The sequence below is a fragment of the Vibrio ichthyoenteri ATCC 700023 genome (genome assembly GCF_000222605.1).
Taxonomy (GTDB): domain Bacteria; phylum Pseudomonadota; class Gammaproteobacteria; order Enterobacterales; family Vibrionaceae; genus Vibrio; species Vibrio ichthyoenteri.
In genome coordinates, this window is the sequence record NZ_AFWF01000143.1 from 1 (window position 1) to 49870 (window position 49870).

General features: G+C 44.8%; 45 protein-coding genes, 1 tRNA gene and 1 other RNA gene. 24 read left to right on the plus strand and 23 right to left on the minus strand.

Annotated elements, in window-relative coordinates; genetic code table 11:
- Positions 1-114: 114 nt before the first annotated feature.
- On the minus strand, positions 115-1785 hold the full coding sequence (gene glnS / locus RH85_RS10390; protein WP_006712188.1) for a glutamine--tRNA ligase: 1671 nt from the start codon (positions 1783-1785) through the stop codon (positions 115-117).
- A gap of 247 nt (positions 1786-2032) precedes the next feature.
- On the minus strand, positions 2033-3604 hold the full coding sequence (nagE, locus tag RH85_RS10395; protein ID WP_006712189.1) for an N-acetylglucosamine-specific PTS transporter subunit IIBC: 1572 nt from the start codon (positions 3602-3604) through the stop codon (positions 2033-2035).
- 484 nt (positions 3605-4088) lie between these two features.
- On the opposite strand from nagE, the gene nagA reads away from it, so the two are divergent.
- The 6 genes from nagA (at position 4089) to RH85_RS10425 (ending at position 12810) form a co-directional block, all read left to right on the plus strand.
- Positions 4089-5225, plus strand: a complete 1137-nt coding sequence (nagA, locus tag RH85_RS10400) for an N-acetylglucosamine-6-phosphate deacetylase (protein WP_006712190.1) — start codon at positions 4089-4091, stop codon at positions 5223-5225.
- 2 nt (positions 5226-5227) lie between these two features.
- Positions 5228-6442 carry a DNA-binding transcriptional regulator NagC gene (gene nagC, locus RH85_RS10405; protein ID WP_006712191.1) on the plus strand — a complete coding sequence of 405 codons (1215 nt, stop codon included), beginning with the start codon at positions 5228-5230 and terminating at the stop codon, positions 6440-6442.
- Positions 6443-6528: 86 nt separating this feature from the next.
- On the plus strand, positions 6529-8115 hold the full coding sequence (locus RH85_RS10410) for a cation:proton antiporter family protein (protein ID WP_006712192.1): 1587 nt from the start codon (positions 6529-6531) through the stop codon (positions 8113-8115).
- Positions 8116-8323: 208 nt separating this feature from the next.
- Entirely contained in the window at positions 8324-9988 is a 1665-nt protein-coding gene (gene asnB, locus RH85_RS10415) for an asparagine synthase B (protein ID WP_006712193.1), read from the plus strand.
- Between the two features lie 288 nt (positions 9989-10276).
- Positions 10277-11668: a peptide MFS transporter gene (locus RH85_RS10420; protein WP_006712194.1), complete on the plus strand. Its 1392-nt coding sequence runs from the start codon at positions 10277-10279 to the stop codon at positions 11666-11668.
- 272 nt (positions 11669-11940) lie between these two features.
- On the plus strand, positions 11941-12810 hold the full coding sequence (locus RH85_RS10425) for a TraB/GumN family protein (RefSeq protein ID WP_006712195.1): 870 nt from the start codon (positions 11941-11943) through the stop codon (positions 12808-12810).
- Between the two features lie 160 nt (positions 12811-12970).
- Here the strand turns inward: RH85_RS10425 and RH85_RS10430 are convergent.
- A tRNA-Pro gene (locus RH85_RS10430) sits at positions 12971-13047 on the minus strand.
- A 255-nt stretch (positions 13048-13302) separates the two neighbouring features.
- Here RH85_RS10430 and RH85_RS22280 point away from each other — a divergent pair.
- From RH85_RS22280 to rluF, 3 genes are all read left to right on the plus strand, one after another.
- Positions 13303-13443 (plus strand): DUF3149 domain-containing protein, encoded by a 141-nt coding sequence (locus tag RH85_RS22280; protein WP_006712197.1) that lies wholly within the window; start codon positions 13303-13305, stop codon positions 13441-13443.
- A gap of 177 nt (positions 13444-13620) precedes the next feature.
- Positions 13621-14202: a DNA endonuclease SmrA gene (gene smrA / locus RH85_RS10440; protein ID WP_006712198.1), complete on the plus strand. Its 582-nt coding sequence runs from the start codon at positions 13621-13623 to the stop codon at positions 14200-14202.
- A gap of 92 nt (positions 14203-14294) precedes the next feature.
- Positions 14295-15407: a 23S rRNA pseudouridine(2604) synthase RluF gene (gene rluF / locus RH85_RS10445; RefSeq protein ID WP_006712199.1), complete on the plus strand. Its 1113-nt coding sequence runs from the start codon at positions 14295-14297 to the stop codon at positions 15405-15407.
- 231 nt (positions 15408-15638) lie between these two features.
- On the opposite strand, the gene upp is transcribed toward rluF, so the two are convergent.
- Entirely contained in the window at positions 15639-16265 is a 627-nt protein-coding gene (gene upp, locus RH85_RS10450; protein WP_005599329.1) for a uracil phosphoribosyltransferase, read from the minus strand.
- A gap of 180 nt (positions 16266-16445) precedes the next feature.
- Between upp and purM the strand changes: the two genes are divergently transcribed.
- The 5 genes from purM to RH85_RS10475 all read left to right on the plus strand — a co-directional run bounded on the left by purM (position 16446) and on the right by RH85_RS10475 (position 19679).
- Positions 16446-17486, plus strand: a complete 1041-nt coding sequence (purM, locus tag RH85_RS10455) for a phosphoribosylformylglycinamidine cyclo-ligase (RefSeq protein ID WP_006712200.1) — start codon at positions 16446-16448, stop codon at positions 17484-17486.
- A gap of 2 nt (positions 17487-17488) precedes the next feature.
- Positions 17489-18130, plus strand: a complete 642-nt coding sequence (gene purN / locus RH85_RS10460; protein WP_006712201.1) for a phosphoribosylglycinamide formyltransferase — start codon at positions 17489-17491, stop codon at positions 18128-18130.
- Between the two features lie 351 nt (positions 18131-18481).
- Positions 18482-19141, plus strand: a complete 660-nt coding sequence (locus tag RH85_RS10465; protein WP_006712202.1) for a tellurite resistance TerB family protein — start codon at positions 18482-18484, stop codon at positions 19139-19141.
- A gap of 140 nt (positions 19142-19281) precedes the next feature.
- Positions 19282-19485 (plus strand): YaeP family protein, encoded by a 204-nt coding sequence (locus RH85_RS10470; RefSeq protein ID WP_006712203.1) that lies wholly within the window; start codon positions 19282-19284, stop codon positions 19483-19485.
- Positions 19486-19487: 2 nt separating this feature from the next.
- Positions 19488-19679: a DUF4250 domain-containing protein gene (locus tag RH85_RS10475; RefSeq protein WP_006712204.1), complete on the plus strand. Its 192-nt coding sequence runs from the start codon at positions 19488-19490 to the stop codon at positions 19677-19679.
- A 38-nt stretch (positions 19680-19717) separates the two neighbouring features.
- On the opposite strand, the gene RH85_RS10480 is transcribed toward RH85_RS10475, so the two are convergent.
- Positions 19718-20044: a DUF3622 domain-containing protein gene (locus RH85_RS10480; protein WP_006712205.1), complete on the minus strand. Its 327-nt coding sequence runs from the start codon at positions 20042-20044 to the stop codon at positions 19718-19720.
- Positions 20045-20316: 272 nt separating this feature from the next.
- Entirely contained in the window at positions 20317-24228 is a 3912-nt protein-coding gene (gene purL, locus RH85_RS10485; protein WP_006712206.1) for a phosphoribosylformylglycinamidine synthase, read from the minus strand.
- Positions 24229-24575: 347 nt separating this feature from the next.
- On the opposite strand from purL, the gene mltF reads away from it, so the two are divergent.
- Together mltF and RH85_RS23625 are read left to right on the plus strand one after the other, a co-directional pair.
- Positions 24576-26141, plus strand: a complete 1566-nt coding sequence (mltF, locus tag RH85_RS10495) for a membrane-bound lytic murein transglycosylase MltF (RefSeq protein ID WP_006712207.1) — start codon at positions 24576-24578, stop codon at positions 26139-26141.
- A 281-nt stretch (positions 26142-26422) separates the two neighbouring features.
- A complete protein-coding gene (locus RH85_RS23625) occupies positions 26423-26557 on the plus strand; it encodes a hypothetical protein (protein WP_006712208.1) in 135 nt (44 codons plus the stop codon).
- Between the two features lie 127 nt (positions 26558-26684).
- Here RH85_RS23625 and tadA read toward each other — a convergent pair whose 3' ends face one another.
- From tadA to RH85_RS10530, 7 genes are all read right to left on the minus strand, one after another.
- Positions 26685-27197: a tRNA adenosine(34) deaminase TadA gene (tadA, locus tag RH85_RS10500; protein WP_039948958.1), complete on the minus strand. Its 513-nt coding sequence runs from the start codon at positions 27195-27197 to the stop codon at positions 26685-26687.
- A 152-nt stretch (positions 27198-27349) separates the two neighbouring features.
- On the minus strand, positions 27350-28630 hold the full coding sequence (locus RH85_RS10505) for a hemolysin family protein (protein ID WP_006712210.1): 1281 nt from the start codon (positions 28628-28630) through the stop codon (positions 27350-27352).
- Between the two features lie 110 nt (positions 28631-28740).
- A complete protein-coding gene (locus RH85_RS10510; protein WP_006712211.1) occupies positions 28741-30303 on the minus strand; it encodes an AbgT family transporter in 1563 nt (520 codons plus the stop codon).
- A gap of 250 nt (positions 30304-30553) precedes the next feature.
- Positions 30554-31024, minus strand: a complete 471-nt coding sequence (locus RH85_RS10515) for a type IV pilus modification PilV family protein (RefSeq protein ID WP_006712212.1) — start codon at positions 31022-31024, stop codon at positions 30554-30556.
- Entirely contained in the window at positions 31014-31448 is a 435-nt protein-coding gene (locus RH85_RS10520; protein WP_006712213.1) for a hypothetical protein, read from the minus strand. Before RH85_RS10520 ends, RH85_RS10515 begins: the two co-directional genes overlap by 11 nt.
- The gene (locus RH85_RS10525) at positions 31445-32083 is read right to left on the minus strand and encodes a PulJ/GspJ family protein (RefSeq protein ID WP_006712214.1); all 639 of its coding nucleotides are present in this window, start codon (positions 32081-32083) and stop codon (positions 31445-31447) included. Before RH85_RS10525 ends, RH85_RS10520 begins: the two co-directional genes overlap by 4 nt.
- Positions 32061-32570 (minus strand): GspH/FimT family pseudopilin, encoded by a 510-nt coding sequence (locus RH85_RS10530; RefSeq protein ID WP_006712215.1) that lies wholly within the window; start codon positions 32568-32570, stop codon positions 32061-32063. Before RH85_RS10530 ends, RH85_RS10525 begins: the two co-directional genes overlap by 23 nt.
- Before the next feature lie 127 nt (positions 32571-32697).
- Between RH85_RS10530 and RH85_RS10535 the strand changes: the two genes are divergently transcribed.
- Positions 32698-33105 (plus strand): type IV pilin protein, encoded by a 408-nt coding sequence (locus RH85_RS10535; RefSeq protein WP_241210388.1) that lies wholly within the window; start codon positions 32698-32700, stop codon positions 33103-33105.
- A 141-nt stretch (positions 33106-33246) separates the two neighbouring features.
- Here RH85_RS10535 and dnaJ read toward each other — a convergent pair whose 3' ends face one another.
- Together dnaJ and dnaK are read right to left on the minus strand one after the other, a co-directional pair.
- Positions 33247-34395, minus strand: coding sequence for a molecular chaperone DnaJ (dnaJ, locus tag RH85_RS10540; protein WP_006712217.1), 1149 nt, complete (start codon positions 34393-34395; stop codon positions 33247-33249).
- A gap of 306 nt (positions 34396-34701) precedes the next feature.
- The gene (gene dnaK, locus RH85_RS10545) at positions 34702-36615 is read right to left on the minus strand and encodes a molecular chaperone DnaK (protein ID WP_006712218.1); all 1914 of its coding nucleotides are present in this window, start codon (positions 36613-36615) and stop codon (positions 34702-34704) included.
- A gap of 312 nt (positions 36616-36927) precedes the next feature.
- On the opposite strand from dnaK, the gene RH85_RS10550 reads away from it, so the two are divergent.
- A complete protein-coding gene (locus tag RH85_RS10550) occupies positions 36928-37275 on the plus strand; it encodes a four helix bundle protein (RefSeq protein WP_006712219.1) in 348 nt (115 codons plus the stop codon).
- Positions 37276-37450: 175 nt separating this feature from the next.
- On the opposite strand, the gene RH85_RS10555 is transcribed toward RH85_RS10550, so the two are convergent.
- Together RH85_RS10555 and grpE are read right to left on the minus strand one after the other, a co-directional pair.
- Positions 37451-38728 carry a dicarboxylate/amino acid:cation symporter gene (locus RH85_RS10555; RefSeq protein ID WP_006712220.1) on the minus strand — a complete coding sequence of 426 codons (1278 nt, stop codon included), beginning with the start codon at positions 38726-38728 and terminating at the stop codon, positions 37451-37453.
- A 430-nt stretch (positions 38729-39158) separates the two neighbouring features.
- A complete protein-coding gene (grpE, locus tag RH85_RS10560) occupies positions 39159-39764 on the minus strand; it encodes a nucleotide exchange factor GrpE (protein ID WP_006712221.1) in 606 nt (201 codons plus the stop codon).
- 145 nt (positions 39765-39909) lie between these two features.
- Between grpE and nadK the strand changes: the two genes are divergently transcribed.
- The 3 genes from nadK (at position 39910) to bamE (ending at position 43615) form a co-directional block, all read left to right on the plus strand.
- A complete protein-coding gene (gene nadK / locus RH85_RS10565; RefSeq protein ID WP_006712222.1) occupies positions 39910-40794 on the plus strand; it encodes an NAD(+) kinase in 885 nt (294 codons plus the stop codon).
- Positions 40795-41439: 645 nt separating this feature from the next.
- Positions 41440-43104 (plus strand): DNA repair protein RecN, encoded by a 1665-nt coding sequence (recN, locus tag RH85_RS10570; RefSeq protein WP_006712224.1) that lies wholly within the window; start codon positions 41440-41442, stop codon positions 43102-43104.
- Positions 43105-43255: 151 nt separating this feature from the next.
- Positions 43256-43615 carry an outer membrane protein assembly factor BamE gene (gene bamE / locus RH85_RS10575; protein ID WP_006712225.1) on the plus strand — a complete coding sequence of 120 codons (360 nt, stop codon included), beginning with the start codon at positions 43256-43258 and terminating at the stop codon, positions 43613-43615.
- Positions 43616-43689: 74 nt separating this feature from the next.
- On the opposite strand, the gene RH85_RS10580 is transcribed toward bamE, so the two are convergent.
- Both RH85_RS10580 and RH85_RS10585 read right to left on the minus strand, forming a co-directional pair.
- Positions 43690-44043 carry an RnfH family protein gene (locus RH85_RS10580; protein WP_006712226.1) on the minus strand — a complete coding sequence of 118 codons (354 nt, stop codon included), beginning with the start codon at positions 44041-44043 and terminating at the stop codon, positions 43690-43692.
- Entirely contained in the window at positions 44033-44476 is a 444-nt protein-coding gene (locus tag RH85_RS10585) for an SRPBCC family protein (protein WP_006712227.1), read from the minus strand. Before RH85_RS10585 ends, RH85_RS10580 begins: the two co-directional genes overlap by 11 nt.
- Positions 44477-44594: 118 nt before the next feature.
- On the opposite strand from RH85_RS10585, the gene smpB reads away from it, so the two are divergent.
- The 3 genes from smpB to RH85_RS10595 all read left to right on the plus strand — a co-directional run bounded on the left by smpB (position 44595) and on the right by RH85_RS10595 (position 46919).
- Entirely contained in the window at positions 44595-45080 is a 486-nt protein-coding gene (gene smpB, locus RH85_RS10590; RefSeq protein ID WP_006712228.1) for an SsrA-binding protein SmpB, read from the plus strand.
- 66 nt (positions 45081-45146) lie between these two features.
- Positions 45147-45514, plus strand: a transfer-messenger RNA (tmRNA) gene (ssrA, locus tag RH85_RS22285).
- 166 nt (positions 45515-45680) lie between these two features.
- A complete protein-coding gene (locus tag RH85_RS10595) occupies positions 45681-46919 on the plus strand; it encodes an integrase domain-containing protein (protein ID WP_006712229.1) in 1239 nt (412 codons plus the stop codon).
- Here RH85_RS10595 and RH85_RS10600 read toward each other — a convergent pair.
- The 4 genes from RH85_RS10600 to RH85_RS10615 all read right to left on the minus strand — a co-directional run.
- The gene (locus RH85_RS10600; protein WP_006712230.1) at positions 46916-47749 is read right to left on the minus strand and encodes a hypothetical protein; all 834 of its coding nucleotides are present in this window, start codon (positions 47747-47749) and stop codon (positions 46916-46918) included. The genes RH85_RS10595 and RH85_RS10600 overlap by 4 nt on opposite strands.
- Positions 47724-48299 carry a hypothetical protein gene (locus RH85_RS10605; protein WP_006712231.1) on the minus strand — a complete coding sequence of 192 codons (576 nt, stop codon included), beginning with the start codon at positions 48297-48299 and terminating at the stop codon, positions 47724-47726. Before RH85_RS10605 ends, RH85_RS10600 begins: the two co-directional genes overlap by 26 nt.
- A 294-nt stretch (positions 48300-48593) precedes the next feature.
- Complete coding sequence (darG, locus tag RH85_RS10610; protein ID WP_006712232.1) at positions 48594-49634, minus strand: type II toxin-antitoxin system antitoxin DNA ADP-ribosyl glycohydrolase DarG; 1041 nt, start codon at positions 49632-49634, stop codon at positions 48594-48596.
- 13 nt (positions 49635-49647) lie between these two features.
- Positions 49648-49870, minus strand: a 223-nt coding sequence (locus RH85_RS10615; protein ID WP_006712233.1) for a DarT ssDNA thymidine ADP-ribosyltransferase family protein, incomplete at its 5' end; no start/stop codon positions are given.

A 49870-nucleotide genomic window follows, 5' to 3' on the forward strand; every position in this document is an offset into this window, starting at 1 on the left:
CTTTTTTGTTATCTCGTTCTTTCCTCACCACGATCAATTTGGCAATAGAGTCGAGATAAAGCCTAGATACAAAAATGCCAGTCATAAGACTGGCATTTTTTCTATTTTTGGTGATTACTCAGCGTCAATTTTTGCCCAAGTATCACGTAGGCCAACCGTACGGTTGAAGACTAGCTTCTCTGCAGAAGAGTCTTTCTTATCCGCGCAGAAGTAACCCATACGCTCAAACTGGTAACCTTTCTCCGCTTCAGCTTTCGCAAGGCTTGGCTCAACAAAACCATTCAACACAACCAGTGAATCAGGGTTAATTGTTTCAGCAAAGTTATCCGCCGCTGCAGGGGTTGGCACAGTAAATAGACGATCGTATAGACGAATGTCTGCTGGTACACCTTGCTCTGCAGATACCCAGTGAATTACGCCTTTTACTTTACGGCCATCAGCAGGGTTCTTTCCTAGCGTCTCTGCATCGTAGCTACAGAAGATCGTTGTGATGTTACCTTCTGCATCTTTTTCAATACGATCAGCTTGAATCACGTAAGCACCGCGTAGACGCACTTCTTTGCCTAGCACCAAACGTTTGTACTTCTTGTTCGCTTCTTCGCGGAAGTCCTCACGCTCAATCCAAACTTCGCGAGTAAATGGTACTTCACGATCACCCATTTCAGGTTTGTTTGGATGGTTAGCAATCGTCAATGTTTCAACTTTACCAGCTTCGAAGTTTTCAATCACGATCTTAACCGGATCAAGAACTGCCATCGCACGAGGTGCGTTTTCGTTCAAATCATCACGGATACAAGACTCAAGAGAGCCCATTTCGATCATGTTGTCTTGCTTGGTCACACCAATACGCTTACAGAACTCACGGATAGACGCAGAGGTGAAACCACGGCGACGTAGACCAGAGATCGTAGGCATACGTGGATCATCCCAACCGTTAACCAATTTTTCAGTCACAAGTTGGTTAAGCTTACGCTTAGACATCACTGTGTATTCTAGATTTAGACGGCTGAACTCGTACTGACGAGGTTGGCAATCAATCGTAATATTTTCAAGAACCCAATCGTATAGACGACGGTTGTCTTGGAACTCAAGCGTACAGATTGAGTGAGTAATGCCTTCTAGCGCATCTGAAATACAGTGCGTAAAGTCGTACATTGGGTAAATGCACCACTTGTCACCCGTTTGGTGATGCTCTGCAAAACGCACACGGTAAAGAACAGGATCGCGCATTACGATGAACGAAGATGCCATATCGATCTTCGCACGTAGACACGCTGTACCTTCTTGGAAGCCGCCGTCACGCATCTTTTCAAATAGCGCAAGGTTCTCTTCCACACTGCGGTCGCGGTATGGGCTTGGCTTACCAGGTTGCGTTAGCGTACCGCGGTATTCACGGATCTGCTCAGGACTTAGCTCTTCAACATACGCTAAGCCTTTGGTAATTAATTCCACTGCGTAGCCGTATAGCTTATCGAAGTAGTTTGATGAGTAACATACATCACCACTCCACTCAAAGCCTAACCAGCTCACATCATTCTTAATTGACTCAACGTATTCAACGTCTTCTTTTTCTGGGTTTGTGTCATCGAAACGAAGGTTACACTGACCCTGATAGTCCTGAGCAATACCAAAGTTAAGGCAAATTGACTTAGCGTGACCGATATGCAGATAACCGTTAGGCTCTGGCGGGAAACGAGTATGCACGCTTGTGTGTGTACCATCTGCTAAATCTTTATCAATGATTTGGCGAATGAAATTCGATGGACGAGCTTCAGCTTCACTCATCTATAGCACCTCAATTGTTTTAGTATTGTCAGAGAAAAGTGGCTCTGAGGCAGTGAAGTCACTGCTCAGACCATAGTGAGACTAATGATCCACAATTCTGACTCAAGACACAACAAGAACTCGTCTTTTATTGCTAAATAATCCCTTCCCAGCGCCAGCTACAGCCCTAGAGTGGTTTTTTAAATCAGCCAAACGTAAAAAAGCCTCCCGAGGGAGGCTTTTAGACTTACATATTAACCCGTGGTTACTATGGAAGTTTTACATCAGATAGGTCTTCGTTAGCACCGATTGCTTTCATTTCGCCAGCAACGATTTCCGCTAGAGGACCAAGGATAACTTGTAGGTTGTTTTCACCTAGTTTCACAACACCTTTCGCACCAAGCTTCTTAAGAACATCTTCGTTAGCAACAGTACGGTCTTTTAGAGTAAGACGTAGACGAGTGATACAAGCATCAATTGAAGTTAGGTTGTCGTGACCACCTAGAGCTTTTAGGTATTGACGAGCTAGGTCACCCTTCACTGCTTCACCAGCTGGAGCTGCTGCAGCTTCGTCATCATCTTCACGGCCTGGCGATTTCAAGTTGAAAGCGCGGATAGCGAAGCTGAAAGTGAAGAAGTATAGAGCACCGAACGCAAGACCGATTAGCAGTAGAACGAATGGCTTAGTTGCTAGACCCCAGTTTAGTAGGAAGTCGATTAGACCTGCAGAGAAGCCGAAGCCGTGCAGAGTACCGAACATGTTAGCAACTACTAGAGATAGACCAGTAAACACAGCGTGCATTGCGTATAGAGCAGGCGCTAGGAACACAAACATGAACTCTAGAGGCTCTGTAATACCTGTTAGGAATGAACAGAATGCTACTGAGAATAGTGCACCACCAACTTGGCTACGTTTTTCAGCAGGCGCTGCTAGGTACATTGCAAGAGCTGCACCAGGTAGACCAAACATCATTACTGGGAAGAAACCGTTCATGAATACCCCAGCAGACTTATCGCCGCCGAAGTAACGGTGTAGGTCACCAGACTTGATAGTATCAGTTACTGTGTTAACAGTTGCAGTGATTTCAGGCGTCACTGTGTTAACAAAGTTGAACGTGTACTCTTGACCAGCAACTAGAGTTTTCGCTAGAGCTGGGTCAACACACAACTGTTTTAGTGATGGTAGAGCTTGACCAGCTGCAGAAGCTGCAGAGATCACGATCTCTTGACATGAACCCATACCGAACCAGAAGTAAGAGTTCAATACGTGGTGTAGACCTACAGGGATAAGTGCACGGTTAAGAGTACCGTAAACGAATTGACCAATAGCACCAGAAGTAGAAACTGCGTGTGCTAGAGCGTCAAGGCCGCCTTGGATTGAAGGCCATACCACACCCATGATTGCACCCATTACTAGAGCAAACAGACCAGCCATGATAGGAACTAGACGTTTACCAGCAAAGAATGCCAACCACTCTGGAAGACGAGTCATGTGGAAAGCGTTGTAAGAGTGACCAGCGATGATACCAGCGATGATACCACCAAAGAATGACATGTTAACGCTTGCGTCGATTGTTGCTGCTGTAGCAGTTAGAACGAAGTAAGCAACCGCACCAGCAAGACCTGCAGCACCGTTACCGTCTTTAGAAAGACCGATCGCGATACCTAGACCAAATAGCAGTGGTAGTTGGCTGAAGATTGCGTTACCAGCAGAAGCCATAAACGCGATGTCTAGTAGGTCAGGTTGACCTAGTCGTAGTAGAAGCGCCGCAACAGGTAGTGTTGCGATAGGTAGCATAAGAGCTTTACCTAACTTCTGAGCATATCCAAGAATATTCACCTTTAGTTCCCCCTATAGGATTTGTATTTTGGTCGAGCGACTTTTTTTTGTTGCTCAATTTAGTCGAACTCAGTTTATGACATTAATTTTGCTCCGCAAATTAAAACCTTATCATTTGTGATCATAATCACCAGAAATAGGTATAGCGGAAGGTTTTTGCTAGCGAGATCATAAAACTTATTTTACAATTCAAAAAAATGCCATTTAGCAGATATTATTCGCTGCACTGAAACACGAAACATTCGAGTTTAATGTCTTATAGCATAAGGCTTCAGCTCTACTTACAATATTGCTATTAAAGATAGAATGATTTCGCGAGGAAGAGCACGTCAATGATGCTAAGAGAGGGGATATCCTTCATTTGCTAAAGATAATTTGCGACCTAATTGAAGCTCACAAATAAAGTAAACAAGTGAGGATTTTGTCTCCAGTTTTGGGTCGCGACAAAATTTCAAGAGTTCAACTTTATAAGGATTAGCTAATCATGTATGCGCTAACAAACTGTAAAATCTATACAGGCAACGATGTTCTGGTTGACCACGCAGTCATCATCAACAACGATATCATCGAATCTGTGTGCCCTGTTTCTGCTTTACCTGCCGATATCGAAACACGTGATTTGAACGGCGCAATCCTAAGCCCTGGCTTTATTGACTTGCAGTTAAATGGTTGTGGCGGCGTGATGCTCAATGATGAAATCACGGCAGAAACGATGCAAATCATGCATGAAGCTAACCTAAAATCTGGCTGTACCAGCTTCCTTCCTACTTTGATTACTTCTTCTGACGAAGATATGCGTCAATCAGTAGCTGCGGCACGTGAATACCACGAAAAATACCAAAATCAATCGTTAGGTCTGCACCTTGAAGGTCCTTATCTTAACGTCGCGAAAAAAGGTATTCACAGCGTTGATTATATTCGTCCATCCGATGACAGCATGGTTGACTTTATGTGTGCCAACGCTGACGTAATCGCAAAAGTCACCTTGGCTCCAGAACACAATGATGCAGCGCATATTGCCCGTCTAAAAGACGCGGGTATTGTGGTTTCTATCGGCCACACTAACGCCACTTACGCTGAAGCGCGTGAGAGCTTTGAACACGGCATCACTTTCGCCACCCACCTATTTAACGCGATGACCCCAATGGTTGGTCGTGAACCAGGTGTTGTAGGCGCAATCTATGATACGCCAGACGTTTACGCAGGTATCATTGCTGACGGTTTCCACGTTGACTACGCAAACATCCGTATCGCTCACAAAATTAAAGGCGAAAAATTAGTATTAGTGACCGATGCCACAGCTCCTGCAGGTGCTAACATGGATTACTTTATTTTTGTTGGTAAGAAAGTATATTACCGAGAAGGTAAGTGTGTTGATGAAAATGGCACGCTGGGCGGCTCAGCTCTCACAATGATTGAAGCAGTACAAAATACTGTTGAGCACGTCGGAATCGCTTTGGATGAAGCTATCCGCATGGCTACTTTGTATCCAGCAAAAGCAATTGGAGTTGATCACAAATTAGGCCGAGTTAAGCAAGGCATGATTGCCAACCTAACCGTGTTTAACCGTGACTTCCAAATCCAAGCGAATATTGTTAACGGACAATACGAGCAAGTGTAGACATGAATGGCGGACAAATAGGTAACGTAGATTTAGTTAAACAACTAAATAGTGCAGCAGTGTATAGACTGATCGACCAGCAAGGTCCTATTTCGAGGATACAGGTTGCTGACGTCAGTCAATTAGCTCCTGCGAGCGTCACAAAGATAACCCGCCAGCTTCTAGAACGTGGCCTTATCAAAGAGGTCGCGCAACAAGCCTCTACCGGGGGGCGTCGCGCAATATCACTGACAACAGAGGAAGCACCTTTCCACTCTGTTGCAGTTCGTCTAGGTCGTGACTATATCCAATTCAGTCTATTCGACCTTGGTGGCAAAGAACTAGCTTCTGACTACCAAGAATTCTACTACACCACCCAAGGTGAACTCGTTGACGGCCTGCTGTTGTTCCTCAAGAACTTCATTCAGTACAATCAGTCGACGATTAATCAGTTGATCGCTATTGGTGTTGCATTACCAGGCCTAATCAATCCTGAAACGGGTGTGGTTGAGTACATGCCAAACATCAACGTCGATAACTTGGCGATTGGTGATCTCATCCGTAATCACTTCCATGTTGAATGCTTTGTCGGTAACGATGTTCGCGGCATGGCGCTTGCTGAACATTACTTTGGCGCGAGCCAAGACTGCCAAGACTCAATTCTGGTCAGTGTGCATCGAGGTACTGGTGCCGGTATTATTGTTAATGGCCAAGTCTTCTTGGGCTATAACCGTAACGTGGGCGAAATCGGCCACATTCAAATCGATCCACTTGGCGAACAATGCCAATGTGGCAACTTTGGCTGCTTAGAAACCGTCGCTGCCAACCCTGCTATTGTAGAACGTGTTAAGAAGCTAACTGCCCAAGGGTATGAATCAAGCTTAAGCGAGCTAAGCAGTATCACGATAAAAGATGTCTGCGAGCATGCTAATCGCGGTGATGAACTGGCGATTCAAAGCTTGGTTCGTGTTGGTAATCAGCTGGGTAAAGCGATTGCAATCACCATCAACTTGTTTAACCCACAAAAAGTTATCATTGCCGGTGATATCACCAGTTGCGAAGACATTCTCTTCCCTGCCATTCGTCGAAATGTTGAGAATCAATCACTGCCGACCTTCCATGCGGAATTGCCAATTGTTGCCTCAGAGATCGATAAACAACCGACCATGAGTGCTTTTGCCATGATCAAACGTGCCATGTTAAACGGTGTTTTGTTACAAAAATTGCTGGAAGACTGATCGCTTAAGCAACAAGTTGAGTTAGAATAACAGGCTATGTCGATGACATAGCCTTTTTCATTTTAGGGACAGAGTAGTTTTATTGTATGGAAATCATCTTAATTTCAGCAGCATTTATCGCAGGCTTTGTTGCTTTGAAATGTAACCTGCCCCCACTGGTTGGCTTTTTGCTGGCTGGTTTTGGTTTAAAAGCCGCAGGCTTTAGCTCCAACGACACCATCATTACCCTCGCCGACCTTGGTGTGACCTTACTTCTCTTTACCATCGGTTTAAAGCTTGACCTTAAAACCTTACTTTCGAAAGAAATTTGGGCAGGTGCCACCATTCACAACGTGTTGTCGACTGCAATATTCTCGACTGCATTACTGTGTTTAAAAATACTCGGTGTCGGCTCACTTAGCGCCATGAGTATTGACCAAATCATTTTACTTGGATTCGCCCTGTCTTTCTCAAGTACCGTTTTTGCGGTTAAATCTTTGCAAGAAAAAGGCGAACTGAATGCAACTTACGGCACGATCGCAATCGGTATCTTGGTTATGCAAGATATCTTCGCGGTGGTATTCCTAACAGCCTCGACGGGCAAGTTGCCAGAATGGTACGCGATTATCCTATTTGCTTTGCCTCTGCTACGCCCACTATTCTACAAACTGCTAGATTGGGTTGGTCACGGTGAAATGCTGGTACTGTTTGGTATCTTCTTCGCTTTGGTCGTTGGTGCGGGCTTATTCGAACTGGTTGGCATGAAGGCCGATCTTGGTGCCTTGATACTTGGCATGTTGCTCGCTGGACATAAGAAAGCCTCTGAACTATCCAAATCACTCTTTAATCTTAAAGAATTATTTTTGGTGTGTTTTTTCCTCAACATCGGTTTATCTGAACAACCGACACTCTCTGGTTTCGCGCTGGCACTGATCTTTATGTTGATGCTGCCGCTCAAAGGTATCTTGTACTTCTTAGTGCTTAACTCGTTCAAGTTCCGAGTTCGTACCTCATTATTGTCATCTCTAAGCTTATTTAACTACAGTGAATTTGGCCTAATTGTTGGTGGTTTGGCATTTAAAATGGGCTGGATGAGCGGTGATATTTTGGTTGCCTTAGCGATTGCAGTGTCTATCTCATTTATTCTCGCTGCTCCTATCAACCGCCAAGGCCACGCGCTTTATCAACGTTCTAGCCGTTGGCTCAAAGAGCACGCAGCTGAAAAACTGCATGCGCGCGATCAACTGATTAACCCCGGACACGCGCAAATCCTTATTTTAGGAATGGGTCGCATTGGTACTGGAGCCTACGACGAGCTACGTCACCGTTACGGAAAAATAAGTCTTGGTATTGAAGTGCGTGAAGAAGCAGCTCATATTCATAAGTCTCAAGGTCGTAACGTCATTTCCGGCGATGCAACCGACCCCGATTTTTGGGAGCGTATTTTAGATACAGGCAAAGTTAAACTGGTCTTGCTCGCTATGCCCCATCACCAAGGGAATCAAATTGCTCTGGAGCAATTACGCCTGCGTAACTACCAAGGCCAAATAGCAGCGATTGCTGAATACCCAGACCAAATCGAAACCCTGCTCGACAACGGTGTCGATGCGGCTTTTAATATTTATAGAGAAGCAGGCAGCGGCTTTGCTCGCCATGTTTGCGAGCAGTTAAAACCAGGCTTTGAAAAACCATAGTTTTTTTAATGACTTATTAAAGCCCCCTTAGATAATCGCTCTAAAATCCACCAAATGGTGGATTTTTTTTAATCAAACGAAGTTAAATTAAATATTATTTAATGCATTGGCATTTTTATGATTTTTTTTATCGCTAGCTGTTGCATTTTTTAACCAGAATGGCAAATTTATATACAAGAGATAAATAAGGTTTAAATAAGGGATTAGTATGTGTTCGATTTTTGGCATTTTAGATATTAAGAGTGACGCTGCTCAATTGCGCCCTATCGCACTTGAGATGTCGAAAAAACTACGCCACCGCGGACCTGATTGGTCAGGTATCTACGCTTCAGAGAAAGCAATTCTAGCTCACGAACGTTTAGCCATTGTCGGTCTCAACAGTGGTGCACAGCCTATCTACAGCCCAAATGGCAAACACATACTGGCCGTAAACGGCGAGATCTATAACCACAAAGAGATTCGTGCTCGTTATCAAGGTAAGTACGATTTCCAAACTGATTCTGACTGCGAAGTTATTTTAGCGCTATACCAAGATATGGGTGATGCACTCCTAGAAGAACTCAACGGTATTTTCGCTTTCGTTCTTTACGATGAAGAGAAAGATCAGTACCTGGTTGGCCGTGACCATATCGGTATCATCCCTCTTTACCAAGGTTTTGATGAGCACGGTAACTACTATGTTGCTTCTGAGATGAAAGCGCTGGTTCCTGTATGTAAAACGATCAGTGAATTTCCCCCTGGCTGCAGCTACAGCAGCCAAGATACTGAACCACAGCGCTACTACCTGCGTGATTGGAACGACTATGCCGCAGTCAAAGACAACCATACCAGCAAAGAAGAGCTCACCGCAGCGTTAGAAGCGGCGATCAAACGTCAGCTAATGACCGATGTGCCATATGGCGTGCTCCTTTCTGGTGGTCTTGATTCTTCTATTACATCGGCGGTAGCCAAGCGATATGCCACTATGCGTATTGAAGATGATGAACAGTCGGAAGCATGGTGGCCACAACTGCACTCGTTTGCAATTGGCCTTGAAGGCGCGCCAGATTTGAAGGCTGCTCGTGAGGTTGCCGATCAAATTGGTACGGTTCACCATGAAATGACCTATACCATTCAAGAAGGTTTAGACGCAATTCGTGACGTTATCTATCACATCGAAACCTACGATGTGACTACAATTCGCGCTTCAACGCCGATGTTCCTGCTGGGTCGTAAGATCAAAGCGATGGGCATCAAGATGGTTCTTTCCGGTGAAGGTGCCGATGAAATCTTTGGTGGTTACCTCTACTTCCATAAAGCACCTAACGCTCAAGAATTCCATGAAGAAACCGTGCGTAAACTACTAGCACTGAACATGTTCGATTGTGCTCGTGCCAACAAGTCACTCGCTGCATGGGGCGTAGAAGGCCGTGTACCTTTCCTTGATAAAGAGTTTATCGATGTGGCGATGCGCCTTAATCCAGCCGATAAGATGTGTGGTAACGGTAAAATGGAGAAGCACATCTTGCGTGAGTGCTTTGAACATTACCTACCAGAAGCGATCGCATGGCGCCAGAAAGAACAATTCTCTGATGGTGTTGGTTACAGCTGGATTGATACGCTAAAAGAAGTGGCGGAAGAAAAAGTAACAGCGCAGCAACTCGAAACCGCAGCTTTCCGCTTCCCATACAACACGCCAACCACCAAAGAAGGTTACGTTTACCGTGAAATCTTTGAAGAGTTGTTCCCGCTTCCATCTGCGGCAGAATGTGTTCCAGGCGGCCCTTCGGTGGCTTGTTCATCAGCGAAAGCGATCGAGTGGGATGAATCGTTTAAAAACTGCGCCGACCCATCTGGTCGTGCTGTGAAGGCTGTTCACAACGACGCCTACTAAAAGTCAATCAGACAAAAAGGGACGCTTTAGCGTCCCTTTTTTTATTTTGTACAATAAAACCAATCATTTAATCGACCTCTCATCACTATGTCATTGCCACTCAAATATGAAACCTTAGTTTTTAACTGAACAAAAATAGCGCAATTTCAACACTAAAAAGCCAAATTTCAGCCACTTATCACACTTTTCATTGTTAAGCCTAATTATAGATAATTTGCATTACGTAATTTCATCATGTATAGGTATTACCGCTATAAAATTCTTTATTCATAACTATTAGTAAAACTTATGCCAACACAACATCGACAATTTTTTGGCCACCCTCGTGGTCTGTTTTTACTTTTCGGCACTGAGCTTTGGGAACGTTTCTCTTACTACGCGATGCGTGCCGTTTTAGTCTTGTACTTAACCGATACAACATTAAATGGTGGCTTAGGCTGGTCGACTAAAGATGCTCTAGATCTCTACGGCATTTATACTGGACTCGTCTACATCACACCACTTATTGGTGGTTGGTTAGCTGATAACTATCTGGGTCAACGCCGCTCAATTTTGATTGGTGGTGCGTTAATGGCCATTGGCCAATTCACGCTCGCTTTACCCGCGGATATGCTTGGCATGACGATGATGCACAGCTTCTATCTTGGCTTAGCACTTCTGATCACCGGTAACGGATTGTTCAAACCAAACATCTCAACCATGGTGGGTGACCTATACAAAGAAGGTGATAACCGTCGTGACGGCGCTTTTACTATTTTCTACATGGGTATCAATATTGGTGCTCTACTAGCCGGTGTCGTTTCTGGCTCAGTAACCAATGAATTTGGTTGGAAAGCCGGTTTTGTTGCCGCTGGTATCGGCATGCTAATGAGCCTTGTGATGCAAATGACGCTCGCACAGTCTTGGTTAGGTGATATCGGTCGTGAACCTGCAGCGAAACGTGACCTTGCGATCAAGAACTCGTCGAAGAAAGAAGCACTTACCAAAGAAGAATTCGATCGTATCAAAGTTATCCTAGTGATGAGTTTGTTCACTATCGTATTTTGGGCAGGGTTCGAGCAAGCTGGCGGCCTGATGAACATTTACACGCAACAATATACTGACCGTATGATTGGCGGCTTTGAAGTCCCAGCAGCTTGGTTCCAATCACTAAACCCATTCTTTATTATTACTCTGGCTCCGATCTTAGCGGTTCTTTGGGTGAAATTAGGGAAACGAGAACCAAACTCGCCAGTGAAGTTCGCAATGGCGATGTTCTTCCTTGCGCTTGGCTTCCTATGCATGATGGGTGCGGTGATGGAGCAAGGTGGTGACACAACAGTGAAAACATCAATGCTTTGGTTAGTGGGTGCTTTCTTCTTCCATACGCTGGGTGAGCTGTGCCTATCGCCAATTGGTCTATCACTGGTAACAAAACTAGCTCCATTACGTCTTGCATCACTAATGATGGGTGCATGGTTTGGCTGTAACGCAATCGCAAACTATGTTGCGGGTTACGTTGGCTCTCATGTTGGCGAACTTGGTGCTCTAGCGATCTTTAGTGGTATTGCCGTAACGGCAACAATCAGCGGTATCGTTCTACTGCTGTTTTCTAATACTCTGATTCGTTGGATGCATGGCGCAGAATCACCAATCAGCACAGAACAACAAATCGAAGAGCAACAAGCTCAAATCGCTTAATCCGTATCTTGGACAATTTAATTAGCCCGGTTCGCTCCGGGCTTTTTATTGCCTCACATCCAGTGAATGCTTTTTTGCGAGTTATTTCACATCAAAAAATTAGTTAACTTAAATTAACGCTTAATTCTTAATGCAAAGTAATACGATTGCCAATTACATTTGGTTGATGAGTTGTTGCCAGAGATCCCGGCCCCAACAACAGAAGTTGCATAGCAAACCAATTAGACTCATGCTTATATGCAACGTTTTATTGGCTTTCTTCTGGATTTTCTATGACTCGACTGCTTTGTTTCATTGCTACCTTACTCTTTAGCCAACTATCCAGCGCGGAACCGCTTTACTGGCAAGCCAGTAAAGGGAAACTCAATTTACTATTGGTAGGTTCTGTCCATGTCGGGGATGCTGATATGTATCCATTGCCCAATGCCATTACTACTTTCTTGAAGCATTCTGACGGCATCATTCTTGAAGCGGATATTCGCGATCAAAACAATATTCAGTACCCTCAAACAAATGTACTTAGCCAAGATGTTCTCACCAAACAACAACAAAAAGAACTGATCGGAATTGCAAACCTGCTCAACCTCAATGGTCAACAACTCTTGAAAACCCCACCTTGGGCCTCTGCTTTGGCGCTGCAAATGAAGCAAATAGAGTATTTGGGTTACAAGCCTCAAGATGGTGTCGATATGTGGTTATTGTCGCAAGCAGTTAGCCAAGGGAAACCAGTACTCGCCCTAGAGACATTGCAATTCCAAATAGATTTACTGACTCAGCAAAAAAATGGCGGTAAAGAGTTACTGACAAATGCCATCGAACAATTTGATCATTCAGAAAATGCGATGCACTGTCTGATAAAAAGTTGGAAGCATGGTGATATCGCCAAACTCAACCAGTTTGCCGCTTTTTCAGAAATGTCACCCGAGTTTGAGCAACAGTTTATTTATCAGCGTAATCATGATTGGGCGTATAAACTGGCAAGCGGATCTATCTTGCCTAAAAAACAAGGCAACTATTTAGTTGTGGTTGGGACACTGCATTTGATTGGCCGGGATAGCCTAGTATCGTTATTGCGTAATAAAGGTTTCACCGTGACTCAGCGTTCAACCAGTAGCAACGCGAACTGCGAATTTAAATACTAAATTCATTCGTTCGTTCATCATGCACGTTAGGCTCACCGAGAGTGACGGGTATCTTTTTCCAAGTGCCTATTCTTTTCCTGCGCTCTTGAGTATGGGAGATATACAAAATGCGCAGATACGAAAAAGGCTCTACATTTCTGTAGAGCCTTTTTCTTAAAAGTGGTCGGTGAAGAGGGATTCGAACCCCCGACCCTCTGGTCCCAAACCAGATGCGCTACCAAGCTGCGCTATTCACCGAGATGTCTTACAAGTCGTATTGCCTGTCGACGAGGCGTATATTACGGATTCCTGAACTTAACGCAAGTGATTTTATTCAGCTTTTTGCCTTTTACTGTTTGTTTGCCTAAAACATCAGCAACGGGCCACAAAGTGTGATTGAAAGCGCACAAAGAAAAACACAATAACAACCAAAAGAACACAATTGATCCAGATCATTATCATTTAACACCCCATCCGTTAACGTAGTTTTGTCTTCAGAACTTTGGAGGAAACATGGACTTTTGGCTTGATCTTCTTTTTGGTAACGCTGTAGGGCTTTCATCAATGCTTGTCATCTTCAGCGCTTTAGGTCTTATGCTATTTTATGGCGGTTTCATCATTTACAAGGTAATGACAGACGAATCTCCTCACTAGATCAATTAGCATCGCTATTGGGTAACATTACGCTATGCACCGGAGTCGATAATTTATCTGCTCCGGTTTTTTAGTTATTGGCAATGCTTAGAGACAAATTTGATCATAAAAATTTGCCCTTTTACTCATCCGCTTCAGTATAATTAGTCTATTGGATTCAAAACCTGAGATGCCCTTATGTCTCAAGAAGATGATTTCGCCCTTTTCCAACAATTAATGGGCGATGTAAAACCTCTCCATAACGACACGGCTGAATTAAAAAAGATCCATCACACCAGTGATGCTCAACTCGCCAAACAAGCCGCCGCGATATGGTTGACCGAAGAAGATCCTGATTATCTCTCGATTGACTACGCCCCTTTGCTTAAACCTGAAGATATTATCGAATTCAAGCGCAATGGCGTACAAGAAGGTGTCTACCGAAAACTACGCTTAGGCAAATACCCAATTCAAGCCAAACTAGACCTACATCGTCGTACGCTAAAGCAAGCGCGCGACGAAGTCGTCATTTTCTTAAAGCAATGTATCCGCATGGACATTCGCACCGTACTCATCGTTCATGGACGTGGTGAACGCTCTAACCCTCCTGCGCAAATGAAAAGCTACCTCGCACAATGGTTAGAACAAATTAAAGAAGTCCAGTCAGTCCATAGTGCCCAGCAATTTCATGGCGGCACGGGCGCGGTTTATGTTCTTTTAAGAAAAAGCCAAGAAAAGAAGCTGGAAAACCGTGAGCGCCATCAAAAACGGTTAGGTTAAGGCTTTCTCTTAGTGTTAAAATGTGAAGCGCAGCCAGGTAGCTGCGCTTTTTTCTAATTAACTGCCGTTGGGAAACGTTGAGGAAGACCTAAATGTCACAAGATAACGCTAAACGCCTAAATAAATTCATCAGTGAAACCGGCTACTGTTCACGTCGTGAGGCTGATAAGCTGATTGATCAAGGTCGTGTAACCATTAATGGTCAAATCCCAGAAATGGGAACCAAAGTTATGCTTGGTGATGACGTTTGTATTGATGGCCAACCACTAAAAGCCAAAGAAAAACCTGTTTATATTGCTTTGAATAAGCCAACCGGTATCACTTGTACTACTGAACGTGATATTCCAGGTAACATTGTGGACTTTATTGGCCACCGCTCACGTATCTTCCCTATTGGTCGTCTTGATAAACCGTCTGATGGTCTGATCTTTCTGACCAACGATGGCGATATCGTCAACAAAATTCTGCGTGCTGGCAACAACCACGAAAAAGAATATGTCGTCCGTGTCGACAAGGCAATCACAGACGATTTCATCCGCCGTATGGGCGCTGGGGTGAATATTCTCGATACCGTCACCTTGCCATGTAAAGTGACTAAAGAAACCAAATTCTCTTTCCGTATCGTATTGACGCAGGGCTTGAACCGTCAAATTCGTCGTATGTGTGAAGCGCTTGGCTATGAAGTGTTTAAACTGCGCCGAGTGCGTATCATGAACATCACGCTAGATGATATTCCAAATGGTCGTTGGCGCTATTTGAGTGATGACGAAATCAATGAAATTCATGCCATGTGTGAAGGTTCTGTAAGCACAGAAGAAGCCTCTAAAACCGATTCTAAAGGCAAGCACATCCGTAAAGCGACCGATGCAAAACTGTTTGATAGCCGCGAAGAGAACCAAGATTCCACTGCGCGCCGCAATCAAAACACTCGCACCTTTAAAGGTCGTAATGCCGATGAGTTCCGCCATGCGCCTAACTCAAAGAAAGGTCGCCATGGTGAACAAAATCGCGAGCGTGGTAACGAACGTAATGGTGAGCGCAATAGCGATCGTAGAAGCGACCGCAGCAATGACCGTTACAATGACAAGCCAAGCTACAAAGGTCGTTCAAACGACAATAGCTCGCGCCCGAGTTCATCGCGCCCAAACTCATCACGCCCAAGCAATAAGCCACGTGTAGGTGGAACGTTGGGTTTGAAGAAGTAAGCAGAGCTAAGAGCGGAAGCAAGAAGCTAAGAGCTGAATCGAGAATTGAGAGTTTAGAAGCGAAGAGCTAGAAGCAGAAGCGAGAGCCGAGAGCTTAGAAGCGGAAAGCTAAGAGCAGAAGCGGAAAGCTAAGAGCGAGATTCCCTATTCGCGCTAACATGCTCTGTGAGAACATATTCTAAACACAAAAAAAGAGGAGCATCAGCTCCTCTTTTTTTTATCGGATTCGGTTTACTTAGTACCGAAGATCTTATCGCCTGCGTCACCAAGACCCGGAACGATGTAACCTTTGTCATTCAGTTTTTCATCGATCGCAGCCGTGTATAGTTCTACATCTGGGTGCGCTTTTTCTAGAGCTTCAATACCTTCAGGAGCCGCAACAAGTACCAGCACTTTGATTGCCTGACAACCTTTCTCTTTAAGCAGGTCGATAGTTGCGATCATAGAGCCGCCCGTTGCAAGCATTGGGTCAACCACGAGCGCAATACGCTCATCAATGTTTGAAGCAAGCTTGTTAAAGTATGGTACTGGCTCAAGTGTTTCTTCATCACGGTAAATACCAACAACACTGATACGTGCGCTTGGCATATGCTCAAGTACACCATCCATCATACCAAGACCAGCACGTAGGATTGGCACTACTGTTACTTTTTTACCTTTGATTTGATCTACTTCAACTGGGCCATTCCAACCATCAATGGTCACTTTTTCAGTTTCAAAGTCTGCGGTTGCTTCATAAGTTAGTAGGCTACCAACTTCAGTCGCTAACTCGCGGAAGCGCTTAGTGCTGATGTCACCTTCTCTCATTAGACCAATTTTGTGTTTAACAAGCGGGTGTTTTACTTCAACAACTTTCATGTCCATCTCCGGCAAATAGGGTATTTTTCAAATAAACCTTCAGATTATAAACGATTTCGTTCTCAATTTCTTGATCTTGTATAAGATAAAAAACTGACGCAAACGTTTGCTATTGGTATTTATCAACTGGTAGAATAGCGCCGTTTTCTCATATCCAATTTACTTAACCGAGGACTTCCTGTGAGTGGCAATAATACTTCTCTGAGTTATAAAGATGCTGGCGTTGATATCGATGCAGGTAATGCACTTGTTGATCGAATTAAAGGTGCTGTAAAACGCACTCGTCGCCCTGAAGTTATGGGTGGAATTGGTGGCTTTGGCGCACTTTGTGAACTGCCGACCAAATATAAACAGCCAGTATTGGTATCAGGCACAGATGGTGTCGGTACTAAACTTCGTCTCGCATTGGATATGAATAAGCATGACACCATTGGCATCGACCTTGTCGCTATGTGTGTTAACGACCTTATTGTACAAGGTGGCGAACCACTCTTTTTCCTTGATTACTATGCAACGGGTAAACTCGATGTTGATACTGCAGCCGACGTAGTCACGGGTATCGCTGAAGGTTGTATTCAAGCTGGTTGCTCACTGATCGGTGGCGAAACAGCTGAAATGCCAGGCATGTACGAAGGCGAAGATTACGATGTGGCTGGTTTTTGCGTTGGTGTAGTAGAAAAAGAAGACATCATCGACGGCAGCAAAGTTGCAGCGGGTGATGCCCTGATTGCCGTTGGTTCAAGTGGCCCTCATTCAAATGGTTACTCATTGGTGCGTAAGATCCTTGAAGTTTCTGGCGCAGACAAAAACGAAGAGCTTGCTGGTCGCACGATTGGCGAACACCTACTCGAGCCAACACGTATTTACATTAAATCGGCACTAAAAATGATTGAGCAGCATGACATTCATGCCATCTCACACATTACTGGTGGTGGTTTTTGGGAAAACATCCCACGCGTTCTTCCACAAGGCACCAAAGCCGTTGTTGATGGTAACAGCTGGGAATGGCCTGTAATCTTTAAGTGGCTACAAGAGAAAGGCAACGTAACAACGCACGAGATGTACCGCACCTTCAACTGTGGCGTTGGCCTTGTTGTTGCCCTTCCAGCTGATCAAGCCGATGCAGCAGTGAAGCTACTACAAGACGAAGGTGAAAACGCATGGGTAATTGGTAAAATTGCTCCAGCACAAGCAGGCGAAGAGCAAGTAGAGATCAATTAAGCATGAAGAGTATCGTTGTTTTAGTTTCAGGAAATGGCTCCAACCTACAGGCCATCATTGATGCGTGTGATTCTTCAATCACCGATGGCAAAGTCACCGCCGTATTTTCAAATAAAGCGGAAGCCTATGCGCTTGAGCGTGCAAAAAACGCGGGTGCGGCAGGAGTATTTCTCGATCCTAAAGCATTCGATACTCGCGACGCTTTCGATCATGAATTAATGCGTCAAATGGACGAGTTTAAGCCGGACTTAGTTATTTTGGCGGGTTATATGCGTATCTTGAGTGGCGAATTCGTTCGCCACTATATGGGCCGCATGATCAATATTCACCCTTCCTTACTGCCGAAATACCCAGGCTTAAATACTTATCAACGTGCGATTCATGCCGGTGATGAAGAACATGGCACCAGTGTTCACTTTGTCACTGAGCAGCTTGATGGTGGCCCTGTGATCCTACAAGCCAAAGTACCGATCTTTGACGAAGATACTGTAGAAAGCCTTACCGAACGAGTGCAAAACCAAGAACATCGTATTTATCCGATGGTCGCAAAATGGTTTGTTGAGGGCCGTTTAGTCATGGTTGATGGAAAATCAGCTCACCTCGATGGAGAGCTACTTAGCATGTACGGTTACGCACCAGAGTAGCGTTTTAAGATAGAACGCTTCGCTTCGAGAAGCGAGAAAAAGCTAACAGCAGAACGCTTCGCTCCGAGAGGCGAGAAAAAGCGAGAGGCGAGAAGTTACCCACCTCTCGTTTCTCGATTCTCAACTTTCGCTTCTAAACTCTCGATTCTTTTATCTCAATTCTCGCCTCTTTTATATCGCCTCTTTTATATCGCCTCTTTTATATCGCCTCTTTAATCTCGCTTCCCGATTCCATTCTCTCTTCAACCTCGACTCTCAAAACCTTATCCCATTAATCTTACGTTCATTTTTGCTCTGCTAATGTTCTTACACTCACTCTAAGAGTTAATTACGCCACTACTGGAGCTTCTTATGGATCTAAAATCGCTACTTAATCAAGCAATGAACTCTGACATTGTTCGCCAAGGCCAACAGCAACTCAAACAGCAATCCAGTTCAGGATCACTGAAGACGCTTGGTGCTGGCGCGGTTGGCGGCGGCTTGGTTGGCCTGCTAATGGGATCAAAAAAGAGTCGAAAAATGGGTGCTAAAGTAGGCAAAAGCGCTCTAAAAGTAGGCGGCGCGGCCGCTCTTGGCGCATTGGCTTACAAGGTTTACAACGATTGGCAGAGCAAACAATCAACGCCTGCCACCAGCAACGAACAGTTTGACCATAACCAACCGATACACAACCAGCTAATCATTAAAGCAATGATAGCGGCAGCCAAGGCTGATGGGCATGTCGACAGCGATGAAATGCTGCAAATAGAATCGGCGATTGAGCAATCAGGTGCGGATCAGGAACTGCGCGAGCTGATTCATCAAGAGCTCAATAAACCGCTCGATCCCGCCCAAATCGCCCGCTTAGCGTCTAGTCCACAGCAAGCAGCAGAAATCTACCTTGCGTCATTATTAGTCGTTGATGAACAAAACTTTATGGAAAAAGCGTATTTACAAGAGTTGGCTAAACAGCTGCAGCTTGCTCCAGAGGTCACGCAACAGCTTGAAATGCAAGTAAACAGCCAAAGCTAATCCGCTTTAGGTTAATGGGATAGCATAAATTAACCGCATTTCCACACAAGGCTTGAGATAGCGCAAGCTCTCGCTTTGAGTTTGCCTGCAACTCTGTGTATATTGAGAGCAGTTCTCATTTTTATTGGAAGTAGATGACGATGAAAGTTTACGATTGTTGTGACTTAATACGCGAGCTTTACGCACAAATTGGCAGTGGTGATCAAGGCTACATCCCACAAGCCATTACTTGTGCCGTGCGCACACTAAATGAAATTGCCGCTGATACAACGCTTGAGCTGGCAACCCGCGAAAAAGCAGCCTTTGCCGCGGCAAACCTACTCATTTCCGATTTCGAGGATTAAGTATGGATTTAGCCAATTTTAAAAGCATGGACACCGTCATGCTCATGAGTATCGTCAACTTAAAACTGCGTGACGATTTCAATGGCGATCTTGATGAGTTAGTGGCGTTTTTTGATATCGATAAAGCCGATTTAGAAGCCAAACTCGCAACAGCAGGTTTTGAATTCTTACCTGAAGTTGGGCAATTCCGCTAGGCACGCTATTGCGACTATGGAATACAAAAACGGAGAGATTAGTCTTCGTAATCGTCAAACTCTTCGTCTGCATCATCATTAGCTTCGCTACGAGCTTGAAGGTAAGCAGCTTTACGCTCTAGGCGCTCTTGACGTTCGTTACGCTCAACACGTTGTTGACCTTTACGCTCGTTACGCTCTGCTTGGTTTTTTACAAAACCTAGTAGCTCGTTCTCAGCCCAAGCTTGTGCAAGCTCTTCAGTTTCGAAACCCGCTTCACGCTTAGATACAACGGTCTTGCGAGATGTAACTTGACGAGTGATTTCTGCAGTCCAACCAGCGCGCTTTTCAGTCACGCGGATTGCAAATTTTTTGTTTTTAGACATTTCTATTTCCTAGGGATTATTCAGGGATCGGTCAACTTGATAACTCCATCGAAGCTGAGCTGTTTAACACCATCCCTTGGTAAGCGCGGTATTAGAGCATAAAAGATTCTAGCGCGCCGCAATTATTTTGTTCTTTTCTAATAAGATCTTGATCACAAACTTGTTCGATATCCCTTACAGGCTCGATTCACGCTCTAAAGAATAAAAAGCGCAGCCAATTCGGCTGCGCTTTGTTAAACAAAAGAGAGTCAGATTAGAATCACTTTCTCAAATTAACCCACGTTCTTGCGTGCATTTTGGAACATACGCATCCAAGCACCATTCTCGCCCCAACCTTCTGGTGCCCAAGAGTTTGCAACCGTACGGAATACACGCTCTGGGTGCGGCATCATGATAGTCACACGGCCATCAGTCGTCGTTAAACCTGTGATAGCGTTTGGCGAACCGTTCGGGTTGTTCGGGTATTGCTGCGTTGGGTTACCGTTATTATCAACATAGCGCAGAGCAACCGTACCTGAGTTTTCAATCGCGTTTAGGTGGTCGTTGTCACGCACTTCGACGCGGCCTTCACCGTGAGAAACCGCGATAGGCATACGAGAACCTTCCATACCGTTGAAGAAGACAGAATCAGACTTCTGAACTTCGACTAAGCTGAAACGCGCTTCGAAACGCTCTGATTCGTTACGCACGAAACGAGGCCAGTACTCAGCACCAGGGATAAGTTCACGTAGGTTAGACAACATCTGACAACCGTTACACACACCTAGCGAGAAGGTATCTTTACGCTTGAAGAAGCCTTCAAATTGGTTCCGTGCATCATCGTTGAACAAGATAGACTTAGCCCAACCCTCACCGGCACCTAGTACGTCGCCGTAAGAGAAACCACCACAAGCCACAAGGCCATTGTACTCTTCTAGCACCGCTTGGCCGGTTAGTATGTCACTCATGTGGATATCAGTCGCTTCGAAGCCTGCACGGTCAAATGCTGCTGCCATTTCAACGTGAGAGTTAACACCCTGCTCGCGTAGAATCGCCATCTTAGGCTTAGCACCTGTGTTGATGAATGGCGCTGCAACATCTTCATTTACGTCAAAGCTAAGTTGCACGTTTAGACCTGGGTCTGAGTTGTCTTTCTTCGCTTCGTGTTCTTGGTCAGCACATGCTGGGTTATCACGTAGACCTTGCATCTTATGCGTTGTCTCAGCCCAGATAGTACGTAGTTCCGTACGGTTGCGTGCGATAACGATAGACTCACCTGACTTAATCACGATTTCATCAGAATTAACCACCGAGCCGATTACGTGTGAACACGCTTCTAGGCCATTGACTGCCAAAGTAGAAAGCACGGCATCTAGCTCATCGTTACGAACTTGGATCACTGCACCTAGTTCTTCGTTAAATAGTGCCGCTAGCGTATCTTCACCTAACGCTGCAATATCAGCGTTAACACCACAGTGACCTGCGAACGCCATTTCTGCTAGTGTTACGAATAGACCACCGTCACCTTTATCGTGATAAGCGACAACTTGGTCGTTCGCTACAAGTGCTTGAACGCCTTCGTAGAAACCTTTCAGTTGCGCTGCGTTGTCTACGTCTGCAGGCTTATCACCAAGCTGCTTGTAAACTTGTGCAAGTGCTGTCGCACCCATACGGTTTTTGCCGTTACCTAGGTCGATAAGAATCAGTGAAGTGTCGCCTAGTCCTTCGAGGTTATCAGGGGTGCGAAGCTGAGGAGTAATTGTCTTACGAACATCTTCCACACGAGCAAACGCCGTGATAACAAGAGATAGCGGAGAGGTGACTTCTTTCTGCTCGCCATTCTCTTCCCACTTAGTCTTCATCGACATTGAGTCTTTACCCACAGGGATAGTGAGACCCAACGCTGGACATAACTCCTCACCCACCGCTTTAACCGCTTCGTAAAGACCAGCATCTTCACCAGGGTGACCGGCTGGAGACATCCAGTTAGCCGACAGTTTAATGTGTTTGATATCGCCGATGTTGGTCGCTGCGATGTTAGTAATTGCTTCACCAACCGCTAGACGAGCCGATGCGCCGAAGTCTAGAAGTGCCACTGGCGTACGCTCACCAAGAGACATAGCTTCACCATGGTAAGAGTCGTAGCTTGCTGCTGTTACGGCGCAGTTAGCAACAGGAACCTGCCATGGACCAACCATTTGGTCACGAGCGACAAGGCCAGTTACCGAACGGTCACCAATCGTAATAAGGAAGGTTTTCTCAGCCACTGTTGGTAGGCGAAGAACACGATCAATCGCTTCGTTGATTTCGATACCAGAGCGATCGATCGCCGGATTGTTTACTTTTAGCGTTTTTGCGTCACGGTGCATCTTAGGTGTTTTACCTAATAGGATGTCCATTGGCATGTCGATTGGCGTGTTGTCGAAGTGTGAATCTTCAAGTTTAAGTTCACGCTCTTCCGTTGCTTTACCCACCACTGCGTAAGGTGCTCGCTCACGCTTACAAATCGCGTCAAATGTTGCCATGTCTTTATCGGCAACCGCCATTACGTAGCGCTCTTGAGATTCGTTACACCAAATCTCAAGTGGGCTCATGCCCGGCTCATCGTTTGGTACGTCACGTAGGTTAAAGATACCACCGCGCTCACCGTCGTCTACTAGCTCAGGAAGGGCATTTGAGATACCGCCCGCGCCCACATCGTGGATGAATGCGATTGGGTTCGCATCACCTAGCTGCCAACAACGGTCGATAACTTCCTGACAACGGCGTTCCATCTCTGGGTTTTCACGTTGTACTGAAGCAAAGTCTAGATCTTCAGAAGAAGAACCAGAGTCCATTGAAGATGCCGCACCGCCACCAAGGCCGATGTTCATCGCAGGACCACCAAGAACAATTAGGCTTGCACCAACTGGGATCTCTTTCTTCTGCACGTGCTCATCACGAATGTTACCAAGACCACCTGCCAGCATGATTGGTTTGTGGTAACCACGCACTTCAACGCCAGCGTGAGAGTTTACTTTCTCTTCGTAAGTACGGAAGTAGCCAAGTAGGTTTGGACGACCAAATTCGTTGTTGAATGCCGCGCCACCTAGCGGACCTTCAAGCATGATATCCAAAGCCGTTACGATACGGCTTGGCTTGCCAAAGTCAGTTTCCCAAGGTTGAACAAAGTTCGGGATCTTAAGGTTCGAGACAGAGAAAGCCACAAGACCCGCTTTTGGCTTACCACCAATACCGGTCGCGCCTTCATCGCGAATCTCGCCACCGGAACCTGTTGATGCACCCGGCCATGGGGAAATAGCCGTTGGGTGGTTGTGCGTTTCAACTTTCATCAAGATGTGTGTTTTCTCTTGGTGGTAGTTGTACTGGCGAGTTTCTGGATCTGGGAAGAAACGACCTACTTCAGAACCCGTCATTACTGCCGCGTTATCTTTATAGGCAGAAAGTACGTGATCTGGGGTCACTTCAAAGGTGTTCTTAATCATCTTGAACAATGATTTATCTTGTTTAACGCCATCGATAGTCCAATCTGCGTTAAAGATCTTGTGACGACAGTGCTCAGAGTTCGCCTGTGCAAACATCATTAGCTCGATGTCAGTTGGGTTACGACCTAGCTTCTCAGTAAAGCTTTCTAGCAGGTAATCAATTTCATCTTCAGCCAGAGCAAGGCCTAGGGTAACGTTTGCGTTTTCAAGCGCAGTACGGCCACCAGCAAGGAGATCGATTTCCGTGTAAGGCGTAGGTTGTGACACTTTAAACAATGCTTCAGCAGAATCGAAATCTGTGAATACAACTTCCATCATGCGATCGTGCAAGATAGCTTTTAGCTCAAGCTTTTGCAGTTCGCTCAGCTCAGTAGAACTTTCGACGTAATATGCTGTACCGCGCTCAAGACGTTGAACTTGGTTCAAACCGCAGTTACGAGCAATATCGCTTGCTTTAGAAGACCATGGCGAGATAGTACCTGGGCGTGGTGTCACCAGAAGTAGAAGACCCTCAGGATCATGCTCTTCAATCGTTGGGCCGTAAGTAAGCAGTTTTTCTAACTTCTCAAGCTCAGGCTGAGCAAGCTCGGCCGTCAAGTTAGCAAAATGCATAAACTCAGCGTAAATAGCAGTCACAGGCAATTGCTGTTCACGGCAAAGTTCAAGTAGCTTGTTAACACGAAACTCTGAAAGAGCTGGGGAGCCACGCAAAATTCTCATGTGCTTAGGTCTCTCTACAATGGGTTAGGGTCTATTTACCTTTTGTGCGATTAAGCTTGCTCAAAAGGCTGATAGGATATGAAGTAATATTGGAGTAAATTCAGCAGTTTAATAAAGAAAACATACGAACTCACACCAATCCTACCTCGCGATTTCGCAGGCATTATAAAGCAATTGTTTTTGTGATGTAACATCAAAAGCAAACGTTTGCGCAATTTTTTTTGTCAAATTTGAATTACAGCGAGATTGTGCAAAAACAAAGCGGTGGTCGCGATAGCTTTCGCTGCACTTTGCCTTATCTTCCCACTCTGATATAAAGGCCATATATGAAGTATGAGAATCAATAAATGAATGGCCAAATTTTAACCAAAGCACGAACTTACCTCGTGCTTGCTTTCAGCGCAATGATACTTGCTGGCTGTCAAATTGAATCTGAACCGAAAAGCGATTTAGACCAAATCCGCGAACGCGGCGTTTTACGTGTAGGTACCCTAAATAATCAGCTTTCCTACTACATTGGTCCAGATGGTCCTGCCGGTTTAGATTATGAAATAGCACGTCAATTTGCCGAAGAGCTTGGCGTACGCATCGAAATGAAGCCGGCATATCGTATCGCCAACCTCTACCCTGCATTGGAAAATGGTGAAATCGACATTATTGCGGCTGGTTTGACTCAGTCACCTGAACGCGTACAGCGCTTTCGCCCAGGCCCTGCTTACTACTATGTCAGCCAACAGTTGATCTATGAGAAAGGCAAATGGCGTCCGCGCAACCTTGAGCAATTGCTCGCCAAACAAAATGAACTCATGGCTGAGAACGGCGGTAAGCCCATCGTAACCATCGTCGGCGATTCCCATTTCAATCAAACATTAAGTAAAATTCAACAAGCGCACCCTGAATTTGAATACACGGTTGATCCTAATGCGGATGTCAACGACCTGCTCAAGCAGGTTTCAGAAAGCGAGATCCGCTTTACCGTCGCCGATTCAGTCGAAGTCTCTTTATCACAACGCATCTACCCAGATGTCGCGACGGCGTTTGAACTTACCGAAGATCAACCCACGTCATGGTTTTTACCCCGCTCGGAGGATGAAAGCCTCTATGCGATGGTGATTGAATTTTTCGGTAACCTAAAGCAGTCAGGTGAATTGGCGCAACTGGAAGAAAAGTACATCGGCCATGTCGGCACCTTTGACTATGTTGATACCCGTGCATTTATCCGTGCTTTAGATAAAAAGCTGCCAAAATGGTCACCATTGTTTAAGCAATACTCTGAAGAGTTTGATTGGCGCTTAATCGCGGCACTGGCATATCAAGAATCACACTGGAACCCAATCGCAAGATCACCAACGGGAGTGCGCGGCATGATGATGCTGACACTGCCGACGGCGAAAAGTGTAGGAGTAACCAATCGCCTTGACCCTGAGCAATCCGTCAAAGGTGGCGTGGAATACTTACGCAGAATGGTGGCTCGAATCCCTGATTCTATTGAACAGCATGAGAAGATTTGGTTCGCATTAGCCTCTTATAACGTTGGCTACGGTCACGTAATGGATGCGCGTCGCTTAACCAAAAAACAAGGTGGCAACCCTGACCAATGGTCTGATGTAAAAGAGCGTTTACCGCTGCTTCGTCAAGCTAAGTACCATCGCCAAACCCGTTATGGTTATGCCCGTGGTGATGAAGCGAAGAATTACGTGGAAAACATTCGTCGCTACTACCAGAGCATTATCGGTCATATTGAGCAGCAAACCCCTGATGAAGGTGAAGTAGATATCAATGACTTAACTGTGATCCAATTGGACCCGAGTGTGTTATCTGCCGCAAGCAGTTCGCTTGGCCCAGCCTCTGCGGCAACGCCCGTCGCTTCTGGTGGACTACCTGCGGTTAGCGCCGCCATCAGCGAAGAATAACGGTGTAATAAGCTAATCCAAATCAAAAGAGCCTCACTTTGTTGAGGCTCTTGCTTGATATTTGCCCTGTAAACCAGAGATACTCTCTGCCCTTCGCATCAACAGAGTCATGAATACATTCATTTCTTTGGGAGAATTTCAGCCGCGAAGCTGGTTTCGAACTTCTGACTTCACACCACTCTTATCATCACTCTTCAACGCCTTTATGCCGAGTAAGAGCGGGGAAAATTGTGTCGAATTTCAGGAAAATGACTTACAGATATTAGTAGGAGATTGTGTTTATGCGTAAACGTCGCATGCAATCAAAACGCCTTACAAAGACTGTTGCTGCTAACCGCCGTAAGCGCAAACTAGTCAACAACAAGAAAAAGGTGATTGCCCGTCATCGAGCATTCATGCAGCTATCAAGTCACTAAGCCTCTGATAGATTTTGACTCAACTGAGTTTACTCAGGTCTTTCACTTAAATACTTAAGTAAAATGTTAGATGACAAGGTAAGCAAGTATCCCGTGATGCTTGCTTACCTCACTCCCTTCAATGCTGCTATTGCTCTTTATTTAGCGTATTTTTTTCTGCCTGCTTCAGCGCTTTAATCTCTTTGCGACGACGTTTAAAGAATGCCTGTAACTGAGCGCGACATTCTTCTTCCAACAAGCCATGCTCTACTTGTGCGTAATGATACGCCGCCTGATGTTCAAACAAGTTAAGTACCGTTCCAGCAGCGCCAGCTTTAAGATCAGGCGCACCAAAAACAACTCGCTTTACGCGACTATGCAGCAGTGCGCCCGCGCACATAGGGCAAGGCTCTAATGTCACGTAGAGCGTAGTATCGAGTAGACGGTAGTTTTCAAGCGTTTGGCCGGCTTTGCGAATCGCCTGCATTTCGGCATGAGCACTTGCGTCATGGTGGCCTATCGATTGATTCCACCCTTCCGCCATCACCTCACCGTCTTTCACTAACACGGCCCCCACAGGTACTTCACCTTCTTGTTCAGCTTGCTCAGCCAATGCCATCGCACGGCGCATAAAATATTCATCTTGCGTGCTAAATTGCAGCGATGATTCATCAGAGGAATCCTCTACTGATGACGATGAAGGATGTGATAGAGAATGGGACTGCGACAAAGTCGGCTCCTAGGAACAAGCAAAAAAATAGGTATGCTGTGAAGCATACCTAATCTTAGTCATAATAAACAACTATGCGTACGTTACTCGCTTGCTTGCTGCTCAATTGGGGTCACTTTGACGCTTACGATGCGATTGTTTTCTACCGCGACAATTTCAAAGTACCACTGTTGGCAATTAATCACTTCACCCAATTCGGGTAATCGCCCCAGTAACCATGTGACCCATCCGTTTAGGGTTTGGAAGCCTTCGCTTTCCCCTTCAAGTTCAGACAACTCTAGGCGATTCTTAAGTTCGCTGATCGGAATTAAGCCATCAACAAACCATTCGCCATCAATCTCTTCAGACCAAAGATCATTAGGGTTATTCGACAGTTCACCTGCAATCGCTTCCAATACGTCGTAGTGCGTCACGAGGCCTTGCACATCGCCATACTCATCAACGATAAACGCCATTTCAGACCCCGACTCTTTAAAGTAAGTTAGTAGTCGCAAACCTTTCATCGATTCTGGGATATACACTGGCGATTTTGACAACCCCATGATCACTTGCATGTTAAGATTGTTCGCTTGGTTGAGCAGTGCCTTAGCCGATACCGTACCAAGAATCTTATTCATATGTCCCTGACACAATGGAAAAACACTATGCTTACTCGAGCGAAGTCGTTTGAGAAGCTGTTCAATCGGCTGATCAATATCGATAAAGTCGACATCTCGACGTGGTGTCATTAATGAACTGACTAAGCGATCATCAAGCTGCAAAATATTACGGATCATCTCTTGTTCACCGCGTTCAATAACGCCCGACTCAGAGCCTTCCTTTACCAGTGCGTGAATATCATCTTCTGTCACGCTATCTTCTTGATTCTTTTGTCCCAATAATTTCAACAATGTCTCCGTTGACCAAGACAAAGCAAAAACAAATGGCGTGGTAATTTTTGAAATCCAGTAGATCGGCAGTGCAACTAAGACTGCGATGGTTTCCGCTTGAGATTGCGCAAAACGTTTAGGCACCAACTCACCAACAACAATGGCGAAATAGGTAATACCCACCACGACAATCGCGGTAGAGAATATATTCGCTTGGCTAGGGTCTAAACCCCACAGCTCCATTTGAGCCGCAAGAGGAACTGATAAGGTAGCTTCACCAACGATCCCGCTCAATAGACCGATCACAGTAATACCGATTTGAATAGTCGAGAGAAAACGAGTGGGATTTTCTTTAAGTTCCAGTGCAACTTGAGCCGCACGATGCTTTTCAGCTAAGCGTTTCAGCCGACTATTTTTGGCTGCAACTAAGGCGATTTCAGACATCGCAAACAGACCGTTTAAAACAATTAACCCTACTAAAAGCAGAATTTTCATAGTTTGTTATTTTCCATGTATAACGGCAATTGCCGTCGCATGCAGTGTATAGCGTGTCGCAAATAAAAAAAAGCCTACCCGCTTGGGTAGGCTTATAAACCTTTGTATCTTTATTGCATTACGTAATCGTAAGGAGCTTGGATACCTAGTGGAATACCAATCATCCAGTATGCGATTAGGAAGATTGACCAACCAATTAGCATTGCGATAGAGAATGGCATCATCAAAGAAGCGAGTGTACCGATACCTGTCGACTTAACGTAACGCTGACAGTAAACCACCACAAGTGGGAAGAACACCATCAATGGAGAGATGATATTCGATACTGAGTCACCTACACGGTATGCCGCTTGAGATAGCTCAGGAGAGATACCTACAGCCATCAGCATTGGAACTAGGATTGGACCAATCAGAGCCCACTTCGCTGAAGAAGAGCCGATAAGCAAGTTAACTGACGCCGTTAATAGAATCATACCAACGATCGTTGCTTCACCTGATAGGTTCATCGCCTTCAGACCTTCAGCACCGTATAGCGCTAGCATAGTACCAATGTTTGATTGAGCAAATACCGATAGGAACTGAGCACAGAAGAATGACATTACAATGTACGCGCCCATGGTAGACATGGTGGTTGCCATCGCTTTGATAACATCATTACTCGTTTTAAACGTGCCTGCTACTTTACCGTAAACATAACCAGGGATGATAAACAGGATAAAGATCAAAGGAACGATTGACTTCATTACCGGTGCATCAAACGCAGTCAGTTCGCCAGTTGGTGAACGTAGTGCTGACGTTTCTGGAATAAGCGCAGCCACAAGTAGCGCGATACCCGCCATCATAGCCCAACCCGCAGCGCGGAATGCTTTCGATTCGATTTCAGTAAAAGTACCTAGATCCGGTGCTTTTTCTGCATCTTCATCCACTGGCATATTTGCCAAACGAGGCTCAATGATTTTCTCAGTAACATACCAACCGATACAGATAATGATCAAAGAAGACAAGCCAGTGAAGTAAATGTTCGCGAGTGGGTTAACAATATACTCTGGGTCTAAAACTTGAGCGGCAGATTGCGTGAAGCTTGCCAATAATGGGTCGATACCAGAAGGAATAAAGTTTGCAGAGAAACCACCAGATACACCAGCAAACGCTGCTGCAATACCCGCAAGAGGGTGACGACCCGCTGCGTGGAAGATGATACCACCAAGAGGAATTACAAGAACGTAACCCGCATCTGCTGCTGTGTGCGATACGATCGCAACCAAAATCAGCATTGGTGTTAATAGCTTCGCAGGTGTGAAGTTAAGCATTTTCTTAAGGCCAGTAGTAATAAAGCCTGAAGAGTCAGCAACACCGACACCTAGCATCGCAACCAATACGATACCTAGAGGAGCAAAGCCTGTGAATGTCGTTACCATGTTAGCCAGGAAGCTAGCAAGCGCTTCGCCAGTTAACAGGTTAGTAACTGATAGTGCATCACCGGTACGAGGGTTTACAAGATCAAACGATACGTTTGATAAAAGGGCAGAAAGTACCCAAGTGATGACAAGAGCCCAAAAGAACAGAATCGCTGGATCTGGGATTTTGTTGCCGGCGCGTTCAATCGCGTTTAGAAAGCGATCCATACCACTCGGCTTTGGTGTTGGTGCTTTATTTACAGCTTGATTACTCATGGTAATTCCATATGTGATGTTGTGACTTATGACCTGTAGATAGAATTATTATTTCGGTCGATTGTTAGTCGAGCATTTTATTCAATTCACAACACAAAAGCACATAGTCCCGAAAGAATTTCCATATTTGGAGACATATTTTGCAAAATCAGCAAGACAACACAACAATCGCAATACCGTTTCACACATAAACAGCAAACTGTATTTAACAAACTTGCAAAGAACCGCATTTTTCTTGTGCTAGAAGAATTTACTTATCATCAAACTCACTGAACTTGGATAAGTAACTGCTCAATGAAATCGCATGTGATACCGGTTGAGTGGGTACTATTGCCGCAGCACCTTGCCCCTGCAACGCCCAACTAACCTCAACAGTGATGCTTTTTAACACTCCCGCCAATGCCCCACTAACATCCTCAACTTCACAGGATAAATGATAGCGCGAACCACTCACCGGAATAATGTCTCTGCCACAATAAGTAGGTAATGACAGCTCGTTAAAGTCTAGCAGACCAACCGACCCACTGGTGCTGATTGCGCGAGTTTGGTACAACTCCATTTGCCGCTCAGCAAGATGCAGGGCTTCTATACTTTGTATCGCAAAGCCCGACTGTTGCGCCAATTTCACTTGCAGATGAATCAAACCCAGAGCGGCAATCGCAATCAGGGAAAAAGAAATCGCCACTTCCAGTAAAGTAAAACCGACCTGTTTACCAATCACTCCACGATCCTTTTAACCATCGATATGACGTGTGCCCTTGATGAATCGTCTTCACCATGGTTTTGCTGACTAAACGAACATCATCCACTTCAAACACCACACGATAGTAATGGCTAGCTACGGGTTCGGTGAAGAGCGCTTGCTCACTGGCATTGTCCACACAAAGCGTACGCATAGTATCAAAGCTCGCCATAGTGCTATTTTGAGTCAGTTGTGCTGGCGCAATACCCGTCGCATTAATATAAGCAAACAGGCACTCAATCGCCCCCTCCGCCATCCAATGTTGGCTACGTGATCTCACCTCATTTTGTGCCACTTTTAGTTGATGAAAGGTAATGCGATAGCTACCAAGAACTAACAAGAGAATCACCACCAGCAACACTGAGGTTAGCAATATCGTGATAACTCCCCTCTGCTGGTTCATTGCCAATTCCTTTGTTTCACATCGACCATTAAATTGCGAGAATGGTGCATATCCAACGTATGCGCAGACAAGGTTAAATGCCACAACGTTGATTGAGCTTGGCTATTTCCAATTGGGGATGAAGTGATAGAAAAAGACGCCACATTAAGTACATTTTCATCGAGCAAAGTACGACAAGCGTGAATTTGAGAAAGTGATTTAATTCCCTCCTCCAACTGGCTTCCCTGCTCGCAGATCATCAAGCGTCCATTATTAAGCCAATAACGGATACTACGGTAGTTATCGTTGCTCACCATCTCTCGATAATAAGCTAGACCAAATTCACTGCTACCATTCCGTGCTATCACACTTGTCGCACCAGACAAAATCAGCGTCTTTCCTAAACCATTATCAAAACCAGCGCGTTGAATATCCTCTTCGATAGTACGAAAAGCATGAGTCATCGATTGTAATAAGTAGAGTTGCTGGCTTTTTTGCCAAGCCACTTTCTGTACCGAAATAAAAATAGTGCCGATCAACGCAAGCGCCAATGAACCTAATGTTGCCGCCAACATCAGCTCAATCGCTGAAAAGCCTCCCACCACCCGACGAGAGCTTGAAACAACCCAAACTTTAGCTACAGGTCGGATAGCCATAGTTGCTCTCACTATCGCTGCATATCTTCACTCGGCCAGGAGGATTTGCGATCGTCACCCGCATGGCGCAGCAAAGATCATCTTGAGGATGAAAGCCTATATGACCGCCATTGGGACGGCCACGGACAGCATCAAACGTAATGTATCCAGTACGATAAGTATGTCGAATCTCAATGTTTTGGAACACAGCACCATCGACGCGCAAGAGCAAAGCGCCGCCTACGGAACTTGAATCGGTTAAGCTCAATTGCCAAGAACCATCTAGAACAGAAACATCATAAGCAAATGAGAAGTGAGCATAGAGCTTTTGATTCCGCATCACCGCTTCTGATTTAGCCTGTAATAAAAAGCCATTGAGCTCTCCGGCTAAGCGCTGCATTTTTATTTTATGAAACAATGCCGTGATGCTGGGCGTTGCCATTAACAGCATACTGGCCATCAGCGCCACAGTGATCATCAGCTCTAGTAACGTAAAGCCTCGAACCATTTCTCAAAACCTCTTGTAATTCATTTGGTACAAAAATTCACTCTTGCACCCATGCTAGCAGTTGAGAAAAATGGCCGATAAGACGAGCACTAACTTCTGAAAAAGACTCTGATTAATTGGTGAAACCATGGCAAGAAAAAGATTAAAAGCAATGACGCTGATCGAACTATTGATGGTGGTAGTAATTATTTCAATTCTAGTGAGCTTTGCCTATCCGAGCTATCAAACCCAAAACATCAAAGCCAAACGAATGGTTGCGATTGCAGATTTAAGCCGACTTCAGCTCTATTTAGAAAATGGTTATAACAATGGTTACCACAGCGCGAAACAAGCCGTAATTTCCGCCGCTACTTGTTTGATTTGCCAAAGTAGCGCTCATCATTATCAGTTTTCGGTCGTTTTAACCTCCAATGGCTACCTGCTAACAGCCACACCTTACAACCAACAGCAGAATGATCCTTGCCTAGCAGGGCCAGATGATACATTACGCTTAAACCAAGCAGGCGTCGCTGAACCGGCGTCATGTTGGTATTAATGTGCAGGGGAGAGTTGAAGCTAAGACGGAAGTCTTCATATATGCCTTGATCAAGAGATGCAAAACCACCGAAGCCTGGATAAATGATAGACACAAAAAAGCCTGCTAAGTGAGCAGGCTTTTAGATCAAATTAACCGTAATTAGCTGGTTAAATCATCGAAGAATTTTTTAACACCGTTGAAGAAACCTTCCGATTTAGGCTTATGCTTAGTTGCTGCATCGCCACCGCAAGATTCTTCAAACTCTTTTAACAGTTCTTTTTGACGTGAGCTCAGGTTAACTGGTGTCTCTACCACAAGTTTAACGATCAAATCGCCAACACCGCCGCCACGAACCCCTTTCACGCCCTTACCACGCATGCGGAACATACGGCCAGTTTGGGTTTCAGAAGGCACTTTCAAGCTTACACGACCATCTAGAGTTGGGACTTCAACTTCACCACCCAGTGCTGCCATTGCAAAGCTCACTGGTACTTCACAGTAAAGGTTGTTACCTTCACGTTCGAAGATATGGTGCTCTTTAACATGAACTTGTACATATAGGTCACCCGCTGGTGCGCCCATTTCTCCCGCTTCACCTTCGCCTGTTAGACGAATGCGATCGCCGGTATCAACACCTGCTGGAATCTTAACGTTAAGCGTTTTCGTCTTCTGCTTACGGCCTTGACCATGACACACATTACATGGGTCTTTAATGATCTTACCTTGACCATGACAGGTCGGACAGGTTTGCTGTACCGCAAAGAAGCCTTGGCGCATTTGTACTTGGCCATGACCATGACAAGTGCCACAAGTATCGGCTGAAGTGCCTTTCTTAGCGCCGCTACCATCACAGCTATCACAATGAACCAGTGTTGGAATTTCGATCTCTTTAGATACACCACGAACAGCTTCTTCTAGAGACAGTTCCATGTTGTAGCGCAAATCCGAACCACGTTGTGCACGCGAATGACCACCGCCACCACGACGACCGCCACCGAAGATATCACCAAACACATCGCCGAAGATATCGCCAAAATCAACGCCACCGCCACCAAAACCACCGCCGTAGCCGCCACCACCTTGTTCAAAGGCTGCGTGACCATATTGATCATACGCCGCTTTCTTTTGAGGATCGGTTAGGATTTCGTACGCTTCTTTTACTTCTTTAAACTTGTCTGATGCAGTTTCATCACCCTGATTACGGTCTGGGTGGAATTTCATCGCTAAGCGCTTATACGCTTTCTTAATTTCGCGCTCTTCTGCATCACGGCTTACGCCTAATACTTCGTAAAAATCACGTTTTGACATGCTTTTCGTCACCAATTCATTGCTGCAAACCACCCTAAAAATAGAGCCGTTTAATGTTTTTATATCATTCTAGCTAAAAGCTTTTTCATCAAACTTCTTACTTAAAGTCGCTAACCCAAAGTACTTAGCTAGAAAGACAAACTCTGATTACAAACATACGGGCGTAAGAGTTACCTCTGACGCCCGTATTTATAAGTCTTCGAGACAAATTTCTAAGCAGATAGCTTGAGTTCTAAGAGGAAGCGCGGAGCCTACGCTAGTAGGTGAGCACTTCCGACAACGAAATCAGGCTACTCTGCGACGAAATTATTTTTTGTCGTCTTTAACTTCTTCAAACTCAGCATCTACAACATCATCTTCTTGAGACTGTTGTTGTTGACCAGCGTCAGCACCTTGTTGTGCTTGAGCTTGCTGTTGAGCGATTTCCATTAGCTTTTGAGCTGCTGCTGCTAGCGCTTGAACTTTCGCATCGATTGCTTCTTTGTCGTCGCCTTTACGTGCAACTTCAAGTTCTGCGATTGCTGCTTCAATCTTCTCTTTCTCGTCAGCAGGAAGTGCTTCACCAGCTTCTTCGATTTGCTTACGAGTACCGTGAATCATTTGGTCAGCTTGGTTACGTGCAGTTGCTAGCTCTTCGAACTTTTTGTCCGCTTCTTTGTTAGCTTCTGCTTCTTGAACCATTTTCTCGATGTCTTCATCGCTTAGACCGCCAGAAGCTTGGATCGTGATCTTCTGCTCTTTACCAGTCTGCTTGTCTTTCGCAGATACGTGTAGGATACCATCCGCATCTAGGTCGAAAGTTACTTCAATTTGAGGCATGCCACGTGGTGCCGCTTGAATGCCTTCTAGGTTGAACTGTCCTAGAGACTTGTTCATGCTAGCTTGCTTACGCTCACCTTGGATTACGTGGATAGTTACTGCGCTTTGGTTGTCTTCTGCAGTAGAGAAAACTTGGTTCGCTTTTGTTGGGATAGTCGTGTTCTTCTCAACAAGCTTAGTCATTACGCCGCCCATTGTCTCGATACCTAGAGACAGTGGAGTAACGTCTAGTAGCAATACGTCTGTTACTTCGCCCGCTAGTACACCACCTTGAACTGCAGCACCCATTGCTACTGCTTCATCAGGGTTTACATCACGACGCGCTTCTTTACCGAAGAACTCAGCAACTTTCGCTTGAACCATAGGCATACGAGTTTGACCACCAACTAGGATAACATCTGTGATGTCGCCTACTGATAGGTCTGCATCTGCTAGAGCAACTTTTAGAGGCTCTAGAGAACGTTGTACTAGGTCTTCAACTAGAGATTCTAGTTTTGCACGAGTCACTTTAACGTTCATGTGCTTAGGACCAGTTGCGTCTGCAGTTACGTAAGGTAGGTTTACGTCAGTTTGAGTAGTAGAAGAAAGCTCGATCTTCGCTTTTTCTGCTGCTTCTTTAACACGCTGCATCGCTAGAGGATCAGTCTTAAGATTGATGCCTTGCTCTTTTTGGAACTCGTCAACTAGGTAGTTGATCATACGAGTATCGAAATCTTCACCACCAAGGTGAGTGTCACCGTTAGCTGCTAGAACTTCGAACGTTTTCTCGCCTTCTACTTCATCGATTTCGATGATAGAGATATCGAATGTACCACCACCAAGGTCGTATACTGCGATAGTGCGATCGCCGCCTTTCTTATCAAGACCGTATGCTAGTGCTGCTGCAGTTGGTTCGTTGATAATACGTTTAACTTCTAGACCTGCGATACGGCCAGCGTCTTTAGTTGCTTGACGTTGTGCATCGTTAAAGTATGCAGGAACAGTGATAACAGCAGCAGTAACTTCTTCACCAAGAAAATCTTCTGCTGTTTTCTTCATTTTTTTCAGGATTTCAGCTGAAACTTGAGGAGCCGCCATTTTTTGGCCTTGTGCTTCTACCCAAGCATCACCGTTATCTGCCGCTACAATTTTGTAAGGCATGATTTCGATGTCGCGTTGAACTTCTTGATCTTCAAAACGACGACCGATCAAACGCTTGATTGCAAATAGCGTGTTAGTTGGGTTTGTAACAGCTTGGCGCTTAGCAGGTTGACCTACTAGAGTTTCACCGTCTGTGTATGCAACAACAGATGCGGTTGTACGCTCACCTTCCGCGTTTTCAATTACACGTGGTTTGTCGCCGTCTAAAACTGCAACACAAGAGTTAGTAGTACCTAAATCAATACCAATGATTCTACCCATCAGGCCATCTCCGAATAAATTCTATTTTATTTTGCTCTATCCCATATGTGGGGATAAATAACTGGGTTTCAACCCTTGCTCACAAGCAAACATTGATATGTTTGCTTCTTGTATGCACCTTAGATAAGGGCGTCAAAACGCATTTCAAGGGAAAAGGTGAAAAAAAATAAAAAAAAGAGGCGAGAGGCGAGAGGCGAGAGGCGAGATTATTTTGTTTTTGCCGGAAAAATGAATCAACTCCTATTTACCGCAACTTTTTACACACTCTCACCATCTGTCAAAGCGACACACTAAACTTTTTCAACAAGTCCTATGAAATACGAAAAACTCAACGTATGGAAAACCAGTTTTGAACTCTGTAAACGAACCTACATTGGCGTACAACATATGCCAGACTACTCATTTCGGGATCAAATTCGCCGCTCTAGCATTTCCATACCAAGCAACATAGCTGAGGGCGTGGAGCGCACAAGCCCCAAAGAAACTGCTTATTTTCTTAATGTCGCAAAAGGATCGGTAGGCGAACTCAAAACCCAACTGTTATTAGGCGCCGAGCTCAAATATATCCACCCTAGCCTATGCAACGAGCTTTGTACCAGCTGTGAACACATTGCTCGTATATTGGGAGCCTTGATCATAAAACACAGAGCAAAAGCCTAAGCTTCAATCTTTCGATTTTTCTCTCACTTCTCTTCATTTCTTTACTCTCGCTTCTAAAATTTTGCTCTTTTTTCTGCTCTCGTCTCTACAATCTCGCCTCTCTTTTCTCTACTCTCGCTTCTATCAAAAAAAAGCGAGCCACTTGGGCTCGCTTTCTAATAACCAATCTATTTACTTACGCGTTGTTCGCCGCAAGTTCCGACTCCATCGATTCAGCAGTTAAGTCAATCTCTCCCTCTGACTTCGCCACAATGGTATTAACGGCGGTGTCACCCACCACGTTAGAAGCCGTACAGAACATGTCATTGATGCGGTCAACTGCGGCAACAATCGCCAAGCCTTCTGGTGGAAGACCCAATTGGTGCAAAATAACGCCAACCATCACCACACCACCGCCCGGAACACCACCCGCACCAATCGATAGCAACAACACCGTAAAGCCAAGCGTGACTAAGTCCGTTACATCAATCGGCTGACCAAAGGCATTGGCACAAAAAACAGCGGCAATCGCAATGTAGATAGAAGCGCCTGCCATGTTCATGGTTGCACCTAGTGGTACACCAAAACCTGCCACCGACTTTGACACGTTCAGCTTATCCGTCAAAGTGCGCATCGTAACGGGAATGGTGGCATTTGAGCTGGCTGTCGATAATGAAAACAACACTTGTTCACGAGTTTTACGTGAAAACTCGCGCGCTGAAATCCCGGTAAACAGTTGCACCGCGAGCGGATAGACCACAAAAATCCACAACACCAACATACTCACCACCAAAGCCACGTAACCTGCAACTGAAGCTAGGGTATTGGCATTCAGCGTTGCGCCAAGTTGAATCATCAACGCAAACACACCGTAAGGCGCTAAGCTCATCACCAGACCAATCAACTTCATCATAATCGCGTTGGCGACTTTAAAGGTTTTAACTGCTGGGCCTCCCTTTTCGTCCAAAGCTTGAATAGCAAGACCTGTCAAAATTGCCATAAAGATGATTTGCAACATATCGCCATCAGCAAAGGCTTGAACCGGATTACTCGGCACTATGTTGGTGACCATCGAAAAGATGTCCGGTGTTTCAGTCGACTTTAGCGTTACTGCATCAGAAATAGTTCCAGCTAAGTTTGCCCCAGCCCCAGGTTGAATGATCATTGCGACGGTTAACGCAGCGATGATCGCAATCACGGTGTTAAAAATATAAAGCGCAAAAGTTTTGCCACCAAGACGCCCGAAAGAGCGAATATCTTTTAACTCAACAATGCCGCAAACAATCGACACGTAAACTAAGGGGACGACGAGTAACTTAATCAATGAAACGAACATACCACCGACACCTTCTGCGGAGCCGAGTAAGTACGTATCAAAAATCGCGATACCGCTAAATAAGTACTGAATCGCCGTTCCCAATAACAAACCAGAGAACAAGCCGATAAAAATCTTACTTGAAAGCGATTTATCCATTTTAAATCTCCAAATGCTGTGTGCTTATTAATGTTTTTATTTTTATATAGCTCGCAAATTGCGGCGAACCGCACGAAACAATACACATCAGGTTAACAATTGAAGGCGCTTGTTTACATTTTTGTTACCAGCCATTTTGCTTCATTCGAATAAACACCAAGGCACATAATCAAGCATATTTGTTCAAATAGAACGCGTTTTTATTTTTAATACTTTGGGCTGGCAGGGATCTAATTATCTGAATTTAAAGCCATCACTTCTATTTTCTGTTTTTATAAAGATTCACTTTCCATGCAGAAAAAATTCTGCGCTAAGGATAAAAAACAGTGCGTAACGCTTTTATCAAAAAGATGAAAGTGTGAACTCAAGACATAAAAAAACGCCCTTCCAAAAGAAAGGGCGTTCAAAATTGGTTCAATGTGAATGGGGGTTATTTCGCAACCATTACCATTGCAGGGCGTACTACACGACCGTTTAGCTCATAACCTTTTTGCATCACAAACATCACTGAGTTTGATGCATGATCAGGGCTTTCTTGAATTGACATCGCTTGATGGAATTCAGGATTGAACGCTTCACCTTCAGGGTTGATCTCTTTTAGACCAAACTTCGCTAGTGTATCTACGAATGTTTTGTGCGTTAGCTCAACACCTTCGAATAGCGGTTTAACGGCTTCGTTCTCAGCATCTGCAGCTGCGATAGCACGCTCTAGGTTATCGATGACTGGTAGTAGCTCTTCAGCGAACTTATTCAATGCGTATTTACGCGCTTTGTCCACTTCCTGCTCAGCACGACGACGCATGTTTTCTACTTCAGCTTTCGCACGAAGTACACCATCTTGCTGTTCTTTGATCTTCGCTTCACTTGAAAGTAACGCCGCCTCTAGTTGAGCAATTTTCGCTTCTTGCTCTTCTAGCGCAGTTCCTTCGTTCCATTCGATATCTGCGTCTGTACCAACCGCTTCAACGTCAGCTTGCGCTGCGTTTTGTTGCTGCTGTAGTTCTTCTTCTTGGATTTTTTTGTCTTCGTTGCTCATGATATCTCCAGAATTCAACGTTTTGTGTAATCTATACGTCACGATTATTCGCCGTCAACTACACAAAAACTCGCATATTTAGCGCACTTGCCATTATTATGGGGATGAAGATTATCGATTCAAGCCCATTTTGGTCGGAAAAGCTATGAAAAAACCTTTTGAAGTGATCGCCATCATCGGAAAACCTAGAGATCAGCAAGCAATTCAAACCCATAAAGAATTGTATCACTGGCTATTGGAACAAGGTTACCGTGTTTACATTGATGATAGATTGTGCGAATTCCTTGACGATATTCCTCGTGAACATTTTGCCAGCCTGATTCAACTGGGCAAGGTTGCCGATCTCGCTGTCGTCGTTGGAGGTGATGGCAACATGCTTGGCGCAGCACGCGTTCTGTCTCGCTTTGATATCCGAGTCATCGGCGTCAATCGTGGCAATCTGGGCTTTTTGACTGATCTCAATCCAGAAGATTTCCAATCTACCCTAAAGGCGGTATTGGATGGCGAATACATTGAAGAAGAAAGATTTTTGCTTGAAACAGAAATTCATCGCCACAAGCAAATCAAAAGCCATAACGCTGCGTTAAACGAAGCCGTTTTGCATCCAGGCCAAGTCGCTCGCATGATTGAATTTGAAGTCTACATTGATGATACATTCGCCTTTTCTCAGCGCTCTGACGGCTTAATCATAGCGACGCCAACAGGCTCAACCGCTTATTCACTTTCAGGTGGCGGCCCAATCCTCTCGCCTAGCTTAAATGCTATTTCGCTAGTGCCGATGTTCCCGCACACGCTTTCAAGCCGCCCATTAGTGGTCGATAGCAAACGTCGCATCAAACTGATTGTTTCTCCCGACAACCGCGGCACACAAGAAGTCAGCTGTGATGGACAAGTCTCTCTACCGGTTTCTCCCGGTGATGAAATCCATATTTATCAAAGCCCAAACATTCTTAAGCTGATCCACCCTAAAGACTATAGCTACTACCACGTACTACGTAGCAAACTCGGCTGGTCAAGCAAACTGTTCTAATACCGCTTTAATTCCAAAAGCTAGATTCCCTATCACGCGACTACGTCGCTGTAGGGAATGACATGTTTAGCTTAAAGCGCCGTCACTCCGCTTTTCCCCTCACCACCGTCATTATCAAGAGCAAGGCACGAGCAAGTCTGGAATCTCTTTCTCGTTTCCCAATTCTCGCATCTCTACTCAAATATCTCGCTTCTCGATTCACCCACCATCGTCATTCCCGAGAGCGAGACACGAGCAAGTCGGGAATCTCTTTCTCGTTTCCCGATTCTCGCATCTCTGCTCAAATCTCTCGCTTCTCGATTCACCCACCATCGTCATTCTCGAAAGCGAGGCACGAGCAAGTCGGGAATCTTTTTCTCGTTTCCCAATTCTCGCATCTCTACTTAAATATCTCGCTTCTCCATTCACCCACCATCGTCATTCTCGAGAGCGAGGCACGAGCGAGTCGGGAATCTTTTTCTCGTTTCTCCATTCTCCATTCTCGCATCTTTCTCGCTTCTCGATTTCTCGCCTCTCTTCCCATCTCTCTTTTCACAGCATCCTGATCTTGTTCACAAAAAATTTTTCACCAGTGACTTTACTGTATAAAGAAACAGTATATACTGAAGTTATATACAGTATTGTTCATTTAAACAGGTAATCAAAATGCTGGCTCATCTAAGTGTTAATAATTTCGCTATTGTTAAATCTTTGCAGCTAGAGCTCTCCAAAGGAATGACTACCATCACCGGTGAGACTGGTGCGGGTAAATCTATCGCTATTGACGCACTTGGCCTATGTCTTGGCGGCCGCGCCGAAGCCGGCATGGTGCGACAAGGTGAAGAAAAAACCGAAGTGAGTGCGGCTTTTTCATTGGAGAACAACGTCCACGCAATGCGTTGGTTAGAAGACAACGAACTGTTCGATGGCAATGACTGTATATTGCGCCGTACCATCACCAAAGATGGCCGCTCACGCGCGTTTATCAACGGCAGCCCTGTTCCCCTTTCGCAACTCAAATCTTTAGGGCAATTGCTGATCAACATTCACGGCCAGCATGCTCATCACCAATTGATGAAAAGCGATTATCAATTGGCAATGCTTGATCAATATGCCGGACACCTTAACTTGCTGAAAAATACCCGTAACGCTTACCAAACTTGGCGTCAAGCGGATAACAGCCTCAAGCAACTGCGTGAAAACAGTGCGCAAAACCAAGCACAGAAACAGTTACTTGAATACCAAATTAAAGAGCTTAATGAACTCTCTCTTGGCGAGGACGAATATGAGCAACTCGAACAGGAACACAAACGACTGTCCAATAGCGGCGATCTTGCCACCACTTGCCAGCAAGCCATCGAACTTATATACGAAGGCGAAGAAATTAATGCGCTTAGTATTTTGCAATCAGCCAATCAGTCCCTAATCCAACTCGCGGAACTGGATGAACAACTGGCAGAACTGCCTAGCATGCTGTCAGAAGCGATCATCCAGATAGAAGAGACCAATAACGAACTGCGTAACTACCTCGACAGCATTGATGTTGACCCTGCTCGTATGGCTTTTGTTGAAGAACGCTTTTCAAAAGTGATGTCAATTTCTCGCAAACACCATGTATTGCCTGATGAGCTCTATCGCCATCATCAAGACTTGTTGGCGCAAATTGAACAACTTGACTGCTCAGATGAAAAACTCGAAGAACTCGCACAAGATGTGGAAGCCAAATATCAAGCCTTTGGTAACAGTGCTGATAAACTGAGTAAATCTCGCAGCCGTTACGCCAAAGAACTAAACAAATTGATCACTGCCAGCATGCACGAACTGAGCATGGAAAAAGCGCAATTTAGTATTGATGTGAATAGCCAAGGTGCGCACCCATCACCGCTAGGTCTAGATAGCGTCTGCTTTGTGGTTTCAACCAACCCAGGGCAACCGATGCAGCCTATCGCCAAAGTGGCCTCTGGTGGTGAACTGTCACGCATTTCATTGGCCATCCAAGTGATTACCGCACAAAAAGTGGACACACCAAGCCTGATCTTCGATGAAGTGGATGTAGGTATCAGTGGTCCAACCGCGGCTGTGGTTGGAAAAATGCTGCGTAAATTAGGTGAATCAACCCAAGTTATGTGTGTGACCCACTTGCCGCAAGTTGCCGGCTGTGGCCATCAGCAACTGTTTGTGGCTAAACAAACCAAATCAGGTAAAACTGAAACACAAATGCACCAGCTATGTGAAGAAAAACGCGTGGCGGAATTGGCTCGCTTACTTGGCGGTAGCCAAATCACCGAATCAACATTGGCTAATGCTCGTGAGCTATTGATTGCTGCTTAAACGCGATTTTTTCGAAAAATACGTATCGACTTTGCAACCTAACTCAAAAATCACGGTCTGAACTTATTCAAAACAAGATGAGCTTTTTACATTAAGGCCAAGCTTGTTTATTATCAGCTCAGTTTAAATGGATAGTTACAAGAATTTGAGTATGCAATTGAAAAAGTGGCTTATCATAGTACCTCTCGCCATGACAATGCTGACGGGGTGTTCTCTATTAGAGAAATTGGTTTATCGCATTGATATCAACCAAGGTAACTACGTCGAGCAAGAAGCGGTGAACCAATTAAAGTTTGGTATGAGTAAAGAACAGGTACGTTACGTGCTAGGTTCGCCAATGTTGGTCGAAAATGGATACCCTGACACTTGGTATTACATTTACCTTCATACGAAAGGCCATAACGACCCAATCCAGCATGACTTGATCGCAAACTTTGACGACCAAGGACGCCTAGTTGAAGTGACCGGAGATTTTCCAGTCAGCGGCGCTTTTTTTGAAAGCATCAACTAACCAAATACCTGAATCAAAAAAGCTCGCCATTGGCGAGCTTTTTTATTTGTTACATCCGTTTTCAAATAACAATGCTAATCTGTTTTGCGCATCAAATTGGGCTTACCACCAGTCACCGGATCAGCCGTACCTGATTCTTTCGCTTGCTCAGCACGCTTGCGACGGATCTCTTTTGGATCAGCCAGTAATGGGCGATAAATTTCAATTCGGTCACCATCGCGCACTGCTGCATCTAAGCGAACATTGCGGCTAAATACGCCTACCTTGTTCTTCTTTAGATCGATTTCTGGATAAAGTTCCAATACGCCAGATTGCGCAATAATCTCTTCAACGATCATCGACTTGTTGACCACAAGTGTAAACACACGCTGTTCTTGAGGCAGTGCATAAACGACCTCAACGTGGATCATTTCCGATTCAATACTCATAACACTCGTATACCTGTTTGGCTCGTTTGGTAAATGAACTCACCATATTACCGGTCAACTCATTGAATATTTTACCAAAAGCAATTTCAATCATCTTACTCGAAAACTCAAATTCAAGCTTGAGTTCAACTTTGCAGGCTTGCTCATCTAACGGGGTAAAGAACCAGCCGCCTTTTAAGGTTTTAAACGGGCCATCAACCAAGTTCATTAGGATCGCCTCCCCCGCCACTAACTCATTAGAAGTGGTGAAGGTTTTGCTTATGCCAGCTTTAGATACATCGACAGAAGCAACCATACCCGATGCACTGGTTTCTAGAACGCGCGATCCAGAGCAGCCGGGCAAAAACTCTGGATAACGGGCCACATCGTTCACCAGATCAAACATCTGCTCTGCACTAAATGATACCAACGCAGAACGGCTGACTTGCTTCATATAATCTCCTCAAGGCGAACATTCAAAACGTATGCTCGTAGCAATTTTACTTTTATTTGCGGTAAGCGCAAATAAAGGGATATGCTAACCCCGCTGTGCACCGTATAATGCAGCTATTATGGCAAAGAAAAAAACAAATCAAAAAGCGGGTAGCAATACCATCGCGCTTAACAAGAAAGCTCGCCACGAATACTTCATTGATGATGAAATTGAAGCTGGCTTGGAGCTACAAGGCTGGGAAGTGAAAGCCCTTCGCCAAGGTAAAGCCAATATCGCAGAAAGCTATGTGTTTATGCGTAACGGTGAAGCCTTTGTCAGCGGAATGACGATCACTCCTCTTAATCAAGCATCGACTCACGTTGTCGCGAATCCTACTCGCGTTCGTAAGCTCCTAATGAGCCGCCGTGAACTCGACAACCTAACTGGCAGAATCAACCGTGAAGGTATGACTTTGGCGGCACTCGCACTTTACTGGTCTCACTCTTGGGTGAAATTTAAGATCGGCGTGGCCAAAGGTAAAAAACTTCATGACAAACGTACTGATCAAAAAGAAAAAGATTGGGCTCGTGAGAAATCGCGCGTAATGAAGAGCTCATTGCGTTAAACTTGACCACTTAGACGCAGAGTACTAGACAGGCTGAGCTTTTCTGATACTATGCATCAAACACTTGGGGCTGATTTAGGATTCGACGGGAATTCAGAAGTCTGAGGTGCATGCCGAGGTGCGGTAGGCCTCGTTAATAAACCGCAAAAAAATAGTCGCAAACGACGAAAACTACGCACTAGCAGCTTAATAACCTGCCAAGAGCCTCTTTGCCCTAGCTTCCGCTTGTAAGACGGGGAACAACAAAGAGTCAAACCCAAACTAGCTAGATCGGATTCTCCCGCCTGAGAGATGAAGTTCGAATTATAATTCAGGATAGCCATTTACTAGCGTGTCGGTTCGCAGGTGGGTGGTGAAATTAAAGATCGACTAAGCATGTAGTACCAATGATGAAAGGTTTTCGGACGCGGGTTCAACTCCCGCCAGCTCCACCAATTCATTGAATTAAGACGTCCCAGGACGTCTTTTTTTATGCCTGTAAGAGCCAAAAATCAATAACTTAGCATCCATTAAGGTTCCAGAGTGTTTCATGACATCTTTGACTTTTAGGAACCGTTGTAGGAACCTAGGATTTGTGTTCCTCACTTTTGGTTCCTAAACATGCCGAGACAAACAAAACAGCTATCCGCTACGGAAGTCAAAAACGCTAAGCCGAAAGAAAAAGAGTATTACCTAGTAGATGGTCAAGGATTGAAACTACGAGTTTTACCTAGTGGCTCTAAACAGTGGCAACTCAATTACTATCGCCCTATAAGTGGAAAGCGCGCCAACCTAAGCCTAGGTAGATATCCTGACATTTCTCTTGTACAAGCAAGAAAAAGCTCTCTTTTAGCAAAAGAGCTGATCGCACAAGGTATTGATCCTCAAGAAGAACGAAAAAGACAACAACAAGCCCATAAAGAAATTCACGAGCACACATTCTTGAATGTCACTACTAAATGGTTTGAAATCAAAAAAGACTCGGTTACACCGGATTATGCCGTCGATATTTGGCGATCACTTGATTTGCATATCTTCCCGCATATTGCAGATAAACCAGTTAAAACGATTACTGCACCAGACATCATTGAGCTCCTAAAACCAATAGAAGCCAAAGGAAGTTTAGAAACCGTGAAGCGCTTAGCTCAAAGACTCAATGAAGTGATGAACTTCGCGACGAACTGTGGGCTTATCCAAGCTAACCCACTCTCAGGCATTCGCGCTGCTTTCAAAAAGCCAAAAAAAGAAAATATGGCGGCTCTGGCACCCGCAGAGCTGCCTGAACTAATGGGCGCGATTGCCAATGCCAGTATCAAGCGAACTACGCGTTGTTTAATTGAGTGGCAACTGCATACAATGACACGCCCTGCGGAAGCATCTGGTGCTCGATGGGATGAAGTTGATTGGGAAGAGAAAGTTTGGACCATTCCCGCTGAGAGAATGAAAAAAAGAAGAGAGCATCGCATCCCGCTCACTGAGCAGATGCTGGCACTATTAGAAGTAATGAAGCCTATAAGCGGTCATCGCGATTTTGTTTTTCCGTCAGATAGAGACCCTAAAAAGCCCTGCAATAGCCAAACAGCAAATATGGCACTGAAACGTATGGGTTTTGCTGGTCGACTGGTAAGCCACGGCTTGCGATCACTAGCTAGCACCACACTCAACGAACAAGGCTTTGAACCTGACTTGGTGGAATCGGCATTGGCTCACGTGGATGATAACCAGGTTCGAAGTGCCTACAACCGTACTGACTACCTTGAACGCAGAAAGCCAATGATGTGCTGGTGGAGCGGGCATATCGAAGAGGCCGCCAAGGGCAGCCTCTCTGTCACTGGAACTAAACAATTGAGAGTAATTTAATCCATCGACTGAACTGAGTTTGCTAAACGCCTTTCTTTACTGAGAGGCGTTGTATAAAAACGCTGTTCAATACCATAAAGTAGATATTTCAATTCATCATCCGTTTTGATTTCAAACTTTCCATTATCTGTATCAAAACGCAACTTTTGATTACAGTAGCTGTGAATATATGAAAGCATCTGATCGCGCTCTTCTGGCTCCATTGCGTTCAATGTATCCATTGCTAGAGCAATACGCTTTCTATTCGGTTTTGATACCTTAGCCAAGTTATAATCGTCAGCTAATTCAATAAAGTCTTCTTCCAAAAACTGCTCAACCTCTTGATCCGTAGCTTCTTTATAAAGGACATCTATTCCCTTAAAAATGCTAGAAATCGTCGCGAGGTTAGTAAAAATGAGCGTATCTGATTGAGTAAAATAAATTGCATCAGGTTCGGAATTGATAACCAAACGATTTGCATCCTTCTCAATTGTTGCGGCTTCTCCAAAGACAAGTGTTTTGCGACGAATAAATAGTGATGGCGTAACCTTCTGAAAGTAAAAGTCTCCACCTTGAACTGAAAAAACAAAGCCAATCTTCCCAAACTGCTCTTTTTTCAGATCGTCATAATCCTTAGAGTCAAATTGAGACTTTAGCAAATCAAGGCAAAATACTTTTTGGCTGAATCCTTCAACTTTGAACCAAGCATCCTCATCCAAGTTGTGATCTGGGTCATAAGGTACACAGGTAGCAACATCTAATTGAATCTCATCAAACAAGCCATTATTGGATATAAGCTTAAAATAAGGCTTCTTACGTAAGCCTTTAACCTTCGCCAGCACGTGATCCATTGCCACCTCGTTCGATAAACGTGTAATTGTTAATTCGGTTTGCCACTGGGACATCCACCTCAACAGGATTCTTGTATTTATATCTACTTATCAAGAAGATATATGTTCCATTCTTTGTATTGATATTGTAGAACTCAAAACCAAAAAGCAAGAATAATGGGTTAAAATACAAAGCTTGCGATAGAAATGTGAACACAAACAAGACTCCATACACAAACCAAAGTGTTTCCCAGTTGCCAACACTCAACGCGACGAAAAAGTAACCGAGATAGCTTGGAAGGAAGCTATTATTTGCATGCTCAATGCTGCTAATTTCTTGTGGTTTAAAATCATCCTGACCTAGCAAAGAGCTCAGCAAGATACTAAATCCCGTCAATAAAACGGGAACCAAAAAGTACCCTACATACGACAAAAAATTAGGCATCTCAGCTAAAAATGGACATTGGGGGTAAAAATAACCCAAGGTATACGTTTTCTGTACTAAGAAGATTATCACTAACAATGACGTAGCATTGAACGTCAACAACAGGCGATATATTGTATTTATCATTATCAATCCTTAGTTTTTCTGTTGATGGCGACATACATAAAACTTTCCAATTAATTTTATGTGTAATGCTTCATCGCATTTTACTCTAACCAGCTTTCAATTTCTGATAGCCAGATTGAAATACTCAATGAATTTAGTGCATTGTTGACGTTTGCGAGATACCTGCACAAACAAACTATCTTTTGGATTAAATGCTTGGGAGCATATAAAAAAAAAAGACCGCAATGAGGCAGTCTCTTTTGTAAAGCAGGCAACTAAGACGTTGTATATAGCGACATCACTATGGGTAAGGTATTAAGCACTCAACCAATGCTGATTGCTTAGAACCTTCTCTGCGATAGAAATTTGCCGTGGCGTGAATTGCTGCTTTCTCGCATTCCAAGAGTGAACACCTTCAATTACCTGATCAGTATTTCTCGCTTGCTCATACCTGTTTAACCAATGGACTGTTGCAAGAAGCTCTAGGCCCTGAGGTGACTCAAAGCCTTCTACCAATCGAGATACCTTTTCAAATCTCTCACGAGTATCGGGGTGCTGTTCTAAATATGCTTGTGCTTCTTTGATTGCACCTGGTACTAACTGAAGTACTTTATCTGGCGCATCACCACCATCTGAATAACCAGAAACAAAATGTCCTTCAATCGCATTCAACACATGGCGTAAATTCTGCGCATAAGGTCCATAGTGTGCTTTTTGATATTTCAAACGCAATGGTTCGCCTGCTTCTTGCATGAAATATAAAAGCTTATGCACCTCAAGTAATGACACCGACGGGTCGAGCAAACCTTTCAGGTAGCGCTGCATCAGCTCTATCAATACCGCTCTACCCGCGGTCATCTTTGGCACTTCTTTCTGCCTTGCTATTCTGTCGTTTTGAGGGGCTCCTGATGGCTCATAAAGCAATACTTGGACATCAGTTAGCGGCTTCATCGCTGCTTCGATTTTTTCACGCACCACCAGCCAATCAAGCCCGCCTAAGCCTGCACCTAATGGAGGAATAGCAATAGATTTGATGCCCAGATGTTGTATGTCTTCCACCAATGCTGCTAAGCCAGATTCGATATCTTCAATTCGGCTTGCACCGCGCCAATGACGCTTGGTTGGGAAGTTCACAATGAAACGCGGATTCGCCAATTGCCCAGTTTCGAAGATAAACATTTTGCCAGGCTGAACGTCTTTACTTTTACAAGCTACCTCATAAGCCTTGAAATTATCAGGCCACGCTTTCTTGAACTGCAAAGCAATACCACGCCCCATCACACCGACGCAGTTGACTGTATTTACAATAGCTTCTGCATCAGCGCGAAGTATGTCACCACGAGTAATTTCGATCATATCTACGGCCTCCTCAGTAATACCAGTTAGAGTTAATTGTAACAGGTGGTCTGTGCGCTGCCATTTGCAACGTGTTGACTACCTGCTGATGAATAAGTGGAGATTGGACAATGATCTCTTCGACTAAATGCCAAGGAAAACTTTGCTCAATAAGAAACTCAGCTTGCTTTCCTTCCTTACAACCTTGCCACTGTCTCGCATAAATTGCAGGCCAATCCAACTCATGTAACTGAGCC

Excerpts from the sequence above, each read along its gene's own strand:
- RH85_RS10535 (WP_241210388.1), top strand. The coding sequence starts at position 32,698 with ATGGCAAGAAAAAGATTAAAAGCAATGACGCTGATCGAACTATTGATG.
- RH85_RS10410 (WP_006712192.1), top strand. The coding sequence starts at position 6,529 with ATGGAAATCATCTTAATTTCAGCAGCATTTATCGCAGGCTTTGTTGCT.
- RH85_RS10555 (WP_006712220.1), bottom strand. The coding sequence starts at position 38,728 with ATGGATAAATCGCTTTCAAGTAAGATTTTTATCGGCTTGTTCTCTGGT.
- RH85_RS22280 (WP_006712197.1), top strand. The coding sequence starts at position 13,303 with ATGGACTTTTGGCTTGATCTTCTTTTTGGTAACGCTGTAGGGCTTTCA.
- RH85_RS10585 (WP_006712227.1), bottom strand. The coding sequence starts at position 44,476 with ATGAAGCAAGTCAGCCGTTCTGCGTTGGTATCATTTAGTGCAGAGCAG.
- RH85_RS10510 (WP_006712211.1), bottom strand. The coding sequence starts at position 30,303 with ATGAGTAATCAAGCTGTAAATAAAGCACCAACACCAAAGCCGAGTGGT.
- RH85_RS10605 (WP_006712231.1), bottom strand. The coding sequence starts at position 48,299 with ATGATAAATACAATATATCGCCTGTTGTTGACGTTCAATGCTACGTCA.
- RH85_RS23625 (WP_006712208.1), top strand. The coding sequence starts at position 26,423 with ATGCGTAAACGTCGCATGCAATCAAAACGCCTTACAAAGACTGTTGCT.
- nagC (WP_006712191.1), top strand. The coding sequence starts at position 5,228 with ATGAATGGCGGACAAATAGGTAACGTAGATTTAGTTAAACAACTAAAT.
- RH85_RS10505 (WP_006712210.1), bottom strand. The coding sequence starts at position 28,630 with ATGAAAATTCTGCTTTTAGTAGGGTTAATTGTTTTAAACGGTCTGTTT.
- bamE (WP_006712225.1), top strand. The coding sequence starts at position 43,256 with ATGCAATTGAAAAAGTGGCTTATCATAGTACCTCTCGCCATGACAATG.
- RH85_RS10475 (WP_006712204.1), top strand. The coding sequence starts at position 19,488 with ATGGATTTAGCCAATTTTAAAAGCATGGACACCGTCATGCTCATGAGT.
- RH85_RS10525 (WP_006712214.1), bottom strand. The coding sequence starts at position 32,083 with ATGGCTATCCGACCTGTAGCTAAAGTTTGGGTTGTTTCAAGCTCTCGT.
- RH85_RS10465 (WP_006712202.1), top strand. The coding sequence starts at position 18,482 with ATGGATCTAAAATCGCTACTTAATCAAGCAATGAACTCTGACATTGTT.
- RH85_RS10530 (WP_006712215.1), bottom strand. The coding sequence starts at position 32,570 with ATGGTTCGAGGCTTTACGTTACTAGAGCTGATGATCACTGTGGCGCTG.
- RH85_RS10580 (WP_006712226.1), bottom strand. The coding sequence starts at position 44,043 with ATGAGTATTGAATCGGAAATGATCCACGTTGAGGTCGTTTATGCACTG.
- upp (WP_005599329.1), bottom strand. The coding sequence starts at position 16,265 with ATGAAAGTTGTTGAAGTAAAACACCCGCTTGTTAAACACAAAATTGGT.
- smpB (WP_006712228.1), top strand. The coding sequence starts at position 44,595 with ATGGCAAAGAAAAAAACAAATCAAAAAGCGGGTAGCAATACCATCGCG.
- asnB (WP_006712193.1), top strand. The coding sequence starts at position 8,324 with ATGTGTTCGATTTTTGGCATTTTAGATATTAAGAGTGACGCTGCTCAA.
- recN (WP_006712224.1), top strand. The coding sequence starts at position 41,440 with ATGCTGGCTCATCTAAGTGTTAATAATTTCGCTATTGTTAAATCTTTG.
- RH85_RS10550 (WP_006712219.1), top strand. The coding sequence starts at position 36,928 with ATGAAATACGAAAAACTCAACGTATGGAAAACCAGTTTTGAACTCTGT.
- RH85_RS10600 (WP_006712230.1), bottom strand. The coding sequence starts at position 47,749 with ATGGATCACGTGCTGGCGAAGGTTAAAGGCTTACGTAAGAAGCCTTAT.
- glnS (WP_006712188.1), bottom strand. The coding sequence starts at position 1,785 with ATGAGTGAAGCTGAAGCTCGTCCATCGAATTTCATTCGCCAAATCATT.
- nadK (WP_006712222.1), top strand. The coding sequence starts at position 39,910 with ATGAAAAAACCTTTTGAAGTGATCGCCATCATCGGAAAACCTAGAGAT.
- RH85_RS10420 (WP_006712194.1), top strand. The coding sequence starts at position 10,277 with ATGCCAACACAACATCGACAATTTTTTGGCCACCCTCGTGGTCTGTTT.
- RH85_RS10425 (WP_006712195.1), top strand. The coding sequence starts at position 11,941 with ATGACTCGACTGCTTTGTTTCATTGCTACCTTACTCTTTAGCCAACTA.
- purN (WP_006712201.1), top strand. The coding sequence starts at position 17,489 with ATGAAGAGTATCGTTGTTTTAGTTTCAGGAAATGGCTCCAACCTACAG.
- RH85_RS10595 (WP_006712229.1), top strand. The coding sequence starts at position 45,681 with ATGCCGAGACAAACAAAACAGCTATCCGCTACGGAAGTCAAAAACGCT.
- smrA (WP_006712198.1), top strand. The coding sequence starts at position 13,621 with ATGTCTCAAGAAGATGATTTCGCCCTTTTCCAACAATTAATGGGCGAT.
- grpE (WP_006712221.1), bottom strand. The coding sequence starts at position 39,764 with ATGAGCAACGAAGACAAAAAAATCCAAGAAGAAGAACTACAGCAGCAA.
- RH85_RS10520 (WP_006712213.1), bottom strand. The coding sequence starts at position 31,448 with ATGAACCAGCAGAGGGGAGTTATCACGATATTGCTAACCTCAGTGTTG.
- dnaK (WP_006712218.1), bottom strand. The coding sequence starts at position 36,615 with ATGGGTAGAATCATTGGTATTGATTTAGGTACTACTAACTCTTGTGTT.
- RH85_RS10470 (WP_006712203.1), top strand. The coding sequence starts at position 19,282 with ATGAAAGTTTACGATTGTTGTGACTTAATACGCGAGCTTTACGCACAA.
- purL (WP_006712206.1), bottom strand. The coding sequence starts at position 24,228 with ATGAGAATTTTGCGTGGCTCCCCAGCTCTTTCAGAGTTTCGTGTTAAC.
- RH85_RS10480 (WP_006712205.1), bottom strand. The coding sequence starts at position 20,044 with ATGTCTAAAAACAAAAAATTTGCAATCCGCGTGACTGAAAAGCGCGCT.
- darG (WP_006712232.1), bottom strand. The coding sequence starts at position 49,634 with ATGATCGAAATTACTCGTGGTGACATACTTCGCGCTGATGCAGAAGCT.
- dnaJ (WP_006712217.1), bottom strand. The coding sequence starts at position 34,395 with ATGTCAAAACGTGATTTTTACGAAGTATTAGGCGTAAGCCGTGATGCA.
- rluF (WP_006712199.1), top strand. The coding sequence starts at position 14,295 with ATGTCACAAGATAACGCTAAACGCCTAAATAAATTCATCAGTGAAACC.
- nagA (WP_006712190.1), top strand. The coding sequence starts at position 4,089 with ATGTATGCGCTAACAAACTGTAAAATCTATACAGGCAACGATGTTCTG.
- mltF (WP_006712207.1), top strand. The coding sequence starts at position 24,576 with ATGAATGGCCAAATTTTAACCAAAGCACGAACTTACCTCGTGCTTGCT.